This is a genomic window from Halorubrum xinjiangense (genome assembly GCF_049604745.1).
In the GTDB taxonomy this organism is placed as follows: domain Archaea; phylum Halobacteriota; class Halobacteria; order Halobacteriales; family Haloferacaceae; genus Halorubrum; species Halorubrum xinjiangense_A.
Genome location: NZ_CP187140.1, coordinates 2,598,034 through 2,655,018, shown reverse-complemented (window position 1 = coordinate 2,655,018; position 56,985 = coordinate 2,598,034). Strand labels below are relative to the sequence as shown.

The following is a 56,985-nucleotide window of genomic DNA, read 5'->3' as shown; positions in this document are numbered from 1 at the left end:
ACGCCCTCAAGAACGTCGACGACATGGTGTGCGTGCTCGACGGCGACGGCGCCGTCACCTACGCCACCGCGCCGTTCCTCGCGTGGATCGGCGCCGACGACCTCGACGACGTCGCCGGGGATCCGCTCGACGCGCTCGTCGACGCGGCGGACGCACCTCGGGTCGCCGACGCGGTCTCTGCGCTCACCGGCCCGGCGACCGAGGCCGGCGGGGCGCCGGAGCCGACCCGGACGGTGGACCTGACCGCCGACCGCGACGGCGAGCGCCGGCCGCGACACGGCGAACTGCGGCTGTCGCGGCTCTCCGACCACGGCGCCGGCGTTGTCGGGTCGCTGTCGGACACGACCGACCTCCGCCGGACGCGGACCGAGCTGTCCGCCGAGCGCGACCGCTTCCGGCGGCTCTTCGACCGGATCCCGGACCCGGTGATAGAGGTCGTCCTCGAACCGGAGGAGACGATCATCGACGGGGCCAACCCAGCGTTCGAGACGCAGTTCGGCGCCGACGAGGCGACGCTTCGCGGTCGGACGATCGACGCGTTGGACATCCACGAAGACCGGCTCGGCGACCGCGAGGAGCGCGGCGGGGTCGGGGCGGCCGACCTCGACGCGTTGGTCCGCGAACGCGGGTTCGCGACCGAGGAGATCCGTCGGCAGACCGTCGACGGGCCGCGCGAGTTCCTCTTCCGCGGGTTCAGCTACGAGACCGAGGGGACCCGCCGGGCGTTCGGCATCTACACCGACATCACCGACCGGAAGCGCCGCGAGCGCTACGTGCGGATCGTCAACCGGATCCTCAGGCACAACCTGCGCAACGAGCTGAACGTCGTGTTCGGCTTCGCCGGCGAGATCGCCGACCGGACCGACGACGAGCGGATCCGCGAGTTCGCAGAGCGGATCGAGGCCACGGGCAAGCGACTGAGCGGCGTCGCCGAGGGGGCCGCCACCCTCCGGCGGGTCGTCGAGGAGGGGTACGCGACCGACCCCGAGCCGATCGACGTGGGCGCGGTCGTCGAGGAGATCGTCAGCCGCCACGCGGCCGACCGTCCCGACGCGCGGATCACCGCCGACGTGCCGGCGGGGATCGCGGTACGCGGCGACGACCGCCTCTCGATCGCGGTCGACCACCTCGTGGAGAACGCCGTCGAACACGGCGGGGACGCCCCGCGCGTCGCGGTGACGGCCGAGCGCGACCCGGGCGCCGGGGTCGTGGCGGTGCGCGTCGCCGACGACGGCCCGGGGATCCCGACCGCGGTCCAGGAGGTGATCACCGGTGACCGCGAGGTGACGCAACTGCGGCACAACACCGGCGTCGGGCTGTGGATCGCGGCCTGGGTCGTGGAGGCGTACGGCGGCGAGATCCGGTTCGACGCCGGGATCGACGGTGGGGGGACCACCGTGGCGCTCGTCCTCCCGGCGACGGAGAGCGGCGGGTCGGAGTTCAACGGCGCGGCGGAGCGGTAGCCGCCTCCGCGTTCCGACCCGTTTATTGTGGGTCGCGGCCCTCCTCCGCGTATGACCGACGACGACCGACGACGCGAGCTGATCGCCGCGCTCACCGCGGCCGACGCCGTCCGGTTCGGCGAGTTCGAGCTGTCGCACGGCGGCACGAGCGACTACTACGTCGACAAGTACCTCTTCGAGACCGACCCGGACGCCCTGACGCTCGTCGCCGAGGCGTTCGCCGACCGCCTCGCCGACACGGACGCGAAGCTGGCGGGCGTCGCCCTCGGAGCCGTCCCGCTGGTGGCCGTCACGGCCGCGGAGCTGGGCCGCCCGTACGTCATCGCGCGCAAGCAGGCGAAGGAGTACGGCACGGGCAACCGGATCGAGGGCCGGCTCGACGAGGGCGAGGAGGTCGTCGTGATCGAGGACATCGCCACGACCGGCCAGTCGGCGGTCGACGCCGTCGAGGCGCTCCGCGAGGCGGGCGCGACGGTCGACCGCGTGCTGGTCGTTGTCGACCGCGAGGAGGGCGCCGCGGAGCTGCTCGCCGACCACGACATCGAGCTGGAGTCGCTGCTCACGGCGACGGAGCTGCTGGCGGAGCGAGACGCGGAGTAGTTCGCGGCTCCCCCTTTTAAATCAGTCTCACGCCTCGGGCGGCTCCACCGTCGGCACCGCGACGCGGTTGAGCACGTCGGCGATCACGTCGCGCTCGTCGACGTCGTTGACGGCCGCGTCCGGCGTCAACACGAGCCGGTGCGCGAGCGTCGGCTCCGCGACGCGCTTCACGTCGTCGGGCGTGACGAACTCCCGGCCAGCGATGACGGCCGCCGCCCGCGCCGTCTCGAAGAGGCGCTGGGTGCCGCGGGGGGAGACGCCCGCCTCGACGCGGCGGTCCTCGCGGGTCGCCCGCGCGAGCGACGCCGCGTAGCGAAGCAGGTCGTCGTCGACCCGGACCGACTCGGGCACCTCCCGCAGCGCCGCCACGGCGTCGGGGTCGAGGACGCGGTCGACCGTCGGCGACTGCTCGACGCGCCCGGCGCGGCGCCGGAGCAGCTCTAACTCGCCGTCCTCGTCGGGGTATCCGATCGAGGTCTTGATCGTGAACCGGTCGAGCTGGGCCTCCGGCAGCGGGAACGCGCCCTCGCTCTCGACCGGGTTCTGCGTCGCGATCACGTAGAAGGGGCTCGGCAGCTCATGGGTCTCGCCGTCGACGGTCACCTGGCCCTCCTCCATCGCCTCCAGCAGCGCGGCCTGCGTCTTCGGCGGCGCGCGGTTGATCTCGTCGGCGAGGACGACGTTCGCGAAGATCGGGCCCGGCGAAAACGAGAAGGAGCCGTCGCGCTCGTCGAACACGTTGGTGCCGGTGACGTCGGCGGGCAGGAGGTCCGGGGTGAACTGGATCCGGGAGAACTCTAAGCCGAGCGCGGTCGCGAACGAGCGCGCTGAGAGGGTCTTGCCGGTGCCGGGCACGTCCTCCAAGAGGACGTGGCCGCGGGCGAGGATACCGAGCGTGACACGGTCGAGGAACTCGCGGTCGGCGACGACCGCGCCGCCGACCTCGTCGACGACGCGACCGCAGGCGTCGGCCGCTTCGGGGACGTCCATACTGCCCGCACGGGAGCCGGGCCGAAAAGCGTTGCCGGCGGCGGGCGGCGGCGGGCGGCTGCGAGCGCCGACGGGACGCCGCCGGCGGGTCGTTCGAGCACGATCGAAACGCATAACAGCGGAACCGGCCAACGTCGAATCGAGCCGAGGTAGCCTAGCCTGGCCAAGGCGGTAGATTCGAAATCTACTGTCCATTCGGACACCGGAGTTCAAATCTCCGCCTCGGCGCTTCTCTCAGTCCCGTTCGGCGAGCGGCGGCGCTGCCGCGCCCGTCCATTCGACACCTCTTACGCGATTAGCGCCGCCGCGAGGAACATCCCGCCGGCGCCCGCAGGCGGGATGGTGAGGTTGTCGTCGACGGCCACGCCGCGGATGAGCGGCGGGAGCCCGTCGGCGATCGCCGCGGGGATCGCCCCGGCGAGCGCGATGATCACGCCGGGGTCGGGGCCGAACTCGGGGATCGCGTACGGGACGGCGATCCCGAAGCAGACGAACACCATCGCCGCCACCACGGAGAGCCGCTTCGGCTCCGTCGCGGCGTTCTCGCCGAGGCCGCCGCTTATCGGGTCGCCGATCGAGAGCATCCACATCGCGGGCACGGCGAACACCGGCGCGAAGAGGAGCGCGGCCGCGGCCATTCCGACCTGATACAGCGCGTACCCCGCGACCCCGTCGGCCTCGTACTCGCGGACGAGCGCGGCGTACAGGGGCTCGAGCGGCCCGGCGGAGCCGGAGAGCCGGAGCGCCTCAAGGACCGCGGCGATCGCGACGCTGAGGATCATGAGCCGCCCGGTCGTCTCCCAGGAGATCCAGCCCAACAGGTACGGGACCGGGTAGAGGGTGCCGCTCGCGTGGACCAGCCGCCGCTCGAACTCCACGCGCTCGCGCCACGCCGCGTCCGGGGACGTCACCTCAGTTCCCCGCGGTCTCGACGTCGGTGTCGACCGCGTCGTACCGGTCGGCGACCGACGCGAACGGCTCGCCCTCGCGCAGCGCGGTCAGCTCGTCCGCCAGGGCCGCGACCGGGATCCGGACCTGCGCCGCGGAGTCGCGCTCGCGGAGCGTGACGGTGTCCGGGCCGTCGCCCTCGATGCCGTCGCGGTCGACCGTGACGCAGAACGGCGTGCCGACCTCGTCCTGCCGGCGGTAGCGGCGGCCGATCGAGCCGGAGTCGTCGTACGCGACCGCGAGCCCCGCGGCCCGCAGGTCAGCCGCGACCTCGTCGGCGAGCGCGGTGAGGCGGTCGTCGTTCGTCACCAGCGGGAAGACGGCGGCGTCCTGCGGCGCGACCTCGGGCTCCAGCGAGAGGTACGTCCGCTCTTCGCCGTCGACCTCGTCCTCGCTGTAGGCGTGCGCGAGCAGCGTCTGGACGGTGCGCCCGACGCCGAACGACGGCTCGACGACGTGGGGCGTGATGTGCTCGCCGCTCTCGGTCACCTCCTCGACGGAGAAGTTCGCGACATCGGCGTCGACCTCGTGAGTCTCCGCGTCGTCGCCGTCACCGATCTCGACCGTCACCGTCTCGCCGTCGAAGGCGTCCGGGTCGCGCTCCGCGAGCGTCTCCAGCGCCTCGGCGACCGCGGCGGCGTCACCGCCAAACTCCGGCCCCAGGACGGACATGTCGGGGTCGACGGTCGCGCGCTCGACCGTCTTCGGCTCGTCGTAGCGCTTGAACACCGTGAACGCGTCGTCGCCGTACTCGTCGTGCTTCGAGAGGTCGTAGTCGCCGCGGTAGGCGAAGCCGGCGATCTCGATCCAGTCGCCGTCGACCTCGCTCTCCGCGTCCCAGCAGTCGGCCGCGTAGTGGGCGCGCTCGCCCGCGAGGTGCTGGCGGAACCGGAACCGATCGAGATCGACGCCGACGCGCTCGTACCACTCCTGGGCGACGCCGAGGTAGTAGCCGACCCACGGGGAGCCGATGACGCCCTCGTCGACCGCCTCGCCGACCGTCGTGTCGAGGTAGTCGCCGTCGTCGGCCTCCTGCTCGGTCGCAGGGTACAGCCGGACCTCGACGTCGCGCACGCGGTCGAGCGGCGGCTCGTCTTCTTCGGGGTCGATAAACTGCTCCAGCTCGGCCTGCGTGAACTCGCGGAGGCGGAGGAGCCCGCCGCGCGGCGAGATCTCGTTGCGGTAGGCGGGGCCGATCTGGGTGATGCCGAACGGGAGGTTCCCGCGGGCGTACTCCTTCAGCCGCGGGAACTCGACGAAGATCCCCTGCGCGGTCTCGGGGCGGAGGTAGCCCGGCTGGGCGTCGCCGGGGCCGATGTCCGTCGCGAACATGAGGTTGAACGCCTCCACCGGCTGGCCGGCGAGCTCGGTGCCGCAGGCCGGGCAGGCGATGTCGTTGTCGGCGATGAGCTCCGCGACCTCCTCGCCGGGCAGCGCCTCGGCGTCCTCGATGTCGGTGGCGTCCTCGACGAGGTGGTCGGCGCGGTGGGACTCGCCGCACTCGGGGCACTCGACGAGCATGTCGTCGAATCCCTCCAGGTGGCCGGAGGCTTCGAAGACGGCCTCGGGCATCACCGTCGGCGCCTCGATCTCGCGGTTCCCCTCCCGGATGGTGAACCGGTCGCGCCACGCGTCCTCGACGTTCCGCTTGAGGGCTGCGCCCTGCGGGCCGAACGTGTAGAAGCCGGCGGTGCCGCCGTACGCGCCGTTCGAGCCGAAGAAGAACCCGCGACGCTTCGCGAGCTCGGCGAGCGCGTCCGCGGCCATCTACAGCCCCTCCAGCAGGTCCACGTCCCGGACGATCCCGTCGAGTTCGGTGCCCGAGACGAGCGGGACCTGCTCGATGTCGTTGCTGATGAGCTCCTGTGCCACCTCCTTGGCCGTCCGCGTGGCGTTGACGGTGATCAGGTCAGCGGTCATGAAGTGGCGGACCGCCTCCGCCGGGATCTCGACGTTCCGGGTCGGGAGGTAGCGGGCGCCGGTCGCCTTGATCCCCTCCCAGGACCACTCGGAGTCCTCCTCGGCGATCGAGTCGCCGGTGCTCGCCTCGCCCTCGACCACGCGGGCGACCTCGAGGATGTCGACCTCGGTGAGCATCCCCGTAACCGCGGCCTCGTCGTCGAGCACGACCGCGTACGGGACGCCGGAGAGCGCGATCTCTCGCTCCGCGACCGGCAGCGGCGTCCCGGTGTGCGTCGCGTTGACCGCGCGCGTCGCGAGCTCGCCCACCTGGGTCTCGCCGTCGACCTCGCCGCGGGCGATCGCCCGCACCACGTCGGTGACGGTGAGGATGCCGACGAGCTCGTCGCCGTCGACCACGGGGAGACGGCGCGACCCCTCCGCGACCATCGTCCGCGCGGCGTCAACGATGTCGTCGTCGGCCCCCGCGGTCGGCACCTCGCGCATCAGCAGCGCGAGCTGGTCCTCGTCCGGCTGGTCGATCAGGTCATCGCGCGTGACGAGCCCGCGGTACACCTCCTCGCCGTCGACATCTTTTACGACCGGGACCGAGGAGAACCCGTGCTCCTGGATGTACTCCAACACGTCGTTCCGGCTCCCGGGGATCTCGACGACGACGAGCTCCGACCGGGGCGTCATGGCGTCTGCGACGTTCATGCCCGCCTTTCAGCGTGCCACCTCTTGTATACTGCGAAGGTGTGCGGAGCCGGACCACCGACCCGCACCGTCGAGCGGCGGCGGAGCGAGGACGGATCGGCGGCGATCGGGGCCGTCTGCCGGCGCACCGCGAGCGCCCACGAGCCGATGAGAAAAGCGACACGTTCGGGCATATCGTCGCCCGAGCGGCGGTTTATCGGGAGATACGTCGGTCGGCAGTCCCCGGAATCTCCGATCCGACGGCCGATATCGGTCCGGTTCGCAACTCTTATACGTACTGTGAACTATTCACAACCATGTCACGGAGTTCCACTCCTTGGGACGAGCCGGACCCCGACCGCCGTCGGACGGCGCTGCCGACGGACCCCGCGCTCGACGCCGCCGACGCGCCGGACGTGATGGCGTCCATCGACTCCTCGTCGTCGCGGCCGGAACTCGTCATCGCAGACGTCTCCCGGGAGGACGCGTGGGTGTCGGTCGACGAGACCGACGCGACCGTCCTCGAGGAGTGGTGTTGAGCGCGTAGCGGCCTGGATCGCCGACCACGCGCCGTCTTTTTCGGAGTTCGTTACCCCTGACGGAGCCCGCGCGCCGCCTCCCAGCCGCGGATCAGCGACCCGATCGTCCGACACGTCGGCGCGGAGACGCCGTGGCGGTCCGCCCGGTCGACGACCGCGCCGTAGATGGCGTCAACCTCGGTGCGGCGCCCGTTCGCGACGTCCTCGTACATCGACGACCGGTTGGCGGCGGTGTCGGCGGCGACGCGCTCGACGGCGGCGACGGCGCGGTCGTCACCCAGGTCGACCCCGACCGCTCGTGCGACGCGGGCCGTCTCCCGGGCGGCCTCACGGGCGACCTCGCCGACAGGCCCGTCGAGCGTCGGTCCGTTTTCGGTCCGCGCGAGCGCCGAGGGGCCGTTGATCCCGGCGTTGACCGCGAGCTTCTCGAAGCGGCGCGTCGGCATGTCCTCGGCGACGACCGCCTCGATTCCGGCCGCGTCGAAGGCCGCGCCGACCCGCGCGGCGACGGGGCTCGCGCCACCGGAGAGCGCCCCGACGACGACCTCGCCGACGCCGGTACAGGTGACCCGGCCCGGCTCCGCGAACCGGACGCCGTAGCTCGCCGTGCCGGCGAGGACCGTCGCGTCGAGCGCGGCGACCAGCCGCTCCTCCGTGAGCCCGTTCTGGAGCGAGCAGACCGCGACGTACTCGCCGGTCGCGAGCGCCCGCGCCGCCGCGTCGGTGTCGTACGCTTTGGTCGTGACGAGGGCGAGGTCCGCCGCGCAGTGCGTCCCGTCGGTGAGCGCGCGCGGCGCGACGCGGACGTCGACCTCGCCGTCGATCCGGAGCCCGTCCTCGCGGATCGTCCGCATGTGCGGGTCGCGCCCGACGAGCGTCACGTCGTGTTCGCGCGCAAGCAGCCCGCCCACGAGGCTCCCGAGCGCGCCGGCGCCGTAGACGAGCACCTCCATGTGGGGACGAACGAGGGCCGACTGAAAAGGGGTGACGGTGAGGCCGGGGCGTCCCGGGTCGACGACGCCGCTCGACTCAGCCTTTTAAACCGCTCCCGGTCAGCGGCACGACGGCGTCCTCGTCGGAACCGATCTCGCCCCGTTCGCGGAGGGTCCGCAGCGCCGCGGGCGCGACCGCACAGGTCGGCTCCGTGTAGAAGCCGGCGGCGTGGAGCCGGTCGAGCTCGCGCGTCGCGGCCGCCTCGGTGACCGCGAGCGCGTCGCCGCCGGTCGCGTCGATCGCCTTCCGGATCTCCCGGTCGCGGACCGGCTCGGCGATCTGAATTCCGTCCGCGGCGTCGTTGACGGTCCCCTCCGGATCGGCCGCCTCCGGGCCGTGGAGCGCCCGCACGATGGGCGCGACGCCGGCCGCCTGCGCGCCGTAGAGCCGCGGGACCGAGTCGATCCAGCCGGCGCGTTCGAGCCGCCGGAACCCGCGGTAGGCGCCGAGGAAGAGCGTGCCGTGCCCGAGCGGCGTCACGACGGCGTCGGGGGCCTCGAAGCCGCGCTGGAGGGCGATCTCGTACGCGACCGTGGCGGTCCCCTCGAAGAACGCCGGGTTCCAGGCGTGGCTGGCGTACCAGGCGTCAGTCCGCGATGGGTCGGTCCCCTCGCCGGCGCCCGAACCGCCCTCGCCGAGCGCCGCGACGCAGGCGTCCGTCACGTCCCCTCGGCTCCCCTCGATCCGGACCGGCTCGGCGCCGGCGCGGCGGATCGCGCGGAGCTTCGACTCCTTGACGTCGGCGGGGACGTAGATCTCGGCCGCGATCCCGGCGCGGGCGGCGTAGGTCGCGATCGCGGCGCCCGCGTTGCCGGAGGAGTCCTCGACGACGCGCTCGACGCCCAGCTCGCGGGCCCGGGTCAGCGTCGCGGTCGCGCCGCGGTCCTTGAACGAGCCGGTCGGGAAGACGTACTCAAGCTTGAACGACGCGTTCCACGGGAGAAGGTCGGGTTCCGCGTCCCCACCGGACTCGCGTCCCCTGTCGGCGCCGACGAGCGGCGTCATCCCCTCGCCGAGCGTCACGCGGTTTCGGGGGTCGTCGCCGACGGCGAGCAAGTCGGCGAACGCCCACAGCCCACCGCGCGCGTCGAACGACTCGGGGTCGGGCGCCGCCCCCTCTGGCGTCGGCGGGTCGGCGAAGTCCAGGGGGGCGCCGCACCGACAGCGCCAGCGGTCACGGTACGTCTCGCCGCACTCGGGACAGCGGAGTCGCCGGAGGGAGCACGCTTCCCGCTCCGATTCGCCAGAAGGTCCCATCAGTACTCGTCGACGTTGGTGCCGATCGAGCAGACGTACTCGCCGGCGGCCACCTGCGGGAGCCGGCGGGTCCGCCAGAAGATCCCGTCCGTGTCGGCGGTGACGCGGGCCTCCAAGGCGCCGAAGGTGTCGGTCACCTCGAAGAGGACGTCGCCGGCCGAGACGCGCTCACCGAGTTCGCGCTCGAAGCGGACCAGCCCGCCGGCCGGCGAGCCGTACTGGTCGAAGCCGCGGGCGCGCGTCTGTGACTCGAGCGCGGCGTCGCCGTCGAGGAACCCGTAATGTCGGAGCACGTTGAACACGCCCTCGACGCCGTACCGGATCGACTCCTCGTCCCAGCCGACGCAGCCGCCGAGCTCGGGGTCGACGGTGGGGATCCCGTGTTCCGGGCCGGCGCGGGCGAGCTGGCCGTCCGGGCCCTTGATGTCGAGGACGTGTCCGCAGCCGAACGCCTTCGCGAGCTCTAAACACTCGCCGTGGAGGCGGTGGCGGACGCCGCAGCGCACGCGCGTCTCGTTTATCATCCGGCTCGTCGACCCCTGGTGGAGGTCGAGGATGTAGTCGGCGCGCTTGGCGACCTGGAACGTCTCGTGGGCGATCCGCTCGCTCGTCGTCCCGTCGGCGTCGCCCGGGTAGCCGCGGTTCATCTTCCGGTCGTCGACCGGGTTCCGGTGTTCCGCGGCCTGAAACGCGAAGTGGTTCACGATGCCGACGACGAGGACGGACCCGGACAGCTCGGCCGGGTCGAGCCGCGGAACGACGCGGTTGACGACGCCCAGCCCGTTCAGCTCGTCGCCGTCGCTCACCGCCTGGACGTACAGCGTCGGCCCGTCGGCCGCGCCGTTGATCGCGGCGACCGGCAGCCGGACGGGGCTCCCGTCCCGCATCTCCCCCACCTCAAGACGGCCCGTGTCCGTCTCCCCGGGAGACGCGCGGGCCGTTCCCAGCGTTATCATTACGCGGAGGTGGGGCGGCCGGGACTTTATCCGTTCGGTCCGCGGCGATCCGACCGACGCAAGCTTTATCGCCGCTATCGCCCAACCGGACGGTACTACCCCCCGCGGCGTCGGTTGCCGTCCGATCTGACGACCGCCGCTGCGAGTCCCCATGAGCATCGACATCGACCCGCTGCGCGAGGCCGACGGGATCACCGTCACTGACCACATCGAGAACACGCAGTTCGAGGTGTACACCGACCGGCCCGTCGACCCGCGACCGCGCCCCGAGTCCGACCACTACTTCCCGGTCGACGCCAGCGCCGCGGTCGAGACCGGGTCGATCGAGATCCCGCGCGTCGCGGTCGTCGAGACGCGCGCGGGCGACGGGACGCTCCTCACCCACGGCGACTGTTACACGATGCCGGACGGGACGTACCACGTCGGGATCAACCCGGCGCCGACGAAGCTGTACCTCGCGTTCGACTCCGGCTTCTCCGTCTCCACGACCGACCGGACCACCCGGATCGACCTCGACACGCCGGGCACGGTCGGGCTCGGCTTCCGGTCGCTCCACCAGACGCCGGCGGGGACGATCACGACGCCGACCGATCCCGAGTCGCTGATGGACGCCGTCTCGCTGCTCGGCTCCGCGCTCCAGACGACGAGCCCCGAGCGGTCGTTTCCGACCCTGCGGGGCCACCCGCCGCTGATCGAGCCCGGCGACGAGTTCCGCGTTCCCGAGCGCGTCGAGCCGGTCGACAGCGGCGTGCGGATCGTCGTCCCTCCGGAGTACCGCTACCTCTACCCCGTGGTCTCGCTGGCGTACTACTTCGCGGCCGACGTCGTCCCGGGCGACGAACCCCGGATCGAGGGCGACGGGTGGACGTATCCGCTCGAACCGGAGTTCGAGGCGCGGACCGCGCAGGTGCTCCGGCAGTCGTTCCACATGGACTGTCTCGCCCGGACGGAGGGGTTCTACCCGGTCGACCTCCACGAGCGCGAGACCACCGACCTCGACCTCGACTGGAAGCGGCTGTACGACCTCCCGCTCGCGGCGCGGCTCGGTGAGTACCTCGACATCCCCTTCGCGGACGTCGAGCCCGAACTCCCGCAGTGGACGCTGACGACAGACGTCCGTCCCGACCCGGAGAACGTGGAGATGCTCCCGTTCGTCGCCGGCGAGCTGTCGATCGTCCGCTCTCCGGAGACCGTCACGCCCGTGGACGACGACGGGGGCGTCGGCGTCGGCTTCTTCGGCAGCGCGGACCGAAGCTCGTCGGCGGCCACGAGGCGGGAGGTCCCCGTCGGCGGCGTCGCCCCCGACGGCGGCGCGCTCGGCGACGACGAGTTTGTGCGCGGCGGTGCGAGCATGGGCGCCGCGAGCGCGGGGATCATCCGCGGCGCGGACGCCTCCACGGAACGCGGCGCCGTCCCGGCACAGACGGAGTTCGTCCGGCCGGAGCCGGTCGACACGGTCGAGCACGCGTGGGTGGGCGACGGCGTCCCGCTCGACGCCAACAAGGCGACGCTCGACGCGTACCACCGGCGGCTGGAGGCCGGACAGGTCGAGCAGTCGCGAATCTCCGTCCTCGTGGTCTGTAACGACGACCAGATGCGCGAGGAGGGGAACGTCGCCGACCTGTACGGGCTGCGCGACATGGTCCAGTTCGACATCGAGGTGCGCCACGACCTCACCCGCGAGGAGATGCGCGAGGTGCTGGAGTCCGACGTCGACTTCCTCCACTACATTGGGCACGTCGACGACCGCGGGATGCAGTGCGCCGAGGGATACCTCGATCTGACCGACGAGGACCTCGAGATCGGCGTCAGCGCCTTCCTGCTCAACGCCTGCCAGTCCTACCAGCAGGGCGAGGCCTTGGTCCACCGCGGCTCACGCGGCGGCATCGTCACCCTCTCCGACGTGGCGAACTCGCCTGCGACGACCCTCGGCCGGATCATCGCCCGCCTGATGAACAGCGGATTCAACCTCCGGACCGCGCTCCACGTGGCGAAACGAGAGCTGATCACGGGCCACCAGTACATCGTCGTCGGGGACGGGGGGACGACTATTTGTCAGAGCCGGAGTGGGTCTGCGGTTGTGATTAATCTTAGAAGAGAGAGTTCCGAGGATTGGAGAGTATCTGCAGATATGCTTCCAAACGGTCCGTACGGAAATGGAACCCTCACAACACTAAATCTGGCCACGGATGACTCAAACCATTACATTCCAGTGAAACTAGACGACCAGACGGTGAGTACTGAAGAACTTTCCAAATTCTTAGATTTAGAGACTGCACCCGTTTTCAAGTCTGACCAGCTAGTTTGGAGTGACGAATTGGATTTTTAGGGTCCAGGGTTAGATGCAGCCATATTCGCCGCCGCGGGCGCCGCCTGCGTCAGCAGCAGGAGGGCGGTAAACAGGACGCCGGCCATTTTCGGGTGCTCTGCCACGTAATCTGCCACACTTTCGTGCATATTCGAAAAGTATCAGGATAAATAAATATTAAGATTGTTCTGCGGTTGAATGATAAAGATATTTGAAATGATTATAAACCGCATTAAATAGAGAGAACCAATTATAGCGAGTAATCAGCCGTTTGCGACGCTTACGGACGACCGAGACCAACCGCGCTCGCGACGCCGACCGAGGACCGCGTTTTTTCACCGCGCGGCGCGGAACGGACGGTGCCATGACTGACATCGAAGCCACGATCCGGGAGGCGTTCGAGCACACCGAGTACGACCTCGGCGACGTCGCGGTCAACCGCCGACAGGTCCGTGTGCCGGTGATACAGGAGGGCGCCGACCCCGACGCGCTGCGGGCGGTGATAGAGGAGGCGCTCGGCGCGGACGCGCTCGCCGCCGTGACGGTGACCACGGAGCGCCTCACGGGCGAGGACACTGTCGGCACCGTCGTGTCGTTCCGCTACCGGGACTGACGCGTTCGGCCGAGACGGGTGGGAGCCCCGCGGCCGCGACGCGGTACGAGTGAACTACCCCACCCTACTTGCTCACGGCCTGCGCCGTTCGCTCCTTGAGAGTGGGGCTTCCTGTTTCAACGACGCGCTTTGCAGACACAACGGTGTCCGTAGGGAGCGCAGTCTCCACAGGCGTTAATTCGGAGTGAACCACCCCTACTTCTTCGAGGCCGCGAGAAAGAATGTTCCATGCCGCATTCGCGTCTCTGTCCGCCTCAAACCCGCACGAGGGGCATGAATGTTCACGAACCCACAACGGCTTGTCCGTCGAGGCACCACATGACGCGCACTCCTTGGTCGTCCCTCTCGGGTTGACCGCCACGAAGTGCGTTCCTTCGCGTTCACATTTGTACTCAAGCATCCGAAAGAACGTTCCCCACGCCGCACCTGCTCGATTCCGTGAGTTACCGGGGAGTTCGATTAGTTCCTTCGTGTCCAAGTCTTCGACCGCTACGAGGTCGTACTCGGTAGCGTAGTAGTTTGAGAGCTTGTGTAGGAAGTCACGACGCTTTCGCTTGAGATCGGCGTGGCGCTCGGCCACGACCTGCCGTTGTTCTTCCCAATTCGCAGACCCGTGCTGTTTCCGTGAAAGGTCACGCTGGGCGCGTTCCAACCGCTCGCGTTCGTCGGACAAGTCGAGCGATTCGACGGCTGTGCCGTCGGTGTCGTGTACATACGTGAGAATCCCCACGTCGATTCCGACGACCTCCTCTGGCATCTCTGGTTTCTCGGGTGTGGCTTCGTCCATGTCGACGCCGAACGTAGCGTACCACTCGCCAGTTGGCTCCTGCTTGATCGTGACCTGTTTGATTGTCGCGTTCTTGGGAATGTCTCGGTGGAGGTGAATCGGAATCTCACCGATTTTACTCAACCACAGGACAGGCCGACCACTCGTATTCTTGAGTTTGAAGCCGGACTGGTTGTAGGTGAGTGAACGATATTCTCGGGGTGGTTTCCACTTGAGCATTCCAACAGCGCGTCCGTTCTGCTTTTGCGCTTTGAGCGTGGAGAGATTGTCGTAGACGCGCTTGACGACCATCTGTAACACTTTCGAGTGAACGTTTCCGAGGTCGTCCCACCACGTTTTGAGGTCGGGAAGTTGCCCCTGTACATTGTATCGGGCGGGAATGTCGTCTTCCTCCTTGAGCAGATAAAGGACGTGATTGTATAGTTGCCTACAAGTATCGACGTGGGACAGGAGCGTCTCAGAGAGGGCTTCTGTTGGGTTGAGTCGATACTTGTAGTTGTACTGCATCTACGATTCTCGTTCTTCGATGAGTTCGTCCAGTTTCTCTTGGACGAACGAGGAGAGACTCAGGTGGTTGTCCTGAATCCATTCTTCTTGGTCGTCGCGGATAGAAATGGTCTTTCGCGTTGCCACACCATAATTTACGTAATTTACATACAAATAGTTTATCATTGCCGTAGGCCTGTGGGCATGTCGTCGCGAAGTGTTTAGAAGACCATGACAGTGCTGTATCCCCTCCTTATTGCGCTACTCGGTCGCTTCGCTCCCTGCGTTGGTCTTTGAAGAGGGAGACTTAGCGACTAATAATAGTTAACAGGGCGGTACCCGTACACACGGATCAGACGATGACGGCCGAGGAGGGACACGACGGCGCACAGTACCTCGCCGGTTCGCCCGTTCGGGTCGCGATACTCCGGGCGCTGCGCGAGGAGCCGCGGCGCCCGTCCGAGCTGACCGACGCGGTCGACGCCACCCGAACGACGGTCCAGCGAATCCTCGCGGGGTTCCGCGAGCGCGACTGGGTCGTGAAACGCGGCGCCGACTACCGGGTGACGCCGACCGGGGAGCGCGTCCACGACGCGTACGAGACGCTTCTGACGGAGGTCGAACGCGGCGACCGCTACGGCCGGTTCGCCGAGACGATCGAGCGCGTCGGCGTCGACTTCCCCGCGGCGGGGATCCCCCACAGCGACCTCACGGTCGCCTCCGACCAGAACCCGCTGGCGGCCGTCGACCGGCTCACCGAACTCCTGCGCGAGAGCAGCGGGGCCGAGATCCGGGCCGTCTCTCCCGTCGTCCTCCAGCAGTTCAACGACGCGGCTGCCGCGGCGTTAGACGGCGGCGCGAGCGTGGAGCTGATCATCGACCGCGACGTGGTCGACACGTCGGTCGCGGAGTTCGGCCCGGCGACCGACCGCGCGCTCACCGACGACGACGCGACGGTGTACGTGAGCGCCGACCCGATCGAGTACGGGCTCGTCCGGTGTGACGACGTCGCGTGCGTGACCGCGTACGACGAGCGGAACAACCCGCGGTGCGTGCTCGAATCGACCGACGACACGGTGGTCGACTGGGTCGACGACGCGTTCGCGTCGCTTCGAGACGACGCGACGCGGCTCTCGGCGGTCGTCGAACGCGCCTGAGAAGGGGAAAGCGACCGCTACGCGTCGTCGGTCGCGGCGGCTTCTTCGGCCTCGTCGTCGGCGACCGTCTCGGTCGTCGCGTCGTCGTCCGGGTCGAAGTTCGCGGGAACGACCGTCGGGTGGTCGATGCCGACGGAGGGCGTGGTGGCGCTCATGGCTCTACATGAGGATACGCGACGCCCGCCCTAAAAATTACCCATAGGTATAACGCATCCGGGCGCGGGCGCCGGATGCGCAGTGGTTATACGACCGTTAGGCGACCTGTTCGTCGTACAGGTCCTGCGCGTGTTCGATCGCCTCCTTCGCGGCCTGCTTGTCTTCCCATCCGAGCGTCTCGACTTCCTTCCCCTCTTCGAGGTTCTTGTACGTCGAGAAGAACTCGTCTATCTCGTCGAGGGTCTGCTGGGGGATGTCCTCGAGGTCCTCGATGTGATCGAACCGGGGGTCCTCGGTCGGCACCGCGATCACCTTGTCGTCCTGCTCGCCGTCGTCGTCCATCTTCATCATGGCGACGGGGCGGGCCTCGACGACGCAGCCCGGGAACGTCTGGTCCTCGACGAGCACCATCACGTCGAAGGGGTCCTCGTCGTCGTAGTACGACTGCGGGATGAAGCCGTAGTCGTACGGGTAGTGGACGTTCGAGTGAAGCACGCGGTCGAGCACGACGCCGGGGATGTCCTTGTCGTACTCGTACTTGTTCCGCTCGCCTTTGAGACACTCGACGACGGCGTAGATCTCGTCCGGCGCGTTCGGTCCCGTCTCGAGATCCTCCCAGAGGTTGACCATGTGCCCGTTGATGGGTCCAAGTCGGGCAAAGTCCTTTCGGGATCGGGCGAGGCGGCGTAGGATCGGGCGAGGCGGCGTAGGATCGGGCGAGGCGGCGGCGCAGGTGACGGGACGACCGTGGGCTCCGGCGTCGACGGTCCGAACCCGCCAGACGCCGATTCGCGAGTTTCGATCGCGAAGCGAAACCGCGGTGTGACCGACGGATCGTCGACCCGTTCGGCGCGAACGGAATGATCAGTCGAACGCGCTTCACCCCCGAAGCAGACGGGTGTCCGCCGACAGACCCTCGAGACCGGGAGATTCGGACGACCGTCCGGAGTTACGCATCGCAACGGTCGTGAATGTTGAGAAAGATTATAAGTTCGGGCCACTTCCCGTTAGGCATGTCAGAGGCACAAACAGTCACTGATGAATCGACGGCCGCGAGCGACCTCACGGCGTTCCAACAAAACATCCTCACCATCCTCGCCGAGGAGCCGATGTACGGCCTCGCCATCAAGCGGGAGCTGGAGGCGTACTACGGCTCCGAAGTGAACCACGGCCGCCTGTACCCCAACCTCGACGACCTCGTCGACCACGGGCTCGTCGAGAAGAGCGAACTCGACAAGCGGACGAACCAGTACGAGCTCACCGACGAGGGCCACGACGTCGTCCTCGACCAGATCGAGTGGGTCCTCGACCGGTTCGTCACCGACGAGGAACGCGCGGACGAGGTCCGCGCGCTGCTCGAGTAAGCCGGAGCGCCCGCCGACCGCGCGGTATCGGTTTCCAACTGAACCTTTTGGCACACGGCGCGGCGAAAGCCGCGTTTTCTCTTCGCTGAGCCGTCGCTACGTCGAATTGCCGGCGTCGTCGTGGTCCGCCGAACCGCTGGCGTCGTCGTGGTCCGCCGAATCGCCGGCGTCGTCGTGGTCCGCCGAACCGTCGTCGGGGGCGTCGGCATCGGGAGTGTCGGCCTCTGCGGGCCCCTCGACGTCGGCCGCGACCGACTCGATCACGGAGAGTGACTCGTCGACGGCGTCGAGCTGCTCGTCGGTCGGCCAGCCGTTCCGAACCAGGTACTCCTCGCGGAACTCGGCGCGCATCTCCGGCGTGGCGTCGTCGACCGGGCGGACGTAATGGTTGCTCATGAACGCCGCGAACGTCTCCGCGGTCCGCGCGTGGACCTCTGCCTCGCGCTCGGCAACTTCCTCGGCGACCGCCTCGTTGTACGCGGCCACCTCGCGGTAGCGGTCGGCGTCGCCGGGGCCGGACAGCGACACCTCGACCGCGCGGTCGGTGTCCTCGACGCGGTCGAGCTGGACCGTCCCGTCCTCCATCCACTCGTCGGGGTACAACACGAGCGCGTCGTCCTCGTCGCGGATCCGGGCGGTGTAGCCGTACTCGGCCGCGAGCGCGTCGCGCCGCTCCCGGTACTGGTCGGCCGCCTGCTCGATCTCGGGCGTCGGCTCCGCGGACTCGGCCTCGCGGGCGAGCCGCGTGAGCCGCTCCGCCTCGTCGACGGCCTCGACCGGCACGTCCGGGACGCGCTCGTCGTCGCGGTCGGGATCGGCGTCGGCCTCGTCGGCGGGGTCGTCCGCTCCCTCCGCGTCAGCTTCCGCCGCCATCATCTCCCGCGCCCGTTCCTTCGCCCACTCCGGCGGTTCGTCGTCAGTTCGCGTCATCGAGTGCCTCGTTCGCCAGATCGTCGGCGCGCTCGTTTATCTCCCGCGGTACGTGGGCGATCGACCAGCGGTCGAACCGCTCCAGCAGCTCCCGGGCGCGGACGCGCCGCTCGCGAAGCTCCGGGTCGTTGGCGTTCCACTCCCCGCGGACCTGCTTGACGGTCAGCTGGGAGTCGCCGCGGACGTCGACGGCATCGAAGCCGTACTCGTCGGCCGCCTCCAGCGCGCGGATCAACGCGGCGTACTCGGCCTGGTTGTTCGTGGCGCGGCCGATCCGCTCGCCGCCCTCCGCGACGACGCCGTCGGAGGTGACCAGACACCAGCCGACCGCGGCCGGCCCCGGATTCCCGCGGGAGGCACCGTCGAAGTAGACGTGCGCGCGGCCGCCGCCGTCGCGCAGCAGGGCGGTCAGTCGGGTGGGGTCGCTCCCCTGGACGACGACCTTGTCGTCGTACGCGACCGCGACGGCCCCGTCGCGCTCGGCGCGCCACCGCTCGTGGGGGGTGTTCCCCTCGTCGATCCGGACGCCCTCGCCCGCGAGTCGCTCGCGCGCGGCGGCCGGGTCGCAGTCGATCGTCGGCATTCGTGCGGGCTCCGCGCCCGGCGGACAAAGGGCTGTCCGTCCGCTGTCCGTACGAGACCGACCGGAGGCTCGCCACCCATGGCACACACCCACATGGTAACGAACTTTTAAGTTAAACCGTTTGGATACTATATAAATGCGATGACACGGCCCACCCGGCAACGGGATCACGACCGGCAGCGCGTGGGGGACGAAGACGCCGAGGAAGACGAGATCGACGTCGAGGAGGTCGAGGACATCGACGAGCTGGACCCCGAAGACTTCGATCCGGAGGATCTCACCCGGACGGCCGACGGGGAGCTGATACACGAGGAGACCGGGATGATCATCGAAGACGAGCAGATCGATCTCGGTCCGGAGTGGCGCGCGTTCAACCACTCGGAGCGGCAGGAGAAGTCGCGCGTCGGTGCCCCGACGACGAAGACGATGCACGACAAGGGGCTGACGACGACGATCGACTGGAAGGACAAGGACGCCTACGGGCGCTCCATCTCCTCGAAGAAGCGGTCGCAGATGCACCGCCTGCGAAAGTGGCAGGAGCGCATTCGGACGAAGGACGCCGGCGAGCGCAACCTCCAGTTCGCGCTCTCGGAGATCGACCGGATGGCGAGCGCGCTCGGCGTGCCGCGATCGGTGCGGGAGGTTGCCTCGGTTATCTACCGACGCGCACTCAACGAGGACCTCATTCGGGGGCGCTCCATCGAGGGCGTCTCCACCGCGGCGCTGTACGCCGCCTGTCGCAAGGAGGGCATTCCCCGAAGTTTAGAGGAGATCTCCGAGGTCTCGCGGGTCGACCGCAAGGAGATCGGCCGGACGTACCGCTATATCTCCCAGGAGCTCGGCTTGGAGATGCGCCCGGTCGACCCGAAGAAGTATGTCCCGCGGTTCTCCTCGGAGCTCGAGCTCTCCGAGGAGGTCCAGTCGAAGGCCAACGAGATCATCGAGACGACCGCCGAGCAGGGGCTCCTCTCCGGGAAGTCGCCGACCGGCTACGCCGCCGCGGCCATCTACGCGGCCTCGCTGCTCTGTAACGAGAAGAAGACCCAGCGCGAGGTCGCCGACGTCGCGCAGGTCACCGAGGTCACCATCCGCAACCGGTACCAAGAGCAGATCGAGGCGATGGGAATCCACAGTTAAGACGGTCCCGCGGTCGGTTCTCCCCCTTCCCTGCTTTCTCTTCCGCGCTTCGCGTCCCGTCGCGCCGGAAACGTTCAAGCCGGTGCGCCGCCAACCCTGATCCGAATGCGGCTCGACGAGTTCATCGAGTTCGAGGCGAACGAGCGCGCCGAGCGGCGGCGCCTCGCCGCGGAGAAGGACTACGGAATTTTGGACCATCTCGACTCCTTCGAGCGGCGCTTCGACGAGCACGTCTCCGACGACGCGGTCGTCGGGAGCGTCTCGCCCTCCATCTTCGTCGGCCGCGCGGACTACCCGAACGTCTCGACTGGGCTGCTCTCGCCGGTCGGCCGCGAGGAGCGCGCAGCGGCGTTCGAGACCTCCGCGGCGTGGTACGACGAGGGCGTCTCCATATCCGATGTGTTCGACCGCCGAACGAGCCTGCTCAACTCGACCCGCGGCGTCGACGTCGCGGACGCGGGCGCGACGGGCGGCGTGAAGTCCGTCGGCAGCGGCGGCGGGCCGGCCGAGAGCGTCCACGACGCGTGGGATGGCTGGCTGGGCGTCCAGCGCGAGGTCGCGATCGCTGACCGCCCGGTCGACGTGGAGATCGGGCTCGACGGCCGGCCGGACCTCGACTTCGAGGTGGGGACGGAGGACATCAAGACGCCGACGGGGCCGCGCGCCGCCGCGCGGACGGCCGACCTCGGCGAGAATCCCCACGTCCCGCGGCCGGTGAAGAAGACCCTCGAAGACGACGACTGGCGCGCGGAGGGCGCCATGACGTACCTCTACCGCCGCGGGTTCGACGTGTACGAGATCAACACGATCCTCTCGGCGGGCGCGCTCGGGCAGGGGGAGAACCGCCGGCTCGTCCCGACGCGCTGGTCGATCACGGCCGTCGACGATACGGTCGGTCAGTTCCTCCGCGGCTCGATCCGCGATAACCCGACGGTCGACCGGATCGAGGTCCACCGCAACGAGTACCTCGGCAACGCGTTCTGGGTGATTCTGGTCCCGGGACAGTGGGAGTACGAGCTCGTCGAGATGAAATCGCCCGGCTCGATCTGGAACCCCGACCCCGAGGCGGGGGTGTACCTCGCGGCCGCGAGCGAGGGGCGCGAGGGGCGGACCGGCTACGTCGAGGAGACGGCGGGCGCCTACTACGCGTCCCGGCTCGGCGTCCTCGAACACCTCGACGACCGCGGCCGACAGGCGAAGGCGCTCGTCTTGCGCCACGTTTCCGACGACTACTGGGGGCCGGTCGGCGTCTGGCAGGTGCGCGAGGCCGTCCGGAACGCGTTCGAGGGCGAGTTCGGGGCCGCGGAGACGTTCGGCGAGGCGGTCCGCGGCGTCGCCGACCAGCTCCCCGTCTCGCTCGGGCGCCTCCGGCGGAAGTCGACGATGGCGGCCGGGCTTCAGGCGAATCTCGGTGACTTCGTGGACGCGGAGTGAGTCCGCCGGGAAAGACCCAGTCGGGGCCGATCCGCTTTAGTCGGGGGCGCCGAGTGGGTGACGCATGGTCCCGCTCGTCCCCGCGTTCGGCGGCGTGCCCGCCGGTCCCGAGCTCGTGATCATCCTGATCGTCTTCGTGCTCATCTTCGGCGTCCCCCTCGTCCTCGTCGCGGGCGCGGTGCTGTTCCTCGCGCTGCGCTCCGACGACGAGGCGGCGGACGACGACCGGATCGCGGAGCTGGAAGCGGAGGTCGAGCGACTCCGCGAGCAGGTGGGCGACGAACCGGACGATCACGAGGGCGACGAGGGCTCGTAAACAGGTAGGGCGGTGGCGCGTGCCGGTGAACGGCCGATAGGCCGTGAACCGCACGCGCGAGGGACGCCGCGAACGCCCGGAGTGCGTGAGCGGCGAGGCTGGGGAGGTGTGAGGTTGCGGTCGCCGTGCGGGGCGGGACTCGAAGGGGCAGCCGTGAGGCGGGCGCAGGCGACGCAAGCACCGGAACGAGGGAGCGGAGCGACCGAGTGAGGAGCGTGGTTCGAGAGAGCTCCGCTCTCTCGTCATCACGAGACGCCGCAGGCGTCTCGAACGACAGCGAGCGTGCGCCCGCCTCACGGCTGAGGCTTCGGTGGTGTTCGCCGTCGATCCGCTAGTGTCGGTTTATCAGTGAACGGCTGGGGCTTCGGCGGTGTTCGCCGCCGATCTGCTGGCAGCGATTTATAAGTAAACGGCGGGAGCTTCGGTGGTGTCCGCCGCGCCGACGCAGTCAGCCGTTTACAAATAAGCGACGGGGACACGAACGAGATTCCCGCCGACGTCGTCTCAGTCCTCGGCCCAGTAGTACAGCTCTTCGCGGGGCGCGTCACAGCTCGGGCAGTTCGCGGGGAGCTGGTCGCCGATCTCGCCCATCTCGCCGCACTCCCAGCAGCGCCACATCACGTAGGCGGTGCCGAACACGTCGCGGGCGTCGGTGAGCGCCAGCGGGTCTGTTCCCGACGGCGAGGAGACGTAGAAACCGTCGTCGTCGACACCGCGGACCGACCCGAGCTTCTCGCCCGACTCGTCGTACACCGTCTGCCCAATGCTCACGTCGGCGAATACGGGTTCGTCGGAGGCCATACGCAGCTATACGCGTTGATCGCTTATAAGTGTGGGAGTAGATAGCACGACACGTGCCCGGTAGAGCGGTGGCAGTCACCGCTTGTGCTGACGACGGATCGGCCGTGGACCTCGCTAAAGTCCCAGTTGCTCGCTTATAAACGACCGCCAGCAGATCGACGGAGAACATCTTCAAAGCCCCAGCCGGGAGGACGCCGCACACTCGTTGCGCTCCTCGGTCGCTCACTCCGTTCGCTCCCTGCGGTGCTTACGTCGTCTGCGGCGTCCTCCCGGCTTCCCCTTTGAGTCCCGCCCCGCACAGCACCACCGGAAGACGGTCGCCTCGCTTCGCTCGGCGCTGCGTCTTCCGTACTCCCGCTCGCTCCCTTCGGTCGCTCGCGGGACCGCAGCCTCACGCCTCCCCAGCCTCGCCGCTCACGCCCTCCGGGCGTTCGCGGCGTCCCTCGCGCGTGCTACTCGGCCGCGAGGCGGCCTCGCAGGCACGCGCCACCGCACAGCAAACCGGTGGCTCCGCGCTGGTAACTCAATAGAACTCGATCACACGACGGACAGAAAAACGGCTCAGAAAACCGAGAACGACCGCTTCAGGCAACTGGCGTACGCTCGACGACCGTGCCGTCCGCGGTCGGGTACTGCTCGACGATTTCGCCCTCGTCTAAGTCGCCGTCCTCGACCATCTCTTCGAGGAGCCACCACGCGACCTCGACGTGGTTCGACTTCACCGTGTAGAACTCCTCGGGGACGCCGAGCGCCTCGAACCGGTCGGCGTCGGCGAACGCCTTCCCGTAGACGAGCGTGCCGTCGTCGGTCACCTCGTCGAACTCGCGGCGGATGTTCTTCGCCATGCGCTTCAGGCGGTTCCGGTGTTGGGCGGCGTCTTTGAACACCGACGTACAGAAGTACACCTTCTCGTGGCTCGCCATCTCCTCTAAGATGGCATCTTTCGACCCGTCGACCGCGGACATGTGCCCCTCCTGAAGCTCGAACCCCTCCTCTTGCATCCGGCGGTAGTTCCCGTCGGACATCTCGAACTCATTGATGTTACAGAAGTCGGCGGCGCCCTCGTCGAGGAACTCCAGGAACTCCGGCTCCGCGCGAATCCCCGGGATCTCGAAGGCGGGCGTGAGCCCCTCCTCGCGGGCGATGTACAGGATCTCCTCCCACTCGGTGCCGTGCATGTCGCCCCACAGCTCCACGGGCGGGTGGAAGCGGATCTCGTCGAGGCCCGCCTCCGAGAGCTTCCGCATGTTCTCGCGGCCGCCCGGGATCCCAGTATAAAGGTGCGTGTGGTGGTCCTCGCCGAACTCGTCTTTCAGCAGTTCGAGGTACCGGGTCGTCTTCGCCATCGCCTCCTGCGGCTCGCCGCCGGTGATCGAAGTGCCGAGCGCGCTCATGCGCTTGGCCTCCTCGATCACGTCCTCGTCGGACTCGACTTTCCGCTCGTTGGCGTACACGTCGGTGACGTTCTTCCGGTTCTCTCCGAGGGGGCAGTAGAAGCAGTCCCGCTGGTCGCAGTAACCGTAGACGAAAAGCACCATCTTCCCGCCCTTGGCGCACTGTTCACAGCCCTTGGAGATCATCTACCCCCTTCTACCGGCCGCGGCCTCAAAAAGCGTCCGAACCGTACGGTCCCGAGCGATCCGTTGGCACGGCCGCGGATTCGGCGGTCGATCCCGCCTCGGCGCCGGAGCGGAGGTGACCGAACACAAAGTATGTACCCGCGCCGCCGCGAAGGAAAGGCATGAAACCCGGTGAGACGTTCGACTCCGCCGACGAGAACCGCTCGACGACCGACGCGACCACCCGTCGGGGCGCGATCGGGCTGGCGGGCGCCGTCGGACTCGCCGGGCTCGCCGGCTGTACCGCGCTCGACGTCGCGACCGGCGGCCCCGCGGAGTTCAGCTCCGGCACCGCGACCGTCGCCGACGAGACGCTCTCCGAAACGGGGTACGAGCTCAACGAGGTCTCTGACGAGACCGTCAGCCGGGAGTTCGACGTCGCGGGCTCGACGCGCGAGGTCCGGGTGACCAACACGGTCGCCGAGTACGACAAGGCCGTCGATCTGTTCGGCGAGACCTACCAGGCGGCCGTGTTCGCCGCGGTGGCGACGCCGCGCGTCGAGGTGCTCGGCCAGGCGTTCAACCCGATCGCCGACCTCAGCGCGGACGAGCGCGCCGCGCTGATCGCGGACCGCTACGAAGGCGTCAGCGACCTCGAACGCGGCTCCGAGTACACCACGGACGTCCTCGGTACCGACGCCGAGGTCGTCGTGTACACGGCCGACGGCGAGATCGAGGGGACGGGCGTGAGCGTCGAACTCGAGTTCCACGTCGGGACCGCGGTCGAGGCCGGCGAGGACTACGTCCTCCCGCTGGCCGCGTACCCCGCGGTGTTCGGCGACGGCGAGAACGTCCGCTCGATGATGAACGGGCTCGAACACGAGCAGAACGAAGAGAACTGACGGCGCGGGGCGGTTCACCCCCACGCGCGGCGCGAGTCGCACGGATCGCGCCGTCGCGGTCGCCGGGTTCGCCGGGCACGACCCGAGCCGAAAACATATGTCGTCCCCTCGCGTAGCCTCGGACGATGCTGCTCGTCCTCTGCGTCGACCTCGACGACGACCTCGGCCGGAAGACCGGGATCCCCACCCCCGTCATCGGCGCCGACGACGTCACCGAGGCCGCGGTCGCGCTCGCGACCGCCGACCCCGAGGACTCCGACGTGAACGTGCTCTTCCAGGGCGTCAACGTCCACGACGAGCTGGCCGCCGAGGGCGAGGCCGTCGAGGTCGCGGCCGTCACGGGCGTCGACGGCCCCGACGTGAAGGCGAACCGCGCGGTCGGCCAGGAGGTCGACCGCGTGCTCGCCGAGCTGTCGACCGGCGAGGAGGTCTCGGCGGTCGTGATCACCGACGGCGCCCAAGACGAGTCCGTCCTCCCCGTGATCCGGTCGCGGATGCCGATCGACGGGATGCGCCGGGTCGTCGTCCGGCAGGCGCAGGACCTCGAGTCGCTCTACTACACGATCAAGCAGGTCCTCGCCGACCCGGAGACCCGCGGCACAATCCTAATCCCGCTCGGCGTGATCCTCCTCATCTATCCGCTCGTCGTCGTCGCCAACCTCTTCGACGTGGCCGGCGCGGCGGTGCTGGGAATCCTCTCGGGCGCGGTCGGCCTCTACTCGCTGTTCCGCGGACTGGGGCTCGAAGACACCGTCGACGGCACCGCCGAGACCGTCCGCAACGTGCTCTACACCGGCCGCGTGACGCTCGTCACCTACGTCGTCGCGCTCGCCTTGGTCGTCGTGGGCGGCGTTCAGGGGTTCGACACCGTCGATGTCGTCCGGACCGCACAGGGGAGTTCGCTCGCCGTCGGCACCGCCCTCGCCGCGTTCGTCCACGGGTTCGTCCAGTGGCTCGGCGTCGCGGGCGTCACCTCCAGCCTCGGCCAGATCACCGACGAGTACCTCGCCGGCCGGTTCCGGTGGCGCTACCTCAACGCCCCCTTCTACGTGGCCGCCATCGCCGTCGTGCTGTTCGCGGTCTCCGGGTTCTTCCTCCCGGACGCGCCCGGCGTGACGGCGCTCGGGCTTTCCGAACTGGCGCTGGCGCTCGCGGCCGGGACACTCATCGGCGTGTTGAGCACGCTCGCGTTCGCGGTCGCGGAGTCGCAGCTCCCGTCGGCGGAGCCGGTCTGAGAAGGCGGAGTCTTCAGAGGAGGTCGTCGACTAGCGCGGCGTCCAGGAGTCGCACGCCTCCATGTCGTCCATCAGCTCGTCGTAGTGCGCGCAGTAGGGCCGCATCCCGTCGTCCGTCCGGACGTAGTCGAACTTCGCGCAGTTGCCGCAGTAGGTGTCGCCCGGACCGTCTCGCGCGGCGGGAGAGCCGGGCGAGGGCGCGGATTCCGGCGTCGACGGCGAGGACGGTCCCTCGGGCCCCACCTCGTCGAGCGGCGAGGAGATGTCGGTGTCGGCGCTGCCGCCGTCGCTCACGCCCGCGGAGCCGGGCGCGGGAGAGCCGCCCGTCCCGGACCGCCCCGCGTCGTTCGACCGGCCGCCCGCGGCGCCCGACGCGCCGGTGCCGGCCATTGTCCCGGTGCCGCCCGTCGCTCCGGAGTCAGCCGTCGCTCCGGAGCCACCCGTCGCCCCGGAGTCAGCCGTCGCTCCGGAGCCACCCGTCACCCCGGAGTCAGCCGTTGCCCCGGTGGCGTCTCGATCCGCGGGCCGGTTCGCGTCGCGCGCCGGCTGGTTCGCGTCGTCGGGGCGGTTCGTCTGCGTCTCGACGTCGCCGTCGGGCGTGCCACCGAGGAGACCGACCCCGCCGCGGCTCCCCAGCTGGTCGCGGGGGACCTCGACCACCTTCGTCTCCCCCTTGTGGGTCACCTCCATCGAGACGGTGCCGCCGGGGTCGTTGCGGGTCTTGAAGTTGGCGACGCCGACGAACACGCTCCACAGCGCCGTCGCGGCGCCGAGGAAGTAGATGCCAGCGGTGTGAAGGGTGAGGTTCGGGAGGTCCGGTCGCGGCCCGCCGACCCACCGCTCGGGGTACGCGTAAGTGAAAAACGCCACGCCGAGACACATGACGACTGCGCCGACGACCGCCGCGGCGTAGGTGCTGCGATCGGCCGGCAGCACGGCCATCACGCCGATCAACACGAGCGGGACGCCGATGCCACCAAGGATCCCGCCGAGCTCCCGGGCCGCGGCGGAGCTGTACCCCGCCGGCACCGCGACCTCGGCCGCCGCGAGGATGCCCGCGACGAGGAGCAGCGCCCCCGCGGCGAACGATCCCACACCGAGGTACAGCCGCCGCGGGTCGGCCCCGGAGCGCCCCCGTCCGCCGTACGCCTCCGAGAGACTGGTCATAGGCGGGGTACGTCGTCCACCGTGAAAACAGTACGTCAGACGATCACGGAGCGCGGGCGAACGCGACCGCGGATCGCTGGCGAACGCGACCGCGGAGCGCGAGTGGCCGGGGAGGCCCCCGTCCCCCTCAGATCAGCGCGTCGACGTCAACGTGGTCGCCGAGCAGCTCGGCCATGCGGTCGACCGTGCGGACATCGCGTGTGCGCCCGCCGCGGACGACCTCCTCGGCGCGGTCGATCGCGGTGACCGTGTCGGTGTTCACCGCCAGCACGGGCTTGCCGGCGTCCGCGGCCTTGCCCAGCACCGCGCCCGAGGGCCGGTGGCCGCCGGTGAGCACGAGACAGGCCACCCCGGAGGCGTCGAGCGCGGCGGTCTGGACGTCCGCGCGGTCGCCGCCGGTAATGACGGCGGCGTCGCGGGCGCGCCGGAAGTAGCGGAGCGCCTCGTCGCCGCCCATCGCGCCGACGAGGAAGCGCTCGACGAACGCGTCGGTGGGCGCGTCGGTGAGCAGTTCGGCGCCGAGCTCGTCGGCGAGCTCGCCGACCGTGACGCCCGCGAGCTCCTTCTCGTGGGGGATCGCGCCGAAGACGGTGACCCCCTTCGATTCGAGGAACGGGATCCCGTCCTGGTCGAGCGACTCGAAGGCGTCGTCGGACACCTTGTTGAACACGACGCCGGCGAGGCGGTCGCCGAACGCGTCGGCGGCCGCCAACACCTCGTCGAGGTCGTTCGGCGAGCCGTACTCGGCGACGAGGACGACCCGCGCGTCGAGCAGCTCCGCGACGTCGACGTCGGTGAGGTCGACGACGCCGCCGGTGGTCCAGCTGCCGCCGCCCTCGACGAACACCTGGTCGTTGTCGGCCGCAATCTGATCGTACTCTTCGCGGATCCGGTCGCGGAGCGCGGCCGAGTCCTCGGTGCCGCGGATCGCGCCCTCGACGAACGTCGGCGAGTAGACGACGGGCTCCATCTGGTGCATCTCGGCGTCTAAGCCGAGCACCTCGCGGGCGAGCATCGGGTCCTGGTCGAGCGTCTTGCCGACGTTCGACTGGAGCCGGGTGCCCTTCGGTTTCATGTAGCCGACGCTGCGGTCGCGGTCGGCCGCGAGCCGCGCGAGGGCGACGGTGATCGCTGTCTTTCCGGCGCTGTCTCCGGTCGCGGTGACGAGTGTGGTGGGTGTGTCAGTCATCGGTGGGTGCCTCCGAATCGAGTGTCTCCGGGTCGGCGTCGACCGGATCGAGTGCCTCCGGGTCGACGGTGAGTCTCACGTCAACGGCGGCAGCGTTCGTGCCGCCGTCGTCGTCGGGCAGTGCGACGAGGGGGTTGATGTCGAGCTCGAGGATGGCCGGGAAGTCGGTGACCAGCTGCGAGAGCCGGCCGATCGTCTCGATGACGGCGTCGACGTCGACCGGGTCGCGGCCGCGCGCGCCGCGCAGCAGCGGCGCCGACTGGATCTCCTCGGTCATCTCGCGGGCCTCGGGCTCGGAGACGGGCGCGACGCGGAAGGTGGTGTCCTCCATCACCTCCACGAAGATGCCGCCGAGCCCGAACATCAGCAGCGGGCCGAACTGCGGGTCGCGGTTCATGCCAACGATGGTCTCGACGCCGTCGTCGAGGTTCACCATCTCCTGGACCTGGACGCCGAGGACGGTCGCGTCCGGCTGGTAGTTGCGCGCACGGGTGATGAGGTCCTCGTAGGTGTCGGCCACGTCGTCGTCCGCGACGCCGACGGCGACGCCGCCGATGTCGGACTTATGCAGGATGTCCGGCGAGACGATCTTCATCACCACGTCGCCGTCGACGCCCTCGGCGACTTCGCGGGCGCGCTCGGGCGAGTCGACGATCTCGCCGTCGGGCGTGGGAATGCCGTACGCGTCGAGCAGCTCCATCGCCTCGACGCCGAGGCGGTTGTCGTCGCGGTCGCGCACCGTTTCGAGGATCTCGCGGGCGCGCTCGCGGTCGACGTCGAACGCCATGGGGGGCGCGTACTCGCGCGCCTTGATGTCGCGGTAGCGCGCGAGCGTCGCGAGGCTGTCGATGGCGCGCGCGGGGTCGAAGTAGCAGGGGATCCCCTTCGCCTGAAGCTGCTGTTTCGGCTCGCGGGTCCGGTCGCCGCCCATCAGGCAGGCGGCGACGGGCGCGTCCATCTCCTCGCTGACAGACTCGATCGCGTCCGCGAGGTCCGCGAAGTCGATCGTCGCCGTCGGCGCGGCCAGCACGAGGGCGGCGCCGACGTTGTCGTCTTCGACGGTGATCTCGAGGGCCTCGCGGAACCGCTCGACGTCGGCGTCGCCGATCACGTCGACCGGGTTGTGGATGTTCGCCTCCTCGGGCATCGAGTCGGCAAGCCGGTCGCTCGTCTCGCCCGTGAACGACGCCATGTCGAGGTCGGCGTCGCCGACCGCGTCGGTCGCCATCACGCCGGGACCGCCGGCGTTCGTGACGATGGCGACGCTGTCGGTGTCGGGCAGCGGCTGGCTCCCGAGGATGCCCGCCGAGTCGAACAGCTCGTCGACGGACTCCGCGCGGATGACGCCCGCCTGGTCGAGGCCGGCCTCGTACGCCTTGTCGGAGCCCGCGAGCGTGCCGGTGTGCGAGGAGGCGGCCTGCGCGCCGGCGCTCGTCCGCCCCGACTTCACGGCGACGATTGGGGTGTCTTGGGTCGTCTCCCGGGCGGTATCGATGAACTCGCGGCCGTCCTCGATCCCCTCGAGGTAACCGATGATCACGTCGGTCTCCTCGTCGTCACCCCAGTGGTCGACGAAGTCTGTCTCGTCGAGGACGGCCTTGTTGCCGAGCGAGACCACGTCCTTGAAGCCGATCCCGTTGTCGTTGGCCCAGTCGAGGACCGCGGTGACGAACGCCCCGGACTGGCTCATGAAGGAGAGCCCGCCGGGGAGGGCGTTCTCGGGGCCGAACGTCGCGTTCATCCCCGAGGGGGTCGACATGATCCCCAGGCTGTTGGGGCCGACGAGGTTGAGGTCGTACTCGTCGGCTAGCTCCGCGAGGCGACGCTCCCTCGCCGCTCCGTCCTCTCCCGTCTCGCCGAACCCGGCGGTGATCACGACGACGTTGCGGACCCCCGCCTCGCCGCACGCCTCGATGGCGTCCAGCACGATGGACGGGGGGACGACGACGACCGCGACGTCGGCGTCCGCGTCGGCGACGTCGTCGACGCACGGCGTGCCGAGCACCTCGTCGTAGTTCGGGTTGACGGGGACCGTGTCGCCGTCGAAGTCGTCGAGGAGATTCGACGTGACGGCGCGGCCGACGGCGCCCTCGCGGGCGGTTGCGCCGACGACGGCGACCCGATCCGGGTCGAACAGCTCGTTGAGCGTACCCATCAACCCGAGAGTACGCGAAGCGTCGGCTTAAGATCGGTGGGAGGTTCTTCGAAATCGGGTCCTACGGTGAACGATCGATCGGGTTTCGTTCGGCCGCCCGGCGATCCTCACGGCGGACCGGCGCCGTCCCGATCCGGCCCGGCGTCAGCGACATCGGCCAGCGATCCGCCATCCGGCTCGGCCGCAGCCGACCTGCCCGCGGGCTCTTGCGGCGGGGACCACCGTCCCACCGGGGGCGTCGGGCCGCAGTCGGCGTCCGGCACGCTGATCGTCACCTCGTTCCCGTCCGCGTCGGCCTCAAACGCGAGGTCACCGCCTGAGCGGTCGGCGATCCAGTAGACGAGCCACAGCCCCATTCCCCCGGTGTGTTTCAGGTCGTCCATCTCCCAGCGGTCGGTGATGGGGTCGCGCTCGTCCGCGGGGATCGGCGGCGCATTGTCGCGGACGGTGATCTCAACGCGGTCGGCCGGAGCGGTGACCTCGACCTCAACCCGCGGCGCCGCCTCGGCGTGTTCGATCGCGTTCTCGACCAGCTCTGCGATCGCGTAGTCCAGCTCGGGATGCGTGAACGCCCGTAGGTCGTCCGGGCAGCGAACGGACACCTCCGCGGATCCCGCGTCGCTGTCGCCGAGCGCGTTGTCGACCGCGGTCTCGACGAGCGACACGACCCGGAGCGGCTTCGGCGGCTCCTTCCGTCGGAGCAGGTCGATCACGCCGCGCTGTTTCTCGGCGGAGGTGAGCAGGTCGTCGGCGACGCGTCGAATTGTCTCCGCGTGATCGATCAGGTCGGCAGCGAGTTCGGCAGCGTCGCCCTTACTCGGCGGGTCTGAACCCCGGAGCGCGTCGTCCGCACGGGCCGTGATCCGTTCGGCGGTGCCGTCGACGATGTTCATGTCGTTGCGGATCGTGTGGCGCAGCAGGTTGTCCATCACCGTGAGCTGTCGTTTCCGCCGGTACTCGTCGGTGACGTCGCGAGCGAAGCCGGTGACCGCGACGACCTCGCCGTCCTCGACGACGGGGCTGGCCGGCACCCGCACCCAGCGCATCCCCTCGTCGGGGGTGCCGATGCGGTAGTCGAGATTTGTCGACTCACCGGCCGAGAGTCGGTATATCGCGTCCTCGACCGCAGATCGGTCGTCCGGATGGACCACCTCGAGGAACACCTGCGGCCGCTCGCGCAGCACATCACGATCGATCCCGAACACGGGCTTTACCGCCTCGTTGACGAACAGCAGTTCGTTCCAGTCGGCGGTAAACATCCACAGCACGTCCGGTGAGGTGGAGGCGATCGTCTCCAGCCGCCGGCGGGACTCGACCTCGAGCGTGACGTCGCGGGAGCTCAGCGCGTAGCCGTCGAGGCCGGTCTCCGCCGGCGGGTACACGCGCGTGCGGAGCCACAGCCAGTCGCCGTTGGCAGTCCCGTAGCGGTACTCCAACGGGCCGTCCGGACGAGCGTCGCCGGCGACGAATGCGTCGAACGCGGCCCGGACCCGGTCAACGTCGTCGGGGTGGACCAACTCGAACGCGTCCGTGCCGACGAGCTCGTCAGGGTCGAACCCGAGGAGGTTGCGGGTGGTCGCGTTAAGGTACCGGAACCGACCAGTCACGTCGATCACCGCGATTTTGTCTTGAGCGAGATCGACGAGAGTCTCTGGCTCCGGTGAGCGAGACATACGCAAGACCTTCGTAAACGGGCGTATAATATTGATCGTTCGATTATCAGGTTCGAAAGCTCGGCAGGGGCCTCCGACCCGGATCAGCCATAAAAAAAAACGTTAGTCGGCCGAGACGCCTGGGGCGTCCATCGCAGCCCGCAGGGGATCGGTCTCCTCGTCGTCGACTGTGAGCGAGACGCCGTCGTCGCCGAGTTCGACTGCAGCGTTAGCGGCGTCGCGGACGTACTCGGCGGCATGGTCGCCGCCCGAGTCGAACCGGATCCCTTCGGCGAACAGCGGTGTCTCACTCAGCAGTTCCACCTTCCGATAGGCGGTCGAGAGCGCAATATCGCAGTCCTCGGCGAGTTCGCTTGTCGTTTTTGGCGTCTCTGCTGCCGCGAGGATCGCCCGGCAGTCAGGATCGGCAAGCGCCTCGAACGTGGCGTCGAGCGCAGCGTCTCCCTCGGTCGTCGTCGCGTCGGTCGTGCGCGGGGGGCGTTTCATATCTGTAGAGAGGGGCTCCACCACCCCGAACGGTGGCCCATCATATGCGGGGGGGTTTATACCGCGGCGGCGCGCCCGCCAACGTTTTTGCCCGGGGCGGGTACGGACGAACGAGATGGGATCGGGAATCCGGGCGGAGGTCTCGCTGCCGACCGCGGCGCCCTCGCCGTTCGACGGCGTCGTCGACGAGGCGACGCCGGTCACCGAGGTCGCGCGTTGCACGCCGGCGGACGACCGCGAGCGCGTCGTCGTGGAGTTCATCGCGGACGCCGACCTCTCGGTCCCCGAGGGGGTCGAGGTCGTCTTCGACTACGGCGGTCGGGCGGCCTACCGGTTCGACGCGGCCGTCGACCCCGACTCGCCGTTCGCCGTCCTCGACCGCCACGAGACGCCCGTCTCGGAGGCGACGATCCGCGACGGGCGGCTCCGGCTCACCTTCCACGCGAGCGACCTACCGACGCTGCGGTCGGTGCTGGAGGCGTTCCGCGACGCGTGTCCGGACATGGAGGTGTTGCGCCTGCTCCAGTCGACGACGACGCCGACGGAGTCGGACCTCGTCACCGTCGACCGGAGCGAGCTGACGGAGCGCCAGCGCGAGGTGCTGGCGGCCGCCTACGAGGCGGGCTACTTCGACCACCCGAAGGGGGCCAACGCCGGCGAAGTGGCCGAGTCGCTGGGGATCGGGCGCTCGACGTTCACGGAGCACGTCGCGGCCGCCCAGCGGAAGCTGTTCGGCGCGCTGCTTGATTGAGGATCATTCATCACATTCCGAAGCCGCGAGAATCCGAGATCCGTTTGATGGGCGTGGGGGTCGTACCCACGGGTATGACGGGGCGATCCACCCACACATTCGTCTGCCCGGAGTGTCGGCGCTCGATCGAGGTGGACGACGCGATGCGGGCGACGCTGCTCGAGACGGGCTGCGTCGTCTGCGGAGCGCCGGTCACCGAGGAGGACATCGGCGAGGCGCCGACGATCAGCTGAGCGCGACCGCGTCGGGACCGCGTCGTCGACGCCGAGCGCGGTCCCCGCGCTACATCGCCGGCCCGCTCCGCGGTCCCCGCACCGCGTCGCCGCTCACCGCTTGTACCCCCACCACCCGCACCGTCTCGTGCCCTTTAAGCCGCCGTGCGAAGAAATTCGGGGTATGCCGACGAACAGCGAGGTCGAGATGACGCCGGGCGAGGTGGACGCGCACCTGTCCCGCCACGAGACGGGGGTCCTCGCGCTCGCGCGCGACGACGCGCCGTACGCCATCCCGATCTCCTACGGGTACGACGCCGACGAGCGCGCGTTATACCTCCGGCTGGTGTCGACGCCCGACAGCGAGAAGCGCGAGTTCCTCGCGTCGACGCCGCAGGCTCGGGTCGTGGTGTACGAAGACGAAGACGACGAGTACGCGAGCGTCGTCGGCGTCGGGACCCTCGAACGGGTCGACCTCGACGAGCTCACCCCGGAGACGATCGCGCAGTACGGCGAGACGCAGCGCCCGCTGTTCGAGATCTGGGCGGACGACAAGCCGGACCTCGACATCAGTCTCTACCGCTTCACGCCCGAGACGCTGACCGGGCGGACGGTCGTCGTCGAGCGCGACGAGGAGTAGGGAGTCGGGGTGGTGACCGAGCGGGGACAGTGAGGCGACGATCGGGCCTGCGGAAGAACGATTATTTGTTAAATGGAGTCCGGGACGAATTACACTACACAGATGGAGTCCAGTCGCGATTCCACGACTCCGGTCGATGACGAAGTCCGCCGCCTGTACGAGCGGTATCAGTCGGCCGAGACGGACGCGGAACGCCGAGAGATCGCCTTAGAGATGGGTGAACTCGACGGCCGACGCCACGCGATCATCTACGAGCGACTCGAAACAGAGTAACTGTTTTGCCGGGTCCCGGCTCTCAGCGCGACTCGATCCGAACGCACTCGCCGAGCATCATCCGCGGCGAGCGCGAGCCCCGCCGCTGGCAGCGTGAGCACGATAACGAAAGACCGCGTGTGGGTCAGCCCGCGAGGGCCGATAGTTTTGCGACTGCGAGTCGCGACCGTCTCAGCGAGGGTAGTCGTTGCGGCGGGTCGTGAGCAGCGTAGCGGCGACGAGTGCGACGAGGAGTAGAGGGTTCTTCGGTCAGTCGGTGCTTGTTTCGCGTTCTCGGGAGGAGTCACGGCGCGGCAGTAACGGTGTCGTCAGCCTCCGGATCGAACGGGAGGTTGATGGCGAGTTCGTCGAACCAGACGACGGGGCGCTTTCGCTGGCCGTTTTCCTCGAAGAGGGTGATTCCCAGTCGGGCGAGCCGGCTGAGTTCCTCGTGGACGTTCTTCACGTCCCGATCGACCACACGTGCGGTCTCGTTGATGCTCGCCGGCTCCTCCCGGCGGACCGCTTCGATGAGATCGAGGACGCGCGGCGTCAGCGTCGCCATGAGGACGTCGTGGCTGGCGAACGCGAGGGTCGGCGGGGAGTGGGCCGCGTCGCCCCGTTCGAGCGTCTCGATCGCGTCGGTGACGTCGTCGTGGAACTCGCTGGACGAGTTCACGGTCATGACGAGGGTCGATTCGGCCCGAAGCCGTTCGCGCTCCATCGGGTGTAGCGGCGGCGTGGTGTCGGTCATGGGTATCACCGTGGTGAGATGGGCTCACGTGACCTCGAACTCGGAGCTCGAAATCTCGCTCCAGAGTGGAGGGGAAGTGCCCTTGGCGGAGAGCCGCTCATCCGATAGTACCAGACGCCGTCACGCGAGTCGACTGCGAGTTCCGTGCCACGGCGACTGTCAGTAGTCGTCACGTGACAGCGTCCGGCACGCGGTGATCGACGGTAGCCCTACTTCAATCTGTAGTGTCCATGCGAATTTTGTCACAGAACAGCTGTCTCGTATCAGGCGCACTGCCGCTCGCTGTCGCTCACTGGATGAGCGCGATAAAGAAAGCCGCATGTGGGTCGGCCCGCGAGGGTCGATAGCGAGAATGACAAAGTGGCGATTACAAATGATTTACAAATATTAGTATGATAAAATAAATTTCCTAGATGTATTATCACCCAGCAAGAAATATCCGTCGGCTGGATAGCAATCCTCGGCTTTATACCGAATATCACGGTGAACGAAGAGATCTCTGACTGGAATTCACTCCAATAGGTGCTAGAGACGATCATATAATATCTGAGAGTACTGTTCGACAGAAACAATCATATCAGTATCATAAACAGACATGAGAGACAGGTCGTCGAGGCAAACACCACGGGGGTAGACCCCGCAACGGTTCACCCCTACACTGAACTTGGAACGAACGTCTCAGGGGAAAGACGGGGTCAGCGACAGTACCGTATTCGACAAGACGCCCTGATATCGTTCCCACAACAGAACGGCTGGCGGGACGCGACGATTGTGAAGATAAATGAGTAGATCACGCTCAACGCCATCAGTAAGCCGAAGTCTCCAAGTACAGGGGTAATTGCGAGCGCAAGCGCACCGGTCCCGAGCGATGTGGTAAGCATACTTCCGAGCAACGCACCACCGGTCCCAGAGAAGGTGATTACCATCGACTGGAGCGCGTCTGCGTTCTCGTTGTACTCGTCGATGAACCGGTGCGTTGCGTGAACGGAGTAGGCAATCCCGAGTCCAATCGAGATGGAGAGGATTGTCGCAGTCAAGGCGTTGAGTGACAGCCCAAGAGCTCGCATCGTTCCGAGGAGGAACGCGATGTCGATTACAATTGGAAAGAGGTTCACAATCCCGAGCAGTGGTTTCCCTTTTGAGGGCTGTGTTGAATCACCATACAGCAGCGGGGTAGGCCACTAAATCAAAGGAGTTGAAGCGGGAAGATTCGGTTGCCTATGACACAAATCTCCCGCTTCATCGGGGGAGTTGTGTCGGTTGCTCAAAAAGTTACTGGCGATGGAGGCGAATCCGCCGCCCCGGACGGTGGCGGCAGATTCGCCGACTATACACTCGTTTCCCTTCACTGTCTGCGGATTTACCTCGATTCATCGTACCGCATGACGATCGACCTGCTCAAAGAGATGCCACAAATAACCGGAGATATCGGCCTCAACGCGGCTGATCTCCCCGCGCCGTCCACGTTGTGTAAGGCGTTCGACCGGATCAGTATGAGCGTCTGCCGAGTGCTGCTGCGCCAGTCGGCGCAGCTGTACGATCTCTCTGAACACGCCGCGATCGACGCCACATTCTACGACCGCTCACCAGCCAGCCGCCACTACTGCCAGCGAATCAGCTACCGTGTTCAGAAGCTCAAAGTCACAAAACTCGTCGATACAGCGTCTCAAGCCATCCTTGATGTTCACTGCTCAACGAACCGGGAAGGAAGTGACGCAGACCTCGCTAAGCAGATCGTCCGCCGAAACGCGGGCGAACTGCGGTCTCTCGCGGCTGATAAAGGCTATGACAAACAATCACTCCGTGAAGGATTACGCGATCTCGGCATCAGACCGCTGATCAAGCACCGTATCTTCGCACCGTACAACCACGCACACAACGCCAGAATCGACGATACCCGCTACAATCAGCGCTCTATGACCGAAACCGTGAACTCGGCTGTGAAGCGCTCGCTCGGCTTCGCCGTGCGAGCGCGGTCGTGGTTCCGTGAGTTCCGCGAGATCGCACTGATGTGTGTCGTCTATAACATCAAACGTTTCGTCAAACAGTGAATCTCTCCGCCTTACAGCGATTCAACACAGCCGTCCGTATCCAAATGACCGCTGTGTCCAGGTAGTATTCGATGTCTCTAGGTGTTGGTCGGTAAGATGCGCCTCGGCTTCTGTTCACAGATATGGAGACAAACATTGCTATTAGCGGGATATTCAGTAGTCCGAGAGACTTGATTGTTCATGTGGCGGTCTGCCGGTGAGTACGTACGATGCAATAGTTCTAAAGAACTCTGCGAGGAAGACAAGCAGTATTGGGCCAAGAAAAATCCCGTAGAACCCGAACGCGATCGGTCCGAGAATATATGCAAACATCAGTAGTCCCACATGCGTCCGGTTGCCGCTCACATACGGGCGAATTAGAAAGTCAGGAATCGTATCAACGACTACGAACGCTAAAGCGAGAAATAGGACCACGAAGCCGAACGCGCTTGCCTGACCACTGGTGACAGCAGCGATCGCGAGAATTGCACCGATAGGCAGGTACACAATTTTCATTCCAACAACTGGAATTAAACTTCCTGCTCCTGTGAGTGCACCGGCTAGGGGCGCGAATGGAACGTTTACTGCTCCTGGTGCAACGAGATTATATCCAGAAAAGACAAGAATTCCGATGATACCCGTCACAAATGCGTTTAGGATATTACCGAAGAGAATGGAAGACAGTTCATCATCAACAGCTACTGCGTATGACTCGACAACACCTGATTCATCAAAATTGTCGAGGAACCAGCTTACAAGCCGTGAGCCGTCGGTAAGCATATAATACGTCCCGGCCAGAAGAATGAATCCGTGGAGTGCTGCGTTTGCGATGAACCCGACTGAGCCGGTCAGCGTAGCAGCCATTTGTTCGACCCATGCCTGAACTGCGGGGTCGTTGAGGATTGCTACGACTTCCTCAGGACTCAGTGCCAGTATGTCACTGATTTCTAGCCCTACGAGTGGACCCGGAAGTCCACTTCCTTGTGCCGACTGTAGTGCAGACAGATATGCTACACCAGGACCATCCCCGCCAGCGAGCCGTTGGATTTCGGGAACTACCAGTACAAGGGTGTATGTGAGCAAAAAGAGAAACGGCAGTAGGAAAATAGCAATTGTAGCCATAGCAAGAACTTGACGGCGATAGGGAACGCGACGGCCTTGGAGTCGCGACGGAAGCGAGAGGTTCTCGAGTTTACGATAAATTGGGCGGCTTGCGTAGTAGAGAAAGATTGTAAATATGAGCGTTGCCTGAAACTGGATTAAAACAAAAACGACAGCAGTTACTAATCCTAACCCTCCAATTCCGAAGAGGATCCGCCGTCGTAGTCCTGAGCTATATTCCATTTACCGACTAACTCCCACATTACAAGAAAGGTATGTTGATATGACGTGAGTAGCTTTTCGCTCGTCAGGACTCAAGATTCTATTCCTCTAGCAAGAACTTATGCCCAGAGTGAATCCAATTGGTCTCGTGTTACGTAAGATCTCGCTCAAGATGGTGGCTTCACAGCGTCAGAATTATCTGAGAATCCCGATACTTAATTACGTGACAGAACTGTGACTGACACAGCAAAATTCGTTTCAATTAGTTATATAAAATCCACGAAGGGAATCGTACAGTTAGTTGCTGTACTTTCTATTCTGTCAATAGTAACAGGTGTGTCGACGCTAACGGGTGCCGCAAAAATTAATTTTATTGCCGATCAGTTGCCATCAAGTGCGACAGAGTCTGCTGGCTTTACAGGGGCGCTAACTGGGTTCCTTCTTTTTCTCACCAGTTATGGTCTTCGGCGACGATGGCGGGCTGCGTGGTACGTATCTCTTTTTCTCGTTCCCACGGTAACGATTCAGGGAGTTCTTCAGTCAAGCATATTTTCGACACCGCTTGTACTGCTTTCTCTCGTCGTATTTGTGATATTATTATCTAAAGATGGGGTATTCGATCGAAACGTCACACTGACAGACACGCAAATTGCTGCGGGCTTGGCTTTGGTCGGCGCACAGGCGTACGGTACTATTGGAACGTATTCACTTCGGAATGAGTTCCGGGGGATTAACACTCTACTAGATGCATTTTATTTTACGCTCGTAACTGGAAGCACAGTTGGATACGGCGATGTCACGCCTATTCCGGAAAGTGGCTTTGCCCGCTTATTCGCGCTGTCTGTCTTAATCGTTAGCACGGCTACGTTTGCTGTCGCACTTGGTACACTCTTAACTCCCGCTATTGAGAACCGGTTTACCGAGGCATTAGGTATGACAGACGACGCTGAACTTGACCAGCTTTCAGATCATATCATTATCGCTGGAAATGATCAATTGACCGCCCCAATCATTGATGATTTACAGAGCGATTGCTCAATATTGGTAATTTCTGATACGGATACGCCCCAAAGCTTCACTGAATCAGATGTTTTAGAATTACATGGTTCTCGGACATCGAATGAGACATTTGAACGAGCTCGGCTAGATACGGCGCGTGCCGTCGTTATTGCTACAGAAGACGACGCAGAAGACATTATGACGGCAATCACCGTGAGAAAACAAGACGACGATATCTGGATTGTTGCTGCAGCGACAAATAATGAGAATATTGAGAAATTCCGCTTTGTAGGAGCCAATACGATAATTAGTCCGGCGCTCGTGGGCGGAGAATTATTGGCAGAATCTGCTCGGACCCAACAAGATACTGCAACTGAGGTCGTCCAACATTTACAAAAGGAGCAAGAAGACAATCGTAATCACTAGAACTATACTCCAAGCCGATCGGTACAGGACACCCACAGCGACCCAAGTGAGATATCCTTTGTTGAAATCCCCCTAGGCGATATATTCTGATCAGATGTCGATCAGTACTGAAGTCATACCAAGCGAATCGGTGGCCCATTTTTTCAGCAATCAATCGTTCGAATATTCACTAGCGTCGATAATTCACGGCTGAGAGATAGACGTGACGGGCAAAAGTGCGCCTGTCTGGCGAGTTGTAAAGGCAATCCATATCTGAGGGGCGGACCAAATATGAGTATGAATTCCGACGAGTCTGTTCTGTTGATTCCGATGACGGCACGGGGATGACGATCTCTGAAGGCGCGTTTATCTCGCTCTTCGTCGTCGATGAATTGGATCTATCCACCTAGTGATCTCGATCTTCTCGCTCTCTGCCAAGATTCCATCTCCGAATTCTCTCGGCAGCGGTCCTAAACCGAGCACAGAAGGACCCGATCCCGACGCCTTCTGCGGATTCAACAGAGTAGCTGGATTCATCCCACAAAGACACAGATGTTCTCCTCTGTTCTCGATGAATTCGTCAAGAGGTGTCCGGTTCCCCGTATTCTTCCTACCTCTGAGACGGGGGTGGAAAATATATTGCTGAGATGTCAGCCTGAGACTGACAGATTAATCCCACTCCATACGCCTTGGTAGCGTTCCCACAACAACACTGCTGGGGGGAGCGCTATCACGGTGAACGCGAAGGAGTAGATCACGCTCAGCGCCATCAAGAGGCCGAAGTCCCCAAGCACGGGTGTGATGGCGAGCGCGAGCGCGCCCGTCCCGAGCGAAGTGGTGAGCATGCTTCCGAGCAGGGCGCCGCCCGTCCCCGAGAGCGTGATAATCATCGACTCGTAAGCGTCGGCGCCGGCGTTGTACTCATCGATGAACCGGTGAGTGGCGTGTACTGAGTACGCAATTCCGAGCCCAATGGAAATCGATAGAATTGTTCCAGTCAGCGCGTTCAGTGATATCCCGAGGTATCGCATTGTCCCAAGTAGGAATGCGATTGCGATTAAGATCGGGAAGAGATTCGCTATTCCGAGGAGCGGCTTGCTCTCCAATACGGCGTAGGCAATAACGAGGAACAATCCTGTTAACCCCATCGCGATGATCAGTCCCTGAATCGAAGAATTGAAGATGATATCAGTCACCGCGTCGAAAACGACGATCTGACCGGTGGCAGTCGTCTCGTACCGGAACTCTTCAGCGAACTCCCGAGTGTCGGCCGCGGCCTCAGCCTGCGAGGCCCCGGAGTCGATCGCGTAGTCGACCTGCGCACTCCGTCGATCCGGCGTGAGGTACTGCTCAGCCCGATCGCCGGACGACGAGGCGAACAGCACGTCGTAGATACGGTCGAGATTTTGGTCGGGAATTCCGTTTCCGTCGATATCGTTGCGGGCGACCAGTTTGGCGAACTCCGGATTTTGTTCGGCATGCGATTGAATCACAGTCACAATACTTGTTGGCTGGGCGCTCCCGCCGTCACCGACTGCGAGTGAGCCAGATGCATCGTCGTTCGGGTCCGCGAGAGCCTCAAGCGCATGGCCCTCCTCAAAGTTCCCTTCGACGTACAACTTCACTGTTTGATCCTGGTTAGTTGAGAAGCGGTCTTCGAGCAGGTTCAGCGTCTCAGTGACAGTGTACTCACTCGGTGCGAACGGTTCAGGGAGGCTGGTCACATAGTCCGGTTGCTCCTCCGGGGGAAGGAAGTCCTCAGTCTCGAAAGAGGTGTCGACGCCGCTGCCGTACGCCGCAGCCATTCCCCCCGTCACGAGCAGCACGACCACGAACGCGATTGGCGCGTACCGGCTAACCTGTGCCGGAAACGTCAAGAACTTCCCAAGCGTCGAGTCCTCGGAGGAGATCGGAGCCGAGTTGAACTCTGGGACTCCGTACTGCTCTCGCAGCCTGTCGACAACCAGTTTTGCTGCCGGCAGGAACAGCCCGAATATCAGGAAGGTGAAGGTGATCCCGACCGCCGAGGCGATTCCCATGTTTCGGATCGGCGTGAGGTCAGAGATCACGTTCGCCCCGAATCCGAACACAGTGGTTACAGTGACGATGATGAACGCGATCATTAGCTGGTTGTTCGCCTCGCGCATCGCCTCTGTCGCCTCATAACCGTCGACGACCTCCTCGCGATAGCGGTTGATGATGTGAATCCCGAAGTCGACCCCGACCGCAAGCAACAGCACGGGAACGGTAATCATCTGTTGATTAAATGGGATTCCAGAGAATCCGAGGAACCCAAACGTCCAGATGATGGTCATCAGAAGCGACAGCAGCCCGAGCGCGAGGTCGATCGGGTCGCGGTAGGCGACGACCAGGAACAACAGCAGCAACAGCACAACGACAGGCATCACGATGGTGAGCGAGTCACCGATGACATTGGCCGTCTCGGCGTTCGTCACGCCGCTGCCGAACGCCGTAAGATCCCCGGGCTGATCAGCCGCAATCGATCGGATCGTCGTTTGAACCTCTTGGAGGTCCCCATCCGAGAACCCTCCCGGCACGTCGTGTGAGATGACCGTAATCGACGCGCTTGCGCTCACACTCGTCGGATTGAAATCTGTCGCAACCGTCCCCGTGAACCGCGGATTCTCTGAGAGGCTGCGAACGACCTGTCTGACTCGGGTCGCACTCGTCGACTCCAAGACGCGCCGCTGTTCGGCTGCAGTGGTCGCCGACGGGTCGATTGTCTGTGCGACGACCGTGGCCGGGCCGTTGGCCGAGGCTACCCGGAGGTCGTCTCGCGACTCGACCTCCTCTAGGACCCGGAGTTCTCTGAGTAACGCCTCTTTTGTCAAAACGTTACTTCCCGAGTGGATGAGTTGTGTGGACTCATCATCGGATTCGAATGGATCTTCGAATTCTTCGTTAACCGCGTCAAGTGCCTGCTGTTCCTCGAGACCATCGGTGAACGAATCGGTGGCCTCAGTGTCCGTGCTGACAAGGCCTATCCCGCCGGTGAACACCAGCGTGAGAACGAGGAATATGATGATGACTCGGCGCGGGCTGTCGACGATGGCGTCGTTAAGTCGCCGTGTCCACGCCTCAATCCGCTCGCCGAGAGACATCGGTTACTGCCGCCTCCGGTAGACGACAAGCGCCCCCGTCCCGACGACAAGCAGCGCGACGATGATGACTGGCAGCGGCAGTCCGCCGCCCTCACTCTCGATCACGTCTATCGGGACACGGTAAGTGTCTGTCAGCTGGCTGTCTCCGTCCGCGTCATCGTATCGGAAGTCAAGTGAGATCGGGTACGTGCTACCTGGCGTTGCAGAGCCCGTCGTGGTCAACTCGAAGGTCATCGTGGTGGTTTCCCCAGGCTCAAGTGATTGAACATACCCCGTGTCGGTATCACCAGTATCGAGCGGGTCGTCGGCGAAAAGCCGTGCCTCGACGTCGCTGGCAGTCTCGTTGACATTATTCGTTACGGTGACATCGACGGTACGAGTCCCGTCTGACTGGATGGTGCGGTTCTCGACCGCAACGTCGAAGCGGTCGCGCTCAGGGGCAACCTCAGCGTCGACGACGAGGTCTTCGAAGGCCCGCAACTCATCTTCACCGTTTCGGTACTGGACTGCCATATCGAGCGAGCGCAGGCCGGACTCGGCCTCGCCACTAATCGACATTGGCAATGTGAAGTTCGCGGATTCGCCGGAATCAAGCGTCCCTACAGCGGTCGATCGCTCTGCCGGGATCACGCTTTGATCCTCGCCAGCGTACTGTACGACGACACTGCGGGCCGGAACGGGACCCTCGTTGCGTACAGTACCAATCAGGTCACCATCTTCGGCGACGCGGAGTTGTGACTCTACGTCGGTGAGTGAGAACTCCTGTTCAGCAAGCGGAAGAACGCCGAGTGAGAGTCCCTCGTCAGTACGAGAGATCCCATCAGGGTCGTCGAATGTTACAGAACCGGAGAGCGTGTACTGTTGAACTGGGAGGTCTGAGGCAACCCCAACATCGTAAGCAACAGTTGTCGTTTCTCCGGGATCGAGCTCCGCCACGCGGATTGTGTCGGACTGGCCACCACTTACGGTGACGCTGTTGCTCTGACTGCGAAAGGTCACATCAGCGTCACGGGCCGCCTCTGAACCAACATTCTCGATTGTCGCCTCGACAGTACCAGAGTCACCGACTTGCGTGTCACTTTCGACATCAACAACTTGGAAACGGGCGTCGTCGCGGACACGGAGGTCCACTTGTCGAGAGACCGTCACAGTGCGGTCTTCGCCTGAAGAATAGTACGCGTAGGTAAGGTCGAGGTCGAGCGTGTACGTGCCAGGTTCGACGTCGTCAGGCACGTTAATGCTCACGGGGGCCGACCCCGGCGCGGTCGTCGTCACGCCGCCGATAGCGGTCTCACCGGACTCGACAGAGAGCGGACCATTCGCCTCGGCGTCGATCCGGACGTTCCGTGCGGTAGTCACCGTCTCGGCCGCTGATGGGTCGCCGAACCGAAGGTTCCCGTCGTTGGCAATCGTCAGATCAACCTGATTCGTCTGGCCGGGAACGAGATTCGGGTTTGAGACGAAGACATCAAGATCAGGCGAGCCACCAACGTTCGAGGTTTGTGCGGGGACTGTTCCACTCGATATTGAGGCACTTCCTGTCGTACTTGTCACAGAGTCAGTCTCAACCAACTCGGCGCCGACAGCGCCAATGCCGATTCCACTAGTGACAAGAAGCACACTCACAAGCACGACAGAGAGGTGTCGAGTTCGCATATGTTATACAACCTCAGTAGTCGTGGCATTTGTATTCCGGGATTGGATGGAATCTGGGATGAAACAATTCGATGGGAGGTAACAAGCTCGTTGCACACTCTCTACTACTTCCGCGAATCAATAAACATTTTGTTCTTAGGATCATAGGCCAGAGTATGGAAGCAAAAAACAAGGCAATTATGCCAGATACGAGGAAATTATAATGGCACAGTTTACCGATAAGGATCGCGAGCGTATCCGCAAAGAACTGATCGAGGCGGGCCACACACTGTTCGCACAGTTCGGTTTCGATCGGACGCGTGTAAGCGATATAACAGAGGAGGTGGGGATCGGCACAAGTACCTTTTATCAATTCTTTGACTCGAAAGAAGAGCTGTATCTTGTTGTGCTGACCTCTGAGCGCGAGCAACTGTTTGAACATCTTGAAACAGCAGTCGCTGAAATGAAGACACCACAAGCGGAAGCTGAGATGATCCTACGGACAACGCTTGAGCAAGTCCGATCGAACCCTCTTATTCGCCGCCTGTTCGTCGAGGGTGAAATTCGACGGATCGATGAGCAATTAGATGGGACAAACTATGATGATGCTACCAGTACCGGGGGCGGCAATGACACGGATATAATCAGTGAAGACAATACCTGTACTAACCCTGATGCTGGTAGTAAGGCAGATTTCCGCGTGTTACCGCAGCCCGAAGAATGGGTCGCACGCGATGATGTCCGGATAGACAATCCGGACATCGTACGAGGGCTCCTACGGTCGCTACTGTTCGTTACACAAGCTCAGAACACACCTGTCGTCCTAAACGAAACCTATGATGAAGTTGAAGAAGCATTGATCGACACGGTCGTTACAGGATTGTTCGCAGATCAATCGATGACTTCTTCGGACGATCACAGCCGTTAAATCGCTAGCAGATTTACCAACTAGTAATGTCTGAGAAAGACTCCGACAGCACAGAGAAAACAGCTCTCTTCGGCCGGTTGCTGTTCGGAGCTGGCCTTGTAGTGTTGGCTATACGGAATCTCACGAACCTCGATGGGCGGGTTGCATACGCCGATGCGAAGGGAGTACCTGAGGCAGAGACGCTTGTGCCTGCTGGAAGTGGTCTTCTGCTCGGTGGAGGTCTTGGAATTAGCGTGTGGAAAGCTCCAAAACTATCTGCGGGTGCTGTCGCTGCGTTTCTGATAGGTGTGACGCCACTAATGCATGACTTCTGGGCAGTCGATGAAGAAGAGCGCGGTGGAGAACTAACATCGTTCCTCCAGAATGTCACACTCCTTGGCGCAGCCGTTGCGTTCTTCGGTCGTGCCAGAGAAGAGTCAACGACCCACGAGTGAGTTAACGCCGTTCACGTCTGCGTTCGCCACTATACGCACTCATTTTGCCGCTCCCATTCAACGTCTCGGCGTTAAAGACGGATGACTGTTTAGGTATCAATTATGATACCTGAGACAGTACAGTCATATGATTTGCCGGCTGGGTAATGGTATACAGCGGAGTTCATCAGTATAATATGACACTAAATGTCACTCAATTGGGCAAAAAGCCCACTTACAGGCGCTTGGGGAGTGTTTTGTGTGGTGTATGTATCATATTTCTGTTCATATACACCGGGGCCGGGGCTGTAACTGCACAAGAGACGGCAGTCAATATGACTATTGATGATGAACAGCTTACAGCTGGAGATGAGTTGGTGGTATTAGAAGATCCGAATACAAACATTACAGTCACGGCAGAGACACCAATTGATTTGGTTGAACTTCGTGTTAACGGGGACGTTTACCGATCGTACCGTCCAAACTCAACACAGTTTGATCGTTCACTTACGCTTGAATTAGACCCGAACGAGAATGACGTCGAGGTGATCGCGAAGACGGATAGAGTAACAACAGTTGAGACATCTGTAACAAAGCATACCGCCGCGCCTCGTGTCCGATATATCTCGCCGTTCTCGACAAGCATCAAAGGCGGGCCGAATAGTACAGTAAATGTTACTAGTGGGCAGATTACACTGGCTGGTGATCTTCACACGGTGTTAGATGTTAAACGGATTCGGATTGAGCGAACTAGCAACTACGGGTCAGGTGAGAACAGCTCTAAAGAAGATCGAAGGATCCATCGCATTTCGAACCCTGGAGATTCATTTTCTCAAGATCTCTTACTCGCCAATGGAACAAACGATATCGTCGCCGAGTATACGGACAGTCGAGGCCGCACAAACACTGATCGGTTTACCCTTGTCCTTGATGACAAAACGGATCCCGAGATCGAGTTTGAAGTCGAAAATCAAAGCTATACTGACACCACGAGCATTAGTGGAACAGTTCGGGATGAAACAAAAATTAAACGTGTTGAAATAAACCGGACTTCGAATAACGGATCACAGATACTGATGATGAGTGGAACCGCAAAGCCAAATCCAGATCTGCTTGAATATAGCTTCGATACATCGGTCGAGTTATATGACGATGATGATGACAACGAGTTCCAGATTACAGCAGAAGACGCCGCAGGGAACATACGCAATAGAACACTTTCAATTAGCTATGATCCACAGCCAGATGTGAGTGTTACAGAGGCAACAACCAACGTAGAAACAGAGACGGTCCGCGTCACCGGGACAGTTTCAGAAGCAGAGATTAGTCAAGTTACGGTTGAGACGATTAACACACGTACGGGCGAACGACTCGATCTTGTTCGAGTGTATGATGCGGGGAGCTTTACTGATAGTGTTAACTTTGATCAAGATCTTAGATCCTCTCCTGAAAACACGATGGTATATGTATTGGTAAGCTATCGCACTGGACAATACTCAACAAAAATCAGACCAGATGTTCCAGACACACAAGAGGACGGGGACAATAGTACAGCGTCCGCCAACAATGCGACCTCAACAAAATCTGAGGAAACTAATACTACAGCACAAAACACATCTAAGGGAAATACAACTAATCAAAGCGCCAACGATACAGATACTACTGGTGGGGAAAAGACACAGTCAGACTCCGGAACAGAGTCACCAGCACTTTTCCCAATCCGTACACGTGATGCCTTTGGAGGGACAGTCATCGTGGGGGGAATATACTTGCTTGGACATTGGGTATGAAAATTTGTGTTGTTGAATCGTGTACGCTGTTGGATAGCGGTGCCGGCGAGCGGACAGATTTTGAGTCCTCTTGTTAGCGGTTGTCCCAGTGGTCTCAAAACCGGTATCGTTCCACCATGGGTCAGAGACCGCTATTCAACGCGGCGGAAAGAACACTTCTCAGACTTCCTGCTTTGCGAGTACCAGACCCGGCCAGACGTTGACCTCTCGGAAGTCAACAGCGTACAGAATGTTCGTGGCGTCTGGAACGGTGACGAATGAGAACTTCATTCCGTGTGTAAGGTCGAACTCGAAACAGTGGATTCGGCTGGCGACGGCATCGCAGGGATCGACCTTGGCATCACAAACATCGCCACGGTCGCGTTCCCGGATGAATACGTATTGTACCCCGGCAACTCACTCAAAGAAGACAACACTACTTCACCAGTGTCAAGTACGACACCGAGGGAGAGAACGGCCCGTCAGAGCAGTCGAGGTGGGCGCGTCGGAAACTCTCCGAACGTGAGACACACTTCTACCACACGCTGACGGACGCCATCATCACGGAGTGTGTCGAACGCGGTGTCGGCACGCTCGCGGTGAGTTAGCCTGAAGACGTCCGAGAATCAGACTGGGGATAAAACGGGGATAAGAAGCTCCACTCGTGGGCGTTCGACCGCATCTACCGGTACCTCGAATACGAAGGCGAGATGTGCGGTGTTGCGGTGCCAAAAGAGAACGAGTGGAACACCTCAAAAGCGTGTTCTCCCTGTGGAGACGACACGAAATCGAACCGCGTCGAACGTGGCCTGTACGTCTGCTCGTCGTGCGAGTTGGTAGCCAACGCGGACTGTAACGGGGCGGAAAATATGCGTCAGAAAATAACTCCGAGTCCTCACGGCGAGGATAGGAGTAACGGCTGTGTGGCACAGCCATCGACACACTTGTTCGACCGCGAGAGCGGGACGTTTCACACGAGAGAACGCGCCGTGTCGTAGATCAGGAAATATCTCACCTGCGGCATGGGAACCTCGCCGTTTGCGGCGATGAGGATATCACTAGCAGAACTCCGTTTTTAACACCTCTCCCGCCTGAGGACGTGGGAGGATGTCAAGTCCACAATTGTACTTCAGTTTACTCTGGTCGGTCCAGCAATTATAGTGTCGTTTTGACGAACTAAAACGTCGATTTTGTAGTCAGATCCAGACTCGGAAAAGTCAAATTCACAGCTGATAGTTCCATCAGATTGAACTGTTGCCACGCAATTCTGGACCTGACTAATACCGCCATCTGCCTCTTGACCGTCAGCACGAATAATGACCGTGTTCTCCGGCGCAAGGTTTGTGCTTGCGGTGACAGATAGCTGTGAAGTCTCGCTAATAGAATAGTTTGTGACTTCAGCATCGGGCGTAGCAACGTTGAATCGTTCTGTTAGGTCCACCTGTGGGAGGTCTGCTGGCGCGGAATCCTTGGTCTGAAGTCGAACTGCGTACTCCCCTGTGGTGAGCACTGAGGTATCTGTATTGGCCACAAGTTCGTTCGCGTCGGATTCATACGTGACATTGAGCGCCGACAAGGGAGCTGTTGGCGGCGACTTGTCCGCGCTTGATTCGAACTGGAGGTCAATACCGTAGCCGAGTGTACCCTGACCGGCAGGCCCGTACAGAACTGTTCCCAGCTCTTGGTAGGTTGCTTTTTTTCCAGTCAGCGTGACCGCGACATCTTGCGATCCGGATGTCTCAGGGTTCCGAACCTCGTAGACCGCGAGGAGAGTGTCATTCTCTGAAACTGTGATTGAGCGGTCGAAACTGAGCGTGACCTGCCCATCAGTGCTTGTCTGGATATTCTGGATAGCGGCACTCACAGATCGATCGACAGAGCCGTCACCGGTCTCATCAACCCCAAGGGTGTTAATGTCTCCTCTGGTAAGCTGATATACAGATGCTCGCGGGGCGCTTTCTTCGGCACCGTAATCAATTGTCAACGACCGCATAGTAATCGATTGGTTGGGCGAAGTCTGCATCGTGTGGCTCGTACGGGCACTCGGAGAACTATCTTCAGGGTAAATTAGGTTCTTCCCTGGCAGTGACCCCTCAATGGCACCCCCGAGACCGCCGACAGAGAATCGGGTCCGGACATGGTCTCCAGTAGCCGCAGTCGGGACCTGAGTGGTAGTCGACGACGTGCTAGTGTTGGGTCCCTCAATAACACCCGTTGTGGACTCGTTCGTGGAGGCTGTGGACGCTGAAAGTGGCGTTTCAGGCGCGACAACACTCGTGTTGCTCCCTACTTCACCCGGGGGCTCAAGAAAGAGCACAGCTGCGACGCTTGTCGTCGCCGTTGATGCGATCAGATTATATCGGCCGGTGTCAAGTACGGCTCCTGGTTGTTCGCTCGATTCAGCGATGAGGTCAGCGCTGTCGTCACCGTCGACAGCTGTAAACTCAGCTGTGTCACCCTCTCCGGGACCTCTAAAGGTGTTAAATCGAATACTGACAGTTCCATCATTGTCACCATCTTGTGCCCTCACAGTTGCTCTATACTGCTGATCTGCAGAGTGAACGCGTAAAAGGGCCTCATCAGTGTCACGAAGCTGGAGATTAATCGTCGCGATATCGCCCTGCGTCGTCGTGGTCTCGGCGTCACTAAAACCGACTGCGGGTCCCGACTGCGCCGTCGCTGGAGCGGCAAGCGCGGTGGTGGCGCTAACGAGAAGAATGGTCACGACGACCGCAGCGATACGTGTATTCATCTGGATGTCCGTCTCTACCGCTGTGCCGGGTAAATACTTTCTGTCGACAGTCACCCTTGAGTAACATGGTCAACTTGTATTCCGTAAGATCAACCAAAAACAGAAATGTAGGTCAAGAACGCAAGTTCCTGTCGCGGCGTGATGATCGCAGTCCCCAGTGTTGGGCGTCGGCTAGCGGGTGTCCCTTTCGATGAGGGAACTCCGCGTGGCCAATTGGGAAGAAACAGTGTTGACGCTCTGTTGCCTCATTCGGTCAGACTTCTACCACGACAACAGTCATGGGCCTCTACCCTCGCAATGAATGTGAAGCTGTGGCTTTCGCTCGTTACGTATCGGGGTTGAAAAATGGAGCCGCGAACCGCAGAGAGCCGAACGGAAGGCCCGTTCGGTTATTAGCTGGCGTTAGTTGTTGCGACGGGTCGCGAGCAGCGCAGCCGCGATGAGAGCAACAAGTGCGACGAGCGCGCCGAAGCCGGGCGTGCCGTCGTCGGTGGAGTCGTCTCCGCTGGAGTCGTCTCCGCTGGAGTCGTCACCAGAGGAGTCGTCACCAGAGGAGTCGTCTCCGCTGGAGTCGTCACCAGAGGAGTCGTCACCAGAGGAGTCGTCACCAGAGGAGTCGTCTCCGCTGGAGTCGTCACCAGAGGAGTCGTCACCAGAGGAGTCGTCACCATCGTCACCGTCATCAGGCTGCTGACGTTCTTCGACGATTTCGACGTTGACGCGGTCTGTACTCTCCCCATCGTCGATCTCAAGAATGTATGTTCCAGTCTCGAGGTCAGACGTATCGAAGGTGTTCGAGAACTGCCCGTCACTACCCCACTCATCAGTGGAAGCGGACGTGACAGATTCCTCTTCCTGATTCAGGATTTCGAACGTGACTGCCGCGTTGTCGGGCTGACGGTTCGTGTCACCTTCGACAACCATCGTTTCACCGACTGCGACCGGGTTAACGCCCTGAGCCTGCGCATCCTCAGGGTAGACGTTGTTGATCCCGAGCGTCGCGTCGTTGAGACGGAACGTCGTCGAGACCATCAGATCGTCACTGCCAGTTTCATCGATCGTGTTTGCGACGATCGAGCTCCGGATCTGGTCACCACTGCTCTGACCCCCACCGAAGCCGCTAATCGTTTCGGCAAGAGCGCTAGCGTCTGCGTAGCCATCTCCGCCATCACCGAATTGAGAGTCTCGGCCAGGGGAGATCACGTGAGCGGACACCGAGCCCTGCGAAATCGAGTCAAGGGAGATGTCATCACGGTCGAACGTGTCGTCACTGTCAACAGATACGGTCCGAGTTTCCACGTCACCACGCTGGCCAACGAAGGCAACGACAACGTTGTCTTGGCCAGCAGCAGTGCCGTTCACATCGATCTGGTTGTCGACAGTTGCGATCTGGCCGTTAATCGTACCGAAGTTAGCGGTCAGGTCGCCTGCTTGGACATCGAGCGTGTACCGCGCACTCGAGGCGGTGGCGAACTCTGAGGTGGAGAGCTCGCCGTCCGCAAAGTTCCCGTTCGAACTGCCGTCAAGGTCAGCGACATCGACAACACCGATGTCGTAGGACCCTTCGAAGGAGAAGATGTTGTTGGCGCCCGAGAGCCGAACGTCTTCCTCTTCGAAGGTATCGTCCGAATCAACAGAGATGGTGGTGAGATCATCAGTGGTCACCTCATCACCATACTGCTCTTCGTCGAGGTTGAGCGGCTCCCAGTTGTCATTGTCACGCGCAAAGATGGCAACGGTGTCTGCGCTGGTAGCCGACCCGTTAATGTCGACCTCAGAGCCGACAGTGTAGGAGCCTGTCGGGCTGTTAAGACTGACGTCTCCTTCATTCACGTCGAAGGAGACATCATCCACAGAGTCGTACCCAGAAGTATTCCTGATCGCGTCCGCTTCTGTCTTCCCCTCGTACACGTCGACATCGATCGACGCATCGTCAAGGTACGCTGTCTCGATGGAACCAGCTGCAGTAGTTCCATCGACTTCGACGAGAGCGTACGCGTAGTCGACATCGTCAATGTCTTCCGTGCTAGCGCCCTCGACGGTGTCATCCGCGCTTAGGTCGTAAGCGCCAGTTTCAGAGACATCCTGAACGTTGCGGAAGATGTCTTGGGCGTCCTCAACGCTGAGGTCGTCGCGGAAGTCGGATGCATCGATAGTGACAGTGTGGTAGTCGGCGTTCGTCCCACCACTCACCGTGTAGTCAAGATTGTCACCACGAGTGACGGAGTCCTCAGCAGTTTCCAGCGAGATGGAATCCTGGGAGGTCGTTTCGATGGTGTATTCTTCGATAACGCTGTCCTGGTCGATGCTCTCGGCACCTTCGAAGATGACAGTGTATTCACCGGAATCCTCAGTGCTGAGGTCAATGTCGAGGCGCGCACTCCCGTCGTCGGCAACGAGAGTGGATCCATCTTCCATGACCTCGTCGGTGATATCAGCGCCACTTGGGTCTTGGACTTCAACGCTGAGGTTTTCAGCGTTCGCGAAGTTCCACTCTGCGTAGACCTCAAAGTTCCGACTCCCATCAGTCACAGCGCGCGAGGAGGAGATCTGGCTAACGTCGTTCTCGTTCAGCTGAACCTCTGCCGTGTTAATCCGAGGCTCAACAACGGAAACAGCGAAGCTGTTACCATTGTAGTTTGCACCAGCAGTCGAGTAGGTGCCGGTTTCTTCGTTTTCCGGAATCGGCATCTGGAGCGGCGTACCTTCACGGTTTCCAGAGGTACCCTCTAGATCGCCGACATCAACTCCGGAACCATCACTATCAACGAAGCTGATGTCCTCCTCACCCTGGAAGACCTGGGTGTTGTTGTATGCCGTGAGAGTACCGGGACTCCGGCTCTCCGGCTGTACCTGAGCGGAATCACTGCTGACTACTGGCCCAGTGGAAGCACTATCAGCGGAATCGCCCGCTGAGAGGCTTGCGTCATCGAAGACGTGTGCCTGGTACTCGCCACCAGACTCAACAGAGAGCGAAGTCGTCTGCTCTCCAGTTTCAACGCCCTCAACGACATCTACAACAGTGAGGTCACTGTCGGTTTCAGTGAGAACGACATCACCGGGACTTCCGGCAATATCTGTATCTACGCTAACGGTTCCGTCATCAATCTGTTGGTCCTCAAAGGTGATGGTTGAATCGTCGTTGGCCGCTGCAGCAGGTGCGGCAGCGAAGCCGACGGCGACCATGGAGATCACCATGAGGACACTGAAGAAGACCGCGTTGGCCTTCGTACGTGTATTGTCGTTTGTCATTGTTTATTTTTTGTCAGCATCCGAGTACGCCAGTCGTTTTGTCCGCGACACACCGTCTCAGTCGTATTCACGCTGTGAGACGGATACTATGTGTTGGATTACTCGCGTCTGCCGTGTTCGGGGGTAGAGGCATATTGGAAAAGAGTCGGTTGTTATAAATACTTTGTGTGTTCCTTAAGACATGGTATAACGTACCAAGCTATGAGAGAGTTGTTGAGACTGCTGTGTTGAATAGATGCTGATTCACGGTTACAGCGGCTCACAGAGTGGTTCTATGTTGGTGATGGCGAACATCAAGACGATTTCACGGAACTGCCGATACCAGCCCAGCGCTCGCACGGCATCGCCGAGCAAGCGCTTCGTTGTCGAATACGATGTTTCGGCCATCCACCGCTGAGAGTAGCCCTTCGCTCGGTTGAGTGCGTTATTCGCAGCTGCGTTCGCTGACGGGCCGCGGTAATGAACGAGGTACTCAACGTCATATGCGGCGATTTCGCACTCGGTATGCCAGTCTTGGAAGCCGTTGTCGGCGGCGACGGACTGCAGGTCGTCCGCGTTTCGGCGGACGACCTGCGGTCCAGTCTTCGTATCATGCTTCCACCGAGCTGCGATGTGAAGATCAAGAACAGCCAGCGATTCCACATCTGTCAATGTCGTCACTTTCAGCGTCTGTATCGTTCGTCCCGCCCGCTGGCGAAAGTACTATGACGCACGTCGGCGATCGAAGAACGTGCTGTCGAGAGCGGCGTGGCCAGACTGCGGGTACTGCTGCGCGGAAACGCGCAGCAGCGCCCGCCATACCCACATTTCAGCCGATCAAACGACTTGTAGATTGTCGTGTGATCAGGAAGGTCGTCCCGAGCTAAGTCGAGAGCGTCACGAACTTCGTCCATGTACTTCAGCCGATTCGGCGTTTCACGGTAGCTGTGGGTCTCTTCGAGCCGAAAACAGTGGAGAACGACATGAACCCAGCGGGCGAACCCGCCGCTGGCGGGCTCGCCCGCATGCTTCCCCAACCTTGTTTAGCTAGGTGACGACACTGCTCGATGAAGTCGAGGATATCGATCTCCAAGTTAGGTTCGATTTCCTCGGCTTCGCCCTTCTAAACCCGTGATATCGGCTGATAAGATCGCTCTTCAACAGAGCAGTTGAGACAGCTATTTTATATCAGTGAGTTCAATGTATGGAACGGTTGCTACTCAATATGATCTGATTTATATCTTGTCAAAGACTCATTGTCTTTTTTCCGGTGAGTTGTTATACCATACTGGAGGGGCAGAATACAGCTTGCGGATGGTGGATTCCAGAGGTACAAGAAATTAACTGGTCGCCATAGCAGTCGTTTCGGAAATCCTAGTTGATACCCAGCAGAGCACAGTTTACATAGTGCTGACACATCTTATCGGGGGCCGACATCTCACTACATCACTATCTGTCGGGTCCAACGAGACAAGAATTGAACGGTAAGACGCCGAGAAACGAAATTGGATAGTTATTTAATATAGATCTTCATCTCAATAAAACGGACTTACGCTCATTTCAAGTCACAGGCTACGGGAATGATCGCCGATTCGGATTATAACGGTTTAGCCCATCGGACAGCGATTTCAATGTCAAACTCAGCAGGGTCTGTCGATCCATTCGCGTCGTCAGCGTCGTACTGAATGACGACACCGGTGAGGGTGCGCGTTCCCGAATCAAACGAATCGTACGTCCGCTCAATGTAACTCCGTCCAACAGCAGTGCGATCAGTAACACGTGGTGGATGATACGTCCGGTCATCGTCCGGCGGCTCATAGTAGGCATCGGCACGCAACTCAAGTGTTCCATACTGTGCTGGTCCGACATTGGAGATGACGATATCAGCAATAATCTGTGACTGATATAGCGATTCGACGATACGGTCAATACGAATTGTCTCAACAGCGATACCGGCAGCATCAAGCGAAGTTGTGATGCCTGATGATGCGTTATTCGGCGGTCTAGAATCCGCTGATTGAGACCCAGTAGACGTCCTTCTTTGGGGATGTGATGAATCGTTTGTACGCGACTGAGACGACTCCTCAGACGCATCAGCCGAGGATGTCTCACTCTCAACAAGGCAGCCAGCAAGGGACAAAGACCCAACAGCAACGAGGAGCTGCCGCCGAGGATAAGGTTGTGTCATACGTGGTATTTGATGGCACCCAAATTAAACCCTAACCACATGGGTCAGCCTGAAGCACCCAACTGTCAGTAAGGTGGTCCTGCCAGCGAGGTCGTTCTTCCCACGCATCGCCAGAAAAGCCAGTAGCAAAAACGAACGCACCAGCCTGAAGCAGATATCCGTACTGAACACCCGGAAAGTCATCAAGATTAGTCCGATCGCTCCCTGCCTCGTGGTGATAGTAGCGGTACCACTCAACCGAATCAGTGGACGACGTTCCCTCCGGGGTAATTGTGGTAGTCCCTTCGGTGGTCCCGGCCTCAAGCATAGTTGTAATTTGCTCGCGTGCAGTCGCGCGATCGTCGTAGTGTTGAACGTGTAGTGGGGTACCGTCTAGATCGCCGGGCGGGCCACGAAACGCGTTGCGGCGGCGTTCAACAGGATCCGGACGAGATGCGAATGTGAAAAATAATTCGTCAGTACGGCCTGACGGTTGGACGACCGGCCCTAACCGATTCCGGAGGCTGTCTCGACGAGTCGCCGGAAGCGGATCTGCAGTGAACGTGGGAGAGTATTTTTCACTCTCATCCGCATACGGTTCATACGCGAGCGTTGTAAACGTGCGACGAGTCGGAATCGCCAGTTCTACGAGAACATCATCGACGGCGCATGGAACAAGCCGGTCAAGCAACCGGTTGTGAATTGGCGCCCGTGAGAAGCGCCCCCCAATATACGCCGACGTCTGAATTTGGAAAAACGAGAGGCGCATCCGATCGAGTTCCTCGACAAATCGGTCAGCGTCGTTCCGACGGGCCGCACGATT

49 protein-coding genes, 1 tRNA gene and 3 pseudogenes (2 of these 53 cut by a window edge) are annotated in these 56,985 nt (G+C 63.1%); 23 read left to right on the top strand and 30 right to left on the bottom strand.

Going from position 1 to position 56,985, the window contains the following annotated elements:
* Positions 1-1,463: the end of a PAS domain-containing protein gene (locus tag ACOZ35_RS14520; RefSeq protein WP_424014226.1), read on the top strand. 1,930 nt of this gene lie to the left of the window's left edge; 1,463 of the gene's 3,393 nt are visible here — the last part of the coding sequence; its start codon lies beyond the left edge, outside the window; the stop codon is at positions 1,461-1,463.
* Between the two features lie 51 nt (positions 1,464-1,514).
* Positions 1,515-2,063, top strand: coding sequence for an orotate phosphoribosyltransferase (gene pyrE, locus ACOZ35_RS14515; RefSeq protein WP_424014225.1), 549 nt, complete (start codon positions 1,515-1,517; stop codon positions 2,061-2,063).
* A gap of 27 nt (positions 2,064-2,090) precedes the next feature.
* Here the strand turns inward: pyrE and ACOZ35_RS14510 are convergent, their stop codons facing one another.
* Complete coding sequence (locus tag ACOZ35_RS14510; protein WP_424014224.1) at positions 2,091-3,053, bottom strand: AAA family ATPase; 963 nt, start codon at positions 3,051-3,053, stop codon at positions 2,091-2,093.
* A gap of 143 nt (positions 3,054-3,196) precedes the next feature.
* Between ACOZ35_RS14510 and ACOZ35_RS14505 the strand changes: the two genes are divergently transcribed.
* Positions 3,197-3,281, top strand: a tRNA-Ser gene (locus tag ACOZ35_RS14505).
* A 59-nt stretch (positions 3,282-3,340) separates the two neighbouring features.
* Here ACOZ35_RS14505 and ACOZ35_RS14500 read toward each other — a convergent pair.
* The 3 genes from ACOZ35_RS14500 to ACOZ35_RS14490 are packed head-to-tail and all read right to left on the bottom strand — an operon-like array spanning position 3,341 to position 6,617.
* Positions 3,341-3,964: a hypothetical protein gene (locus tag ACOZ35_RS14500; protein ID WP_007994870.1), complete on the bottom strand. Its 624-nt coding sequence runs from the start codon at positions 3,962-3,964 to the stop codon at positions 3,341-3,343.
* Between the two features lies 1 nt (position 3,965).
* Positions 3,966-5,768, bottom strand: coding sequence for a glycine--tRNA ligase (gene glyS / locus ACOZ35_RS14495; RefSeq protein ID WP_424014223.1), 1,803 nt, complete (start codon positions 5,766-5,768; stop codon positions 3,966-3,968).
* Positions 5,769-6,617 (bottom strand): CBS domain-containing protein, encoded by an 849-nt coding sequence (locus ACOZ35_RS14490; RefSeq protein WP_424014222.1) that lies wholly within the window; start codon positions 6,615-6,617, stop codon positions 5,769-5,771. It abuts the gene before it with no gap.
* 296 nt (positions 6,618-6,913) lie between these two features.
* Here ACOZ35_RS14490 and ACOZ35_RS14485 point away from each other — a divergent pair, with 296 nt between their 5' ends.
* Complete coding sequence (locus ACOZ35_RS14485) at positions 6,914-7,135, top strand: DUF7556 family protein (protein WP_004598156.1); 222 nt, start codon at positions 6,914-6,916, stop codon at positions 7,133-7,135.
* Between the two features lie 50 nt (positions 7,136-7,185).
* Here ACOZ35_RS14485 and ACOZ35_RS14480 read toward each other — a convergent pair whose 3' ends face one another.
* From ACOZ35_RS14480 to ACOZ35_RS14470, 3 genes are all read right to left on the bottom strand, one after another.
* Entirely contained in the window at positions 7,186-8,088 is a 903-nt protein-coding gene (locus tag ACOZ35_RS14480) for a ketopantoate reductase family protein (RefSeq protein WP_424014221.1), read from the bottom strand.
* A 76-nt stretch (positions 8,089-8,164) separates the two neighbouring features.
* On the bottom strand, positions 8,165-9,385 hold the full coding sequence (locus ACOZ35_RS14475) for a threonine synthase (protein WP_424014220.1): 1,221 nt from the start codon (positions 9,383-9,385) through the stop codon (positions 8,165-8,167).
* Positions 9,385-10,341: a succinylglutamate desuccinylase/aspartoacylase family protein gene (locus ACOZ35_RS14470; RefSeq protein WP_424014219.1), complete on the bottom strand. Its 957-nt coding sequence runs from the start codon at positions 10,339-10,341 to the stop codon at positions 9,385-9,387. Before ACOZ35_RS14470 ends, ACOZ35_RS14475 begins: the two co-directional genes overlap by 1 nt.
* A 151-nt stretch (positions 10,342-10,492) precedes the next feature.
* Between ACOZ35_RS14470 and ACOZ35_RS14465 the strand changes: the two genes are divergently transcribed.
* Complete coding sequence (locus ACOZ35_RS14465; protein WP_424014218.1) at positions 10,493-12,670, top strand: caspase family protein; 2,178 nt, start codon at positions 10,493-10,495, stop codon at positions 12,668-12,670.
* Here ACOZ35_RS14465 and ACOZ35_RS14460 read toward each other — a convergent pair.
* Positions 12,667-12,798: a DUF7503 family protein gene (locus tag ACOZ35_RS14460; RefSeq protein WP_322533583.1), complete on the bottom strand. Its 132-nt coding sequence runs from the start codon at positions 12,796-12,798 to the stop codon at positions 12,667-12,669. The genes ACOZ35_RS14465 and ACOZ35_RS14460 overlap by 4 nt on opposite strands.
* A 215-nt stretch (positions 12,799-13,013) precedes the next feature.
* Between ACOZ35_RS14460 and ACOZ35_RS14455 the strand changes: the two genes are divergently transcribed.
* Positions 13,014-13,262: a hypothetical protein gene (locus ACOZ35_RS14455; protein ID WP_424014217.1), complete on the top strand. Its 249-nt coding sequence runs from the start codon at positions 13,014-13,016 to the stop codon at positions 13,260-13,262.
* Positions 13,263-13,326: 64 nt separating this feature from the next.
* Here the strand turns inward: ACOZ35_RS14455 and ACOZ35_RS14450 are convergent, their stop codons facing one another.
* Positions 13,327-14,556 carry an RNA-guided endonuclease InsQ/TnpB family protein gene (locus ACOZ35_RS14450; RefSeq protein ID WP_007994883.1) on the bottom strand — a complete coding sequence of 410 codons (1,230 nt, stop codon included), beginning with the start codon at positions 14,554-14,556 and terminating at the stop codon, positions 13,327-13,329.
* Positions 14,557-14,682, bottom strand: coding sequence for a hypothetical protein (locus ACOZ35_RS14445; protein ID WP_004597641.1), 126 nt, complete (start codon positions 14,680-14,682; stop codon positions 14,557-14,559).
* Positions 14,683-14,894: 212 nt separating this feature from the next.
* Here ACOZ35_RS14445 and ACOZ35_RS14440 point away from each other — a divergent pair, with 212 nt between their 5' ends.
* Positions 14,895-15,692 carry a helix-turn-helix transcriptional regulator gene (locus ACOZ35_RS14440; RefSeq protein WP_424014216.1) on the top strand — a complete coding sequence of 266 codons (798 nt, stop codon included), beginning with the start codon at positions 14,895-14,897 and terminating at the stop codon, positions 15,690-15,692.
* A 17-nt stretch (positions 15,693-15,709) separates the two neighbouring features.
* Here ACOZ35_RS14440 and ACOZ35_RS14435 read toward each other — a convergent pair whose 3' ends face one another.
* Complete coding sequence (locus ACOZ35_RS14435) at positions 15,710-15,847, bottom strand: hypothetical protein (RefSeq protein WP_167320539.1); 138 nt, start codon at positions 15,845-15,847, stop codon at positions 15,710-15,712.
* 97 nt (positions 15,848-15,944) lie between these two features.
* The gene (locus ACOZ35_RS14430) at positions 15,945-16,478 is read right to left on the bottom strand and encodes an inorganic diphosphatase (protein WP_007994887.1); all 534 of its coding nucleotides are present in this window, start codon (positions 16,476-16,478) and stop codon (positions 15,945-15,947) included.
* A 383-nt stretch (positions 16,479-16,861) separates the two neighbouring features.
* On the opposite strand from ACOZ35_RS14430, the gene ACOZ35_RS14425 reads away from it, so the two are divergent.
* Complete coding sequence (locus ACOZ35_RS14425; protein WP_007994889.1) at positions 16,862-17,212, top strand: PadR family transcriptional regulator; 351 nt, start codon at positions 16,862-16,864, stop codon at positions 17,210-17,212.
* Between the two features lie 96 nt (positions 17,213-17,308).
* Here ACOZ35_RS14425 and ACOZ35_RS14420 read toward each other — a convergent pair whose 3' ends face one another.
* Entirely contained in the window at positions 17,309-18,142 is an 834-nt protein-coding gene (locus ACOZ35_RS14420; RefSeq protein ID WP_424014215.1) for a DUF7108 domain-containing protein, read from the bottom strand.
* Positions 18,129-18,725 (bottom strand): ribonuclease HI, encoded by a 597-nt coding sequence (gene rnhA / locus ACOZ35_RS14415; RefSeq protein ID WP_007994899.1) that lies wholly within the window; start codon positions 18,723-18,725, stop codon positions 18,129-18,131. The genes ACOZ35_RS14420 and rnhA overlap by 14 nt, the downstream gene beginning before the upstream one ends.
* A 141-nt stretch (positions 18,726-18,866) precedes the next feature.
* Between rnhA and ACOZ35_RS14410 the strand changes: the two genes are divergently transcribed.
* The 3 genes from ACOZ35_RS14410 to ACOZ35_RS14400 all read left to right on the top strand — a co-directional run bounded on the left by ACOZ35_RS14410 (position 18,867) and on the right by ACOZ35_RS14400 (position 21,612).
* Positions 18,867-19,862, top strand: a complete 996-nt coding sequence (locus tag ACOZ35_RS14410) for a transcription initiation factor IIB (RefSeq protein ID WP_424014214.1) — start codon at positions 18,867-18,869, stop codon at positions 19,860-19,862.
* A 105-nt stretch (positions 19,863-19,967) separates the two neighbouring features.
* Positions 19,968-21,296, top strand: a complete 1,329-nt coding sequence (nreA, locus tag ACOZ35_RS14405; RefSeq protein WP_424014213.1) for a DNA repair protein NreA — start codon at positions 19,968-19,970, stop codon at positions 21,294-21,296.
* Positions 21,297-21,360: 64 nt separating this feature from the next.
* Positions 21,361-21,612 (top strand): preprotein translocase subunit TatA, encoded by a 252-nt coding sequence (locus ACOZ35_RS14400; RefSeq protein WP_424014212.1) that lies wholly within the window; start codon positions 21,361-21,363, stop codon positions 21,610-21,612.
* 504 nt (positions 21,613-22,116) lie between these two features.
* On the opposite strand, the gene ACOZ35_RS14395 is transcribed toward ACOZ35_RS14400, so the two are convergent.
* Together ACOZ35_RS14395 and ACOZ35_RS14390 are read right to left on the bottom strand one after the other, a co-directional pair.
* A complete protein-coding gene (locus ACOZ35_RS14395; RefSeq protein WP_424014211.1) occupies positions 22,117-22,413 on the bottom strand; it encodes a DUF7130 family rubredoxin-like protein in 297 nt (98 codons plus the stop codon).
* Positions 22,414-22,997: 584 nt separating this feature from the next.
* A complete protein-coding gene (locus tag ACOZ35_RS14390; RefSeq protein WP_424014210.1) occupies positions 22,998-23,993 on the bottom strand; it encodes a radical SAM protein in 996 nt (331 codons plus the stop codon).
* 161 nt (positions 23,994-24,154) lie between these two features.
* Here ACOZ35_RS14390 and ACOZ35_RS14385 point away from each other — a divergent pair, with 161 nt between their 5' ends.
* Entirely contained in the window at positions 24,155-24,874 is a 720-nt protein-coding gene (locus ACOZ35_RS14385) for a DUF6517 family protein (protein ID WP_424014209.1), read from the top strand.
* A gap of 125 nt (positions 24,875-24,999) precedes the next feature.
* On the top strand, positions 25,000-26,109 hold the full coding sequence (locus ACOZ35_RS14380; RefSeq protein WP_424014208.1) for a DUF373 family protein: 1,110 nt from the start codon (positions 25,000-25,002) through the stop codon (positions 26,107-26,109).
* A gap of 30 nt (positions 26,110-26,139) precedes the next feature.
* Here ACOZ35_RS14380 and ACOZ35_RS14375 read toward each other — a convergent pair whose 3' ends face one another.
* From ACOZ35_RS14375 to ACOZ35_RS14355, 5 genes are all read right to left on the bottom strand, one after another.
* Positions 26,140-27,276: a DUF7139 domain-containing protein gene (locus tag ACOZ35_RS14375; RefSeq protein ID WP_424014207.1), complete on the bottom strand. Its 1,137-nt coding sequence runs from the start codon at positions 27,274-27,276 to the stop codon at positions 26,140-26,142.
* Between the two features lie 127 nt (positions 27,277-27,403).
* On the bottom strand, positions 27,404-28,465 hold the full coding sequence (locus tag ACOZ35_RS14370; protein WP_424014206.1) for a phosphotransacetylase family protein: 1,062 nt from the start codon (positions 28,463-28,465) through the stop codon (positions 27,404-27,406).
* Entirely contained in the window at positions 28,458-30,620 is a 2,163-nt protein-coding gene (locus ACOZ35_RS14365; protein WP_424014205.1) for an acetate--CoA ligase family protein, read from the bottom strand. The genes ACOZ35_RS14370 and ACOZ35_RS14365 overlap by 8 nt, the downstream gene beginning before the upstream one ends.
* 107 nt (positions 30,621-30,727) lie before the next feature.
* The gene (locus ACOZ35_RS14360; protein ID WP_424014204.1) at positions 30,728-32,293 is read right to left on the bottom strand and encodes a PAS domain-containing sensor histidine kinase; all 1,566 of its coding nucleotides are present in this window, start codon (positions 32,291-32,293) and stop codon (positions 30,728-30,730) included.
* A 102-nt stretch (positions 32,294-32,395) separates the two neighbouring features.
* Entirely contained in the window at positions 32,396-32,779 is a 384-nt protein-coding gene (locus tag ACOZ35_RS14355) for a helix-turn-helix domain-containing protein (RefSeq protein WP_424014203.1), read from the bottom strand.
* Between the two features lie 115 nt (positions 32,780-32,894).
* Between ACOZ35_RS14355 and ACOZ35_RS14350 the strand changes: the two genes are divergently transcribed.
* From ACOZ35_RS14350 to ACOZ35_RS14335, 4 genes are all read left to right on the top strand, one after another.
* Entirely contained in the window at positions 32,895-33,530 is a 636-nt protein-coding gene (locus ACOZ35_RS14350; RefSeq protein ID WP_424014202.1) for a helix-turn-helix domain-containing protein, read from the top strand.
* A 74-nt stretch (positions 33,531-33,604) separates the two neighbouring features.
* Entirely contained in the window at positions 33,605-33,763 is a 159-nt protein-coding gene (locus ACOZ35_RS14345; protein ID WP_007345024.1) for a DUF7560 family zinc ribbon protein, read from the top strand.
* Positions 33,764-33,926: 163 nt separating this feature from the next.
* A complete protein-coding gene (locus ACOZ35_RS14340; protein WP_424014201.1) occupies positions 33,927-34,382 on the top strand; it encodes a pyridoxamine 5'-phosphate oxidase family protein in 456 nt (151 codons plus the stop codon).
* 102 nt (positions 34,383-34,484) lie between these two features.
* The gene (locus ACOZ35_RS14335) at positions 34,485-34,655 is read left to right on the top strand and encodes a hypothetical protein (RefSeq protein ID WP_424014200.1); all 171 of its coding nucleotides are present in this window, start codon (positions 34,485-34,487) and stop codon (positions 34,653-34,655) included.
* 283 nt (positions 34,656-34,938) lie between these two features.
* Here the strand turns inward: ACOZ35_RS14335 and ACOZ35_RS14330 are convergent, their stop codons facing one another.
* Positions 34,939-35,388, bottom strand: a complete 450-nt coding sequence (locus tag ACOZ35_RS14330) for a hypothetical protein (protein ID WP_424014199.1) — start codon at positions 35,386-35,388, stop codon at positions 34,939-34,941.
* A gap of 678 nt (positions 35,389-36,066) precedes the next feature.
* Positions 36,067-36,527, bottom strand: a pseudogene (locus tag ACOZ35_RS14325) (MMPL family transporter); the annotation flags it as partial.
* Between the two features lie 81 nt (positions 36,528-36,608).
* Between ACOZ35_RS14325 and ACOZ35_RS14320 the strand changes: the two are divergent.
* A complete protein-coding gene (locus ACOZ35_RS14320; RefSeq protein ID WP_424014198.1) occupies positions 36,609-37,439 on the top strand; it encodes an IS5 family transposase in 831 nt (276 codons plus the stop codon).
* Between the two features lie 153 nt (positions 37,440-37,592).
* On the opposite strand, the gene ACOZ35_RS14315 is transcribed toward ACOZ35_RS14320, so the two are convergent.
* On the bottom strand, positions 37,593-38,762 hold the full coding sequence (locus ACOZ35_RS14315) for an AI-2E family transporter (protein ID WP_424014197.1): 1,170 nt from the start codon (positions 38,760-38,762) through the stop codon (positions 37,593-37,595).
* 213 nt (positions 38,763-38,975) lie between these two features.
* Here ACOZ35_RS14315 and ACOZ35_RS14310 point away from each other — a divergent pair, with 213 nt between their 5' ends.
* On the top strand, positions 38,976-40,166 hold the full coding sequence (locus ACOZ35_RS14310; protein WP_424014196.1) for an NAD-binding protein: 1,191 nt from the start codon (positions 38,976-38,978) through the stop codon (positions 40,164-40,166).
* A 629-nt stretch (positions 40,167-40,795) separates the two neighbouring features.
* On the opposite strand, the gene ACOZ35_RS14305 is transcribed toward ACOZ35_RS14310, so the two are convergent.
* Both ACOZ35_RS14305 and ACOZ35_RS14300 read right to left on the bottom strand, forming a co-directional pair.
* On the bottom strand, positions 40,796-43,267 hold the full coding sequence (locus ACOZ35_RS14305; protein WP_424014195.1) for an efflux RND transporter permease subunit: 2,472 nt from the start codon (positions 43,265-43,267) through the stop codon (positions 40,796-40,798).
* Positions 43,268-43,270: 3 nt separating this feature from the next.
* On the bottom strand, positions 43,271-44,626 hold the full coding sequence (locus ACOZ35_RS14300) for a COG1361 S-layer family protein (RefSeq protein ID WP_424016076.1): 1,356 nt from the start codon (positions 44,624-44,626) through the stop codon (positions 43,271-43,273).
* Between the two features lie 499 nt (positions 44,627-45,125).
* Between ACOZ35_RS14300 and ACOZ35_RS14295 the strand changes: the two genes are divergently transcribed.
* From ACOZ35_RS14295 to ACOZ35_RS14280, 4 genes and pseudogenes are all read left to right on the top strand, one after another.
* Positions 45,126-45,830, top strand: coding sequence for a TetR/AcrR family transcriptional regulator (locus tag ACOZ35_RS14295; protein ID WP_424014194.1), 705 nt, complete (start codon positions 45,126-45,128; stop codon positions 45,828-45,830).
* Positions 45,831-45,856: 26 nt separating this feature from the next.
* Positions 45,857-46,264, top strand: coding sequence for a DoxX family membrane protein (locus ACOZ35_RS14290; RefSeq protein ID WP_424014193.1), 408 nt, complete (start codon positions 45,857-45,859; stop codon positions 46,262-46,264).
* 146 nt (positions 46,265-46,410) lie between these two features.
* Complete coding sequence (locus ACOZ35_RS14285) at positions 46,411-48,033, top strand: hypothetical protein (protein WP_424014192.1); 1,623 nt, start codon at positions 46,411-46,413, stop codon at positions 48,031-48,033.
* Between the two features lie 147 nt (positions 48,034-48,180).
* Positions 48,181-49,010: pseudogene (locus tag ACOZ35_RS14280) on the top strand (zinc ribbon domain-containing protein); the annotation flags it as partial.
* A 131-nt stretch (positions 49,011-49,141) separates the two neighbouring features.
* Here the strand turns inward: ACOZ35_RS14280 and ACOZ35_RS14275 are convergent.
* The 4 genes and pseudogenes from ACOZ35_RS14275 to ACOZ35_RS14260 all read right to left on the bottom strand — a co-directional run.
* Positions 49,142-50,764 carry a hypothetical protein gene (locus ACOZ35_RS14275; RefSeq protein WP_424014191.1) on the bottom strand — a complete coding sequence of 541 codons (1,623 nt, stop codon included), beginning with the start codon at positions 50,762-50,764 and terminating at the stop codon, positions 49,142-49,144.
* A gap of 402 nt (positions 50,765-51,166) precedes the next feature.
* On the bottom strand, positions 51,167-54,016 hold the full coding sequence (csg, locus tag ACOZ35_RS14270) for an HVO_2072 family ArtA-dependent S-layer glycoprotein (protein ID WP_424014190.1): 2,850 nt from the start codon (positions 54,014-54,016) through the stop codon (positions 51,167-51,169).
* 249 nt (positions 54,017-54,265) lie between these two features.
* Positions 54,266-55,088, bottom strand: a pseudogene (locus ACOZ35_RS14265) (IS5 family transposase).
* A gap of 1,126 nt (positions 55,089-56,214) precedes the next feature.
* Positions 56,215-56,985 carry the 3' portion of a hypothetical protein gene (locus tag ACOZ35_RS14260; protein ID WP_424014189.1) on the bottom strand. 486 nt of this gene lie beyond the right edge of the window, so only the last 771 of its 1,257 coding nucleotides appear in the window; the start codon falls outside the window, past its right edge; it ends in the stop codon at positions 56,215-56,217.

Coding starts and splice junctions, on each gene's coding strand:
- ACOZ35_RS14465 (WP_424014218.1), top strand. CDS start 10,493: ATGAGCATCGACATCGACCCGCTGCGCGAGGCCGACGGGATCACCGTC.
- ACOZ35_RS14355 (WP_424014203.1), bottom strand. CDS start 32,779: ATGAAACGCCCCCCGCGCACGACCGACGCGACGACGACCGAGGGAGAC.
- ACOZ35_RS14395 (WP_424014211.1), bottom strand. CDS start 22,413: ATGGCCTCCGACGAACCCGTATTCGCCGACGTGAGCATTGGGCAGACG.
- ACOZ35_RS14375 (WP_424014207.1), bottom strand. CDS start 27,276: ATGACCAGTCTCTCGGAGGCGTACGGCGGACGGGGGCGCTCCGGGGCC.
- ACOZ35_RS14315 (WP_424014197.1), bottom strand. CDS start 38,762: ATGGAATATAGCTCAGGACTACGACGGCGGATCCTCTTCGGAATTGGA.
- ACOZ35_RS14320 (WP_424014198.1), top strand. CDS start 36,609: ATGACACAAATCTCCCGCTTCATCGGGGGAGTTGTGTCGGTTGCTCAA.
- ACOZ35_RS14290 (WP_424014193.1), top strand. CDS start 45,857: ATGTCTGAGAAAGACTCCGACAGCACAGAGAAAACAGCTCTCTTCGGC.
- ACOZ35_RS14420 (WP_424014215.1), bottom strand. CDS start 18,142: ATGACGCGAACTGACGACGAACCGCCGGAGTGGGCGAAGGAACGGGCG.
- ACOZ35_RS14410 (WP_424014214.1), top strand. CDS start 18,867: ATGACACGGCCCACCCGGCAACGGGATCACGACCGGCAGCGCGTGGGG.
- ACOZ35_RS14345 (WP_007345024.1), top strand. CDS start 33,605: ATGACGGGGCGATCCACCCACACATTCGTCTGCCCGGAGTGTCGGCGC.
- ACOZ35_RS14350 (WP_424014202.1), top strand. CDS start 32,895: ATGGGATCGGGAATCCGGGCGGAGGTCTCGCTGCCGACCGCGGCGCCC.
- ACOZ35_RS14370 (WP_424014206.1), bottom strand. CDS start 28,465: ATGACTGACACACCCACCACACTCGTCACCGCGACCGGAGACAGCGCC.
- ACOZ35_RS14380 (WP_424014208.1), top strand. CDS start 25,000: ATGCTGCTCGTCCTCTGCGTCGACCTCGACGACGACCTCGGCCGGAAG.
- ACOZ35_RS14340 (WP_424014201.1), top strand. CDS start 33,927: ATGCCGACGAACAGCGAGGTCGAGATGACGCCGGGCGAGGTGGACGCG.
- ACOZ35_RS14295 (WP_424014194.1), top strand. CDS start 45,126: ATGGCACAGTTTACCGATAAGGATCGCGAGCGTATCCGCAAAGAACTG.
- ACOZ35_RS14400 (WP_424014212.1), top strand. CDS start 21,361: ATGGTCCCGCTCGTCCCCGCGTTCGGCGGCGTGCCCGCCGGTCCCGAG.
- ACOZ35_RS14390 (WP_424014210.1), bottom strand. CDS start 23,993: ATGATCTCCAAGGGCTGTGAACAGTGCGCCAAGGGCGGGAAGATGGTG.
- ACOZ35_RS14305 (WP_424014195.1), bottom strand. CDS start 43,267: ATGTCTCTCGGCGAGCGGATTGAGGCGTGGACACGGCGACTTAACGAC.
- ACOZ35_RS14470 (WP_424014219.1), bottom strand. CDS start 10,341: ATGATAACGCTGGGAACGGCCCGCGCGTCTCCCGGGGAGACGGACACG.
- ACOZ35_RS14450 (WP_007994883.1), bottom strand. CDS start 14,556: ATGCAGTACAACTACAAGTATCGACTCAACCCAACAGAAGCCCTCTCT.
- ACOZ35_RS14425 (WP_007994889.1), top strand. CDS start 16,862: ATGTCAGAGGCACAAACAGTCACTGATGAATCGACGGCCGCGAGCGAC.
- ACOZ35_RS14430 (WP_007994887.1), bottom strand. CDS start 16,478: ATGGTCAACCTCTGGGAGGATCTCGAGACGGGACCGAACGCGCCGGAC.
- glyS (WP_424014223.1), bottom strand. CDS start 5,768: ATGGCCGCGGACGCGCTCGCCGAGCTCGCGAAGCGTCGCGGGTTCTTC.
- ACOZ35_RS14510 (WP_424014224.1), bottom strand. CDS start 3,053: ATGGACGTCCCCGAAGCGGCCGACGCCTGCGGTCGCGTCGTCGACGAG.
- ACOZ35_RS14485 (WP_004598156.1), top strand. CDS start 6,914: ATGTCACGGAGTTCCACTCCTTGGGACGAGCCGGACCCCGACCGCCGT.
- ACOZ35_RS14460 (WP_322533583.1), bottom strand. CDS start 12,798: ATGCACGAAAGTGTGGCAGATTACGTGGCAGAGCACCCGAAAATGGCC.
- pyrE (WP_424014225.1), top strand. CDS start 1,515: ATGACCGACGACGACCGACGACGCGAGCTGATCGCCGCGCTCACCGCG.
- ACOZ35_RS14435 (WP_167320539.1), bottom strand. CDS start 15,847: ATGAGCGCCACCACGCCCTCCGTCGGCATCGACCACCCGACGGTCGTT.
- ACOZ35_RS14285 (WP_424014192.1), top strand. CDS start 46,411: ATGGTATACAGCGGAGTTCATCAGTATAATATGACACTAAATGTCACT.
- nreA (WP_424014213.1), top strand. CDS start 19,968: ATGCGGCTCGACGAGTTCATCGAGTTCGAGGCGAACGAGCGCGCCGAG.
- ACOZ35_RS14275 (WP_424014191.1), bottom strand. CDS start 50,764: ATGAATACACGTATCGCTGCGGTCGTCGTGACCATTCTTCTCGTTAGC.
- ACOZ35_RS14480 (WP_424014221.1), bottom strand. CDS start 8,088: ATGGAGGTGCTCGTCTACGGCGCCGGCGCGCTCGGGAGCCTCGTGGGC.
- ACOZ35_RS14335 (WP_424014200.1), top strand. CDS start 34,485: ATGGAGTCCAGTCGCGATTCCACGACTCCGGTCGATGACGAAGTCCGC.
- ACOZ35_RS14360 (WP_424014204.1), bottom strand. CDS start 32,293: ATGTCTCGCTCACCGGAGCCAGAGACTCTCGTCGATCTCGCTCAAGAC.
- ACOZ35_RS14475 (WP_424014220.1), bottom strand. CDS start 9,385: ATGGGACCTTCTGGCGAATCGGAGCGGGAAGCGTGCTCCCTCCGGCGA.
- ACOZ35_RS14385 (WP_424014209.1), top strand. CDS start 24,155: ATGAAACCCGGTGAGACGTTCGACTCCGCCGACGAGAACCGCTCGACG.
- ACOZ35_RS14455 (WP_424014217.1), top strand. CDS start 13,014: ATGACTGACATCGAAGCCACGATCCGGGAGGCGTTCGAGCACACCGAG.
- ACOZ35_RS14490 (WP_424014222.1), bottom strand. CDS start 6,617: ATGAACGTCGCAGACGCCATGACGCCCCGGTCGGAGCTCGTCGTCGTC.
- csg (WP_424014190.1), bottom strand. CDS start 54,016: ATGACAAACGACAATACACGTACGAAGGCCAACGCGGTCTTCTTCAGT.
- rnhA (WP_007994899.1), bottom strand. CDS start 18,725: ATGCCGACGATCGACTGCGACCCGGCCGCCGCGCGCGAGCGACTCGCG.
- ACOZ35_RS14365 (WP_424014205.1), bottom strand. CDS start 30,620: ATGGGTACGCTCAACGAGCTGTTCGACCCGGATCGGGTCGCCGTCGTC.
- ACOZ35_RS14440 (WP_424014216.1), top strand. CDS start 14,895: ATGACGGCCGAGGAGGGACACGACGGCGCACAGTACCTCGCCGGTTCG.
- ACOZ35_RS14330 (WP_424014199.1), bottom strand. CDS start 35,388: ATGACCGACACCACGCCGCCGCTACACCCGATGGAGCGCGAACGGCTT.